The sequence below is a fragment of the Brotocaccenecus cirricatena genome (assembly GCF_020687045.1).
Lineage (GTDB): Bacteria > Bacillota > Clostridia > Oscillospirales > Oscillospiraceae > Vescimonas > Vescimonas cirricatena.
The window spans coordinates 1-57671 of the sequence record NZ_JAJEPW010000007.1; the positions used below are offsets into that span (position 1 = coordinate 1).

The window sequence follows — 57671 nt, forward strand, 5'->3', positions numbered from 1 at the left end:
CTCTTGACCGCTGGCGTACTCTCCAATCTGCGGAAAGTGACCAGCTATGCGGCAAAGCATGAAGCCCGGTTTATGAAGCTCTTGATTGAGCAGAACGAGGACGGGGGCAAGCGCAGGAACGCCGCCAAGAAAAAGGAACTGGAAGCCGCCGAGAAACGCATAGCCGAGTTATCCGCTATCTTCAAGCGACTGTATGAGGACAGCGTGACCGGGCGCATATCAGACGAGCGTTTCACGGAGCTTTCGGCAGACTATGAAGCCGAACAGCAGGAATTGAAAGAGCGTGTTGCCAGAATACAGGCGGAGCTTTCTAAAGCGCAGGAAGCCACCGTAAACGCAGAAAAGTTTATGAACATTGTCCGCAAGCACATGAACTTTGAAGAACTGACCCACACCCTCTTGCGTGAGTTTGTAGAGAAAATCGTTGTGCATGAGTGCAGCTATGACGAGAACAAGACCCGTAGGCAGGACATTGAGATTTATTATTCTTTTGTTGGCAAGGTGGACTTGCCCGAATAACCGCCCGACCTGTCCGACACAATGCGCAAGTGCCGGATAGGAACGGCAAAATTTTTACACTTCTACTACTTCTTTATCGAACATCAGTAAAATCACAGGGCATTAAGCAGCTTATGGCGGGCGGCGGTGTTGCCCTTATCGGCACTATCCTTGTACCGCTTCTTTCCGGTCTGTTCGGATAAGTTTACGGAGGGTAGCCTATGGAGAGCATACTGGAAGCGATTAACGAATGGATAAAGGAAATCCTTATCGGAGCCATTAACGGCAACCTTTCCACTATGTTCGGGGACGTAAACGAAAAAGTAGGCACCATTGCAGCGGAGGTAGGCAAGACCCCACAGGGGTGGAACGCGAACATTTTCAACATGATACAAAATCTGTCGGAAAATGTGATTGTACCCATTGCGGGGCTTGTCATTACCTATGTCCTCTGTTATGAGCTTATCAGCATGGTAACGGAAAAAAACAATATGCACGACGTTGACACGTTCATGTTCTTTAAGTGGTTTTTCAAAGCCTTTGTTGCCGTTTTCTTGGTAACGCACACCTTTGATATTACTATGGCGGTGTTTGATATGGCGCAGCATATTGTGTCCGGCGCGGCGGGGGTAATCGGCGGCGATACGAATATCGACGTAACCGAAGCCCTTGCCGCCATGCAGGAGGGACTAAAAGATATGGAAATCCCCGAACTACTGTTACTTGTCATGGAAACGAGCCTTGTAAGCCTTTGTATGAAAATCATGTCCGTACTGATAACCGTTATCCTCTACGGCAGAATGATTGAGATATACGCCTACTGTTCCGTTTCCCCTATCCCTTTTGCCACCATGACAAACCGGGAATGGGGACAGATTGGGAACAACTACCTAAAGGGGCTGTTTGCACTTGGTTTTCAAGGCTTCCTCATTATGATATGCGTCGGCATTTATGCGGTTTTGGTAGGCGAAATGGTCTTAGCGGACAACCTGCACAGCGCGATTTTTTCCCTTGCAGCCTATACCGTTATCCTCTGTTTCTCCCTGTTCAAATCCGGCGCACTGGCAAAATCTATATTCAACGCCCACTAAGGGCAGAAAGGAGGTTTTTTCTTGGCGTATGTACCTGTACCCAAAGACTTATCCAAAGTCAAAACAAAAGTCGCTTTCAATCTGACAAAGCGGCAAATCCTTTGTTTTTCAGTGGCACTTCTTATGGGACTGCCACTTTTCTTTTTGTTCAAAGACAGCGCAGGGACGAGCCTTGCGGCAATGGCAATGATTGTCGTCATGCTTCCCTGCTTCTTGGTTGCCATGTATGAAAAGCATGGGCAGCCCCTTGAAGTGGTTGTAAAGAACATCATTCAGACAAAATTGACCCGCCCCAAAGTGCGACCGTATCAGACGGAAAACCTGTATGCACTCTTGGAGAAACAGCGGGCATTAGAAAAGGAGGTATCAGCGATTGTCAAAAGGACAGACAAAAAAGACGCGGGAAGCCGCAGGAAACAGGCGTAAGCTGACCCGCGCCGAAAAGAAACAGATTGCCGAAGCTATCCGAAAGGCTAAAGGCGACGGCAAAGCCCGCACCGCACAGCAGACCATTCCCTACCTTGCCATGTACCCGGACGGTATCTGCAAGGTTACGGAAAAGAGATATTCAAAGTGCGTCGTGTTCGAGGACATCAATTATCAGCTTGCACAGGCTGACGATAAGACCGCCATTTTTGAAAACTGGTGCGATTTCCTCAACTACTTTGACGCGAGCGTGAGCGTGCAGCTTTCTTTCATCAATCAAGGAACGCAGCGGGAACAGGCAGAAAAAGCAATCTCTATCCCCGCACAGGAGGACGCTTTTAACTCTATCCGCACCGAGTATTCGGATATGCTGAAAAATCAGCTTAGTAAAGGCAACAACGGGCTTGTGAAGCACAAATACATTACCTTTACTGTTGAAGCCGATAACAAGGCGGCTGCAAAGTCAAGGCTTTCCCGTATCGAAACCGACGTGCTTAACAATTTCAAGGTGCTTGGCGTAACCGCCCGCCCCTTATCCGGCTATGAACGCTTAAAGGTGCTGCATGGGGTATTCCACCCGGAGGGCGAGCCGTTCTCCTTTTCCTTTGACTGGCTTACCCCGTCGGGGCTGTCTACAAAGGATTTTATCGCCCCGTCCTCTTTCCGTTTTGGCGAGGGCAGATATTTCCGCATGGGGAAGAAAATCGGCGCGGCGAGCTTCCTTGAAATCCTTGCGCCGGAGCTTAACGACCGTATGCTTGCCGACATACTGGACTTGGAAACAGGGGTAATCGTCAATTTACATATCCGCAGTATCGACCAGTCGGAAGCAATCAAGACCATTAAGCGCAAAATCACAGACCTTGACAAGATGAAGATTGAGGAACAGAAAAAAGCGGTTAGAAGCGGCTATGACATGGATATAATCCCGTCCGACCTTGCCACCTTTGGCAGCGAAGCAAAGAACTTGTTGCAGGACTTACAGAGCCGCAACGAGCGAATGTTTCTCCTTACGTTCCTTGTGGTAAACATGGCAGACACGAAGCGGAAACTGGAAAATGATATTTTCGCTGCGGCGGGTATCGCACAGAAATACAACTGCCGCCTGACACGCCTTGACTATCAGCAGGAAGCAGGGCTTTTATCCAGTGTGCCGATTGGGGAAAACCTTATCCCGATACAACGGGGGCTTACCACATCAAGCACCGCTATTTTCATTCCCTTTATCACGCAGGAGCTTTTTCAGACGGGGCAAGCCCTGTACTATGGCTTGAAACAACATGATACTCTGCGACAGAAAGCAGCTCAAAAATCCCAACGGGCTTATATTGGGAACGCCGGGAAGCGGAAAATCTTTTGCGGCAAAAAGGGAAATGACAAATGCTTTCCTCATTACCGACGACGACATTATCATCTGCGACCCGGAAGCCGAGTATTTTTCCCTTGTGCAGCGTCTTAATGGGCAAGTGATACGTCTTTCCCCTACGGGCAGGGGCATTGACGGCAAGCCCCAGTATGTAAACCCTATGGACATAAACCTTAATTACAGCGAGGACGACAACCCCCTTGCGCTGAAAAGTGATTTTATCCTTTCCCTTTGCGAGCTTGTTATCGGAGGCAAGGAGGGTTTGCAGCCTGTCGATAAGACCGTCATTGACAGGGCTGTAAGAAATGTGTACCGCCCGTTCCTTGCAGACCCCGACCCGGCAAAAATGCCTATCTTGGGCGACCTTTACGACGAGCTGTTAAGACAGCCGGAGCCGGAAGCTGCCCGTATCGCGGCGGCATTGGAGCTGTATGTTTCCGGCAGCCTTAACGTATTCAACCACAGAACCAACGTGGAACTTTCTAACCGCCTTGTCTGCTTTGATATAAAGCAGCTTGGAAAGCAGCTTAAAAAGTTAGGTATGCTCATTGTGCAAGACCAGACATGGAACAGGGTAACGATAAACCGGGCAGAGAAAAAGGCGACCCGCTACTATATGGACGAATTTCACTTGCTCTTAAAAGAGGAACAGACCGCCGCTTACAGCGTGGAGATTTGGAAGCGTTTCCGTAAATGGGGCGGTATCCCAACAGCCATTACGCAGAACGTCAAAGACCTTTTGGCAAGCCGCGAGGTGGAAAATATCTTTGAGAACAGCGATTTTGTCCTCATGCTCAATCAAGCGCAGGGCGACCGTACTATCCTTGCAAAGCAGCTTAATATTTCCCCGCAGCAGATGAAGTATGTTACCCACACCGAAGCGGGCGAGGGGCTTATCTTCTATGGAAATGTGGTGCTGCCTTTTGTAGACCGCTTCCCGAAAGATACCGAGCTTTACAGGGTAATGACAACGAAGCCGGAGGAAGTTTCCGAAAGCGGAAAGTGAGGTGCAGACCATGAAGCAATATAAATCCCGCGATAAAATCACGCAGAAAATGACCCGCGACGGGCTTATCGAGGTAAACGAAACACAGCAGACCGCCGAGCGTATCAGTAAACGGGAACAGGACGCGGATTTTCAAAAGTCCCCGGAGCAGCAAGCGGCGCAGGACGGGACGCAGCTTCAAGGTGTAGCGTCCCAAACTTCCCCGTTACCCCACGCACCGGGAGCTTCCCCCGCAAGGGACACCGCCACAGCAGAGCGCGTTATGGAGCATATCGAAGCAGCACAGACCCGCAGAGCCAGTAAAAAAGCGGTACATAAAGCACAGGAGGAAGTTACCGTACAAACAACATCTTCCCGCTTGCAGTTTACCGAGGAAGAACTTGCCGTCCCGGAACTGGAACGCTATATTGAAAAATCAAACAAAGCCGCTGACCGACTGGACGCAGCAAAGGCAGCTATCCCGAAGCAAAAGAAACTGGTTAAGGAGCGCACCTTTGACGAAGCCGCAGGAAAGGCAAAGACCCGACTTCACTTTGAAGAACAGGAAAAACCGATACCCGGCGGCAAAAAAGGAAACCCGCTGTCCCGCCCCGCACAGGAAGCAGGGATTTTCGTCCACAACAAGATACATTCCGTTGAAAAGGACAATTCCGGCGTTGAGGGGGCGCATAAATCGGAGGAACTTGCCGAGCGCGGCGCGAAATACGGGGCGCGGAAGTTAAAACAGGGCTACCGCAGCCATAAGCTGAAACCTTACCGGGAAGCGGCAAAGGCAGAAAAGGCAGCATTTAAGGCAAACGTCAACTTCCAGTATCACAAAACCCTGCACGACAACCCGCAGCTTACTTCTAACCCGCTTTCCCGTTTCATGCAGAAACAGCAGATAAAACGCCAGTATGCAAAGGCGGCAAAGAAAGGAGGGGCAAAAGCCGCAGCGGAAGCCACAAGAAAGACGGCGAAGAAAACCGCCGAGGAAACGAGGAAAGCCGCCGCATTTGCGGCAAGACACCCGGCGGGCATTTTGATTGCAGTTGCCGCGCTGCTTCTCTTTATTATGATTTCCGCAGGGCTGTCCTCTTGCGGGGCTATGTTTTCGGGCTTGACAAACGGGGTGCTTGGCACTTCCTACACATCCGAGGACAGCGACCTTGTGGCAGTTGAAAACAACTATGCCGCATTGGAAAACGGGCTGCAAAGTGAGATTGACAATATCGAAAGCACCCACCCCGGCTATGATGAATACCGCTACGACCTTGACAGTATCGGGCATAACCCCCACGAACTTGCGTCTTACTTGACCGCCCTCTTGCAGAGCTACACCCCGCAGAGCGCACAGGCAGAGCTTGAACGTATCTTTTCCATGCAGTACACCTTGACGCTGACCGAGGAAGTGGAAATACGCTACCGCACCGAAACAAGCACCGACCCGGAAACCGGGGAAACCACCACCGAGGAAGTCCCTTATGAGTATCACATCTTAAATGTGAAACTGACAAACAAGCCGATTTCAGAGCTTGCGGAGGAACTTCTTACGCCACAGCAGCTTGAAATGTACCGGGTGTATTTGGAAACAAGCGGCAACAAACCGCTGATTTTTGGCGGCGGTTCTCCCGACGGAAGCCCGTCCGAGGATTTAAGCGGTGTGGAGTTTGTAAACGGTACGCGCCCCGGAAATCAAGAGCTTATGGAGCTTGCAAAGCAGCAAGTCGGAAATGTGGGCGGCTACCCTTACTGGTCTTGGTACGGCTTTAACAGCCGCGTGGAATGGTGCGCCTGTTTTGTATCATGGTGCTACAATCAAGCCGGAAAAAGCGAACCGCGCTTTGCGGGCTGCGAATGGCAGGGTGTCCCTTGGTTTCAGTCAAGGGGACAATGGGGCGCACGCGGCTATGAGAATATCGCACCGGGCGACGCTATCTTTTTCGATTGGGATTTAGACGGCGTTGCCGACCATGTGGGGCTTGTGCTTGGCAGGGACGGCAGCCGCGTCTATACCGTTGAGGGCAATTCCGGCGACGCCTGCAAGATAAAGAGCTATGACCTTAACTATCAATGTATCAAAGGCTACGGGCTGATGAACTGGTAAAGCAACCCCAAAAAGAAAGGAGAAATGACCTATGGCAAACAATAAAATTGACCGTATCAATAAGGAAATCGCAAAGACCCGCGAGAAAATCACAGAGTATCAGAACAAGTTAAAAGGACTGGAAGTGCAGAAAACCGAAGCGGAAAACCTTGAAATCGTGCAGCTTGTACGAGCTATGCGTCTGACCCCGCAGGAACTGAACGCTATGCTGTCCGGCGGCGGTATTCCCGGCATGACTGCCGCACCCGCAGAAGAAAACGAACAGGAGGAAAATGCAGATGAAGAATAAACTGAAAAAGACCATGACTGCCCTTTGTGCCGCCCTTATCCTTATGGGCGGTTTTTCTGTCCCTGCCTATGCACAGGGCGCAGCCACAGAGCCGCCCGCCGGGGACGCGACCAACGACAGTAATGTAGTTGTGGAGGAAAAAGAGGAAACGCCGCCCCTTACCCCAAAGGGAAACGCTACACTGGTTGACGATTACGGCGGCAATAAGCAACTTATCACTGTTACCACCAAAGGCGGCAACTATTTCTATATCCTCATTGACCGCGCCGCCGAGGACGAACAGACCGTACATTTCCTAAATCAAGTGGACGAAGCCGACCTTATGGCACTGACCGAAAACGGCGAAGCTGCCAAAAAGCCGGAAATCTGTAACTGTACGGAAAAATGCGAAGTCGGAAAGGTAAACACGTCCTGCCCGGTATGTGTTACCAGTATGACAGGCTGCACAGGCAAAGAACCTACCCCAACACCAACGGAGCAGCCGGAAGAACTGAAAGAAAAAGGCGGCAATCCCGGTGTGGTGCTTGCCTTAGTCCTCTTTGCCCTGCTTGGTGGCGGCGCAGCGTTCTACTACTTTAAGTTTCTAAAGCCGAAGCAGAATGTAAAGGGCGATACCGACCTTGAAGATTTTGAATTTGAGGACTACGACGAGGACGAGCCGGAAGCAGATACCGGGGAAACTCCCGAAGATGAAGAAACGGAGGAAGAAACCCTATGACCCTGTTTACCAACAATCCCTTTGAAAAGATGATGATACAGAAACCGAACGGGCGGCGTGATAATGCGCCGCCTGTTCCTTATCCCCCTGCTTGTGCTTCCTGCCCTTACAAGGGACAGTCCCCTTGTGTGGGGTACTGTCTGAAACAGGTACAGGAGAAAAAGAAAACCGAGCCGGAACGCTGAAAGGAGGAACTTATATTTGATTTTAGTTATCGCAGAAAAGCCCAGTGTGGCACAGACAATCGCTGCCGTACTGGGGGCAAAGGAAAAGAAAGACGGATTTCTCACAGGAAGCGGCTATATCGTTTCTTGGTGCGTGGGACATTTGGTAGGGCTTGCGGAAGCTGCCACCTACGGGGAACAATATAAAAAGTGGAGCTATGACAGCTTACCGATTTTGCCGCAGGAATGGAAGTACACCGTTGCTTCTGACAAGGAAAAGCAATTCAAAACCCTAAAAGAGCTTATGCACCGGGCAGACGTTTCCGAAGTCGTCAATGCCTGCGACGCGGGGCGCGAGGGCGAACTCATTTTCCGCTTTGTCTATGAAATGGCGGGCTGCAAGAAACCTATGCGCCGCCTTTGGATTTCTTCTATGGAGGACAGCGCAATCAAAGAGGGCTTTTCCCGTCTGAAGAACGGCGAGGAATACGACGCGCTCTTTGCTTCCGCATTGTGCAGGGCAAAGGCTGACTGGTTAATCGGTATCAATGCCACCCGCCTTTTCTCTGTCCTTTACAATCATACCTTGAACGTGGGACGCGTACAGACCCCGACCTTAAAAATGCTTGTTGACCGGGACGCAGCGATTACCACATTTAAGAAAGAAAAATACTACCATGTGCGCCTTGTCTTATCCGGCGCGGAAGCTGCAAGCGAAAAACTATCTGACCGTTCCGAAGCTGACAAGCTGAAAGCTGCTTGCGAAGTGTCAAAAGCAGTCTGTGCTTCCCTTGTGAAAGAGAAAAAGACCGCAGCCCCGCCGAAGCTCTTTGACCTTACTTCTTTACAGAGGGAAGCAAACCGCCTGTTCGGTTATACCGCAAAGCAGACCCTTGACCTTGCACAATCTCTGTATGAAAAAAGACTTCTTACTTATCCGAGAACAGACAGCGCATTTCTGACCGACGACATGAGCGACACAGCGGCGGGCATTATCAAGCTGCTTTGTGGGAAATTTTCTTTTATGGCGGGAAAAGACTTCACGCCGGAGCTTGGAAAGGTGCTGAACAGTAAAAAGGTATCAGACCACCATGCCATTATCCCGACTATGGAGCTTGCAAAGACCGACCTTGCCACGCTGCCGGAAAGCGAAAGGAATATCCTTACCCTTGCCGGGGCGCGTCTGCTCATGGCGACCGCTGCACCGCATACCTTTGAAGCGGTTACAGCAGTTTTTGAATGTGCCGGACAGTCTTTTATCGCAAGGGGAAAAACGGTGCTGTCCGACGGGTGGAAAGAGATTGACCGAAGATACAGGGCAGCCTTAAAGAACAAGCCCGAAACGGACGACGCAGACAGTGACACAGAAAAGACCCTGCCGCCATTTACCGAGGGACAGACCTTTGAAAATCCGACGGCAAAGGTAACGGAGCATGACACAACACCGCCAAAACCTCACAACGAAGCGTCGCTGCTCTCTGCTATGGAGCGCGCCGGAAGTGAGGACACCGACCCGGACGCAGAACGCAAAGGGCTTGGAACTCCCGCCACCCGCGCCGCCGTCATTGAAAAACTGGTAAAGGGCGGCTTTGTGGAGCGAAAAGGCAAGCAGCTACTTCCCACAAAGGACGGTATCAATCTTGTGTGTGTCCTGCCGGACACCTTGACAAGCCCGCAGCTTACCGCAGAATGGGAAAACAATCTGACGCAGATTGCCAAAGGCAAGGCAGACCCCGCCGCATTTATGGAGGGTATCGAGGATATGGCGCGGGAACTGGTAAAGACCTATCCGTTTCTTTCTGATGATAAAGCGCAGATGTTCAAGCCGGAACGGGAAGCGTTGGGAAGCTGCCCCCGCTGCGGTTCTCCTGTCTATGAGGGAAAGAAAAACTACTATTGCAGCAATAAGGAATGTAGCTTTACCATGTGGAAAAATGACCGTTTCTTTGAAGAACGAAAAGTAACCTTTACCCCCAAAATTGCCGCTGCACTCTTACAATCCGGCAAAGTAAATGTGAAAAAGCTCTATTCCCCAAAGACGGGCAAAACCTACGACGGAACTATCGTATTGGCTGATACAGGCGGGAAATATGTCAACTACCGCATTGAACTGTCGAAGAAGAAATAACTGAATAGCAAGCATAGGAAAAGAGTACCCTTTTCCGTATAATCCCTGCTTTCTCTACCGAGAACGGCGGGGATTTTTGCTTGTTGGGAAGTTTCCCAAACCCTCTGTTTTATGGAGGGTTTTACCCTCTGAAACCGAAGAAAGGAGGTTACACATGGCAAGTTTACGGGACACCGTAAAGGACTATCAAGAAGAATTAAGGGACGGTATCGCTTGGGTGGCGTTTTGGAAAACGGGACGTTCTTGGAACGCCGAATATTTCCACCTTGAAATGAGCGACTACATTTACCCGGAGGACAGAAGCCGCATGGAAGAAATCAAACAGGCTGACCCTGCCGCCGTTGTGGTAAACGGCTATTATTCCGGCTATCTTGGCGATGATATGAACCTTGACGAGCTGACCGCCGGGGTGCGCCGCCACTACGAAAACGGATATAGCAATATCGGGGAATTTATCGAAGCCCACGACGACAGGCTGCCGCCGGAGCTTATCGAGGAAGCAAGAGCCGCCGCCCCCGCTGCGGGGCTTCCTTTCTCTGAAAAAGCCTACCGGGACGGCGAAGAACCCGACCCCTATATTTTTGACGGGAGCATGAGCATGGAGGACTACGAACTTATGCACCGTATGATTGAAAACGAAAGGAGCGAACGCATGGTAGAAACGATTTTAAGCGGGTATCTTTCTAATCTTGGAAAGTACACCGAGGGCAGACCTGCGGGCGAATGGGTATCATTCCCCACGACTGCCGAGCATTTGAAAGAAGTCTTTGACCGTATCGGGATAGACGGCAAAAACTACGGGGAGCTGCATATCACAGAATACCAGTCCTCTATTGCAGGACTGGCAGGAAAATTGACCGAGCTTGAAAGCCTTGACGAACTGAACTATTTGAGCGAACTTTTGAAAATGCAGTTTGACGACGACCGGGAAAAATTTGTTGCAGCTATGGAATACGGCGACCATACAAGGGACTTGCAGGATATTATCAACCTTGCACAAAACCTTGATTGTTACTGGCTTTACCCGTCCGTACAGAGTGAGGAAGATTACGGGCATTATCTGATTGAAGAACTGGACGAGTTGGAGCTGCCCGAAGAAGCAAAAAAATATTTCATGTATGAGGAATACGGGCGGGACGCTGCTATCAATGACGGGGGCAGCTTTACCGAGCAGGGCTATATCTACAATAACCGCAACACCTTTACACAGTGGTACGACGGGCGCGACGTGCCGGAGGAATACCGGGTAACGCCGCAGCCGCCAGTACAGGAAAAGGAACAGGCAGACCTTGACGCTTCCGCAGCCATACAAACCGCCGCCACAGAGCAGCCCCCGGTTCTCCCGATTATCCTATCTTCTGAAAAGCCCGCCGATAAAATGAAAGAGATTACCGACCGACTGGAACAGGGAGTTTTAGGACTGTATGAAAGCGACCGTTACGCCGATTATCTGCGTACCATGTCAAAATTCCATGATTACAGCCTTAACAATACAATCCTTATCGCCATGCAGGGCGGCAATCTTGTGAAAGGCTATAAACAATGGGAAAAGGAATTTGACCGCCATGTAAAGCCCGGAGAAAAAGCTATCAAGATACTTGCACCGTCCCCGTTTACCGTCAAGAAGCAGGTGGAAAAAATCGACCCGGACACCCAAAAGCCTGTTTTCGATAAGGACGGAAAACCTGTTACCGAAGAAAAAGAAATCAAGATACCCGCTTTTCGTGTAGTATCTGTCTTTGATATTTCACAGACCGAGGGAAAAGAACTTCCTGCCCTTACCTATGAGCTTACGGGCAACGTGGAACAATACAAGGATTTTTTCGCTGCCCTTGAAAAGACTTCCCCGTTTGCTATGGGATTTGAAGCACTAAGCGGCGGCGTAAAAGGACGCTGCAATTATGAGGAAAAGCGTATCTTCAACAACGAGGGCATGGACGAATTGCAGAATATCAAGACCGCAATCCATGAAATCGCCCACGCCACGCTGCATGATACCGCCCTTGCCATGCCGGAACGCCCCGACCGCCGCACCCGCGAGGTACAGGCGGAAAGCGTCGCCTATGCGGTCTGCCAACATTACGGGCTTGATACGTCGGACTATTCTTTTGGGTATATCGCCGGGTGGAGCAGCGGAAAAGAACTTGCAGAACTGAAAGGCTCTCTTGAAACAATCCGCAGCACCGCCGCAAATCTGATTGATACCATAGACGGACATTTTGCAGAAATCCAAAAGGCACAGGATAAGGAACAGACCACCGAACAGGCACAGCCCGCACAGGAAGCCGCCAAACAGCCCGAAACAAAAGCAGCCGCGCCGGAGCTTCCCGAAGAAACAGCCCCGGTACAGGAAAAAGAAGCACAGCCGGAACAGGCTGCACCCGCCGCCCCTTATTATACTATCAATGAAGCTGCCGCCAAACGTGCAAAGGATATGAACAGTTTTTCCGATTATAAGCAAGGCAGCGCGACGGCTGAATACAGGCACTATGTAGATGAAGCCGTACAACTTGCAGAAAGGCAGAAACAGCGGGTAGACCCGATGTACCATGAGAAAATCGACAGCCTGCTTGACACCTATGCCCGGAAACTGGCGGCGAACATGAATAAAGGCTATGAGATTGACGCGCGTGTTCCCTCTATCCTGATTGCGGGCGGCTCTAACTTCCCCACAAGGAAGAAAGAAAAGCAGAACGCAGCCCGCGACAGCAATTACCGGGAATGGCAGGACATACAAGGGCTTCTTGATAAAATCCGCAGTACCGGCATGGGCGGTATCAGCGCAGACGACCCGCAGGCAGTACAGAAGTTAGAAAAGAAACTGGAAAGCCTTGAAAAATCACAGGAAACCATGAAAGCCGTAAACGCCTACTACCGCAAGCATAAGACCCTTGACGGCTGCCCGCATTTACCGCCGGAGGAACTGGAAAAATTGAAAGCAGACATGGCGAGCAGTTGGCATTTGGAGGACAAGCCCTTTGCGACTTGGGCGTTATCCAACAACAGCGCAGAAATCCGGCGCGTGAAAGATCGTATCAAATCCCTTTCACAGCAAAAAGAAATCGGTTTTGTAGGTTGGGAATTTGACGGCGGCAAGGTGGAAGCAAACACCGAAGCGAACCGACTGCAAATCTTCTTTGAGGATAAGCCGGACGAAGCCACGCGGGAAGCCTTAAAAAGTAATGGCTTCCGTTGGTCGCCAAAAGCCGGGGCATGGCAGCGGCAGCTTACCAGTAACGCCTACTATGCGGCTGATTATGTGAAAGCGATTGCTCCCCTTACCGGGGAAAAGCCTACCGAGTTACAGCGGGCGCATATCCGGCAGCAAAAGGTAGCTGCACAGGAACAACCCGCACAGGAGCAGCCGGAGCAGGAAGCCCCACAGGACAAAGACACCTTTTCCATTTATCAGATAAAAGGCGGGGACGAAACAAGGGACTTGCGTTTTGAGCCTTACGACCGTCTGATTGCCGCCGGACACCGGGTAGACCCGAAAAACTATGCCCTTGTCTATTCCGCACCTCTTACGCCGGGGACTTCCCTTGAAGATATTTACACCCGCTTTAATATCGACCACCCGAAAGATTTTAAGGGACACAGCCTTTCTGTTTCCGACGTAGTGGTGCTTCATCAGAACGGGCAGGACACCGCCCACTATGTAGACAGCTTCGGTTATAAGAAAGTGCCGGAATTTTTGCAGCCGGAAAACTATCTGAAAGCTGCCGAGCAGACCACCGAGCAAAACTACAACATGATTGACGGGCAGATAAACAACACCCCGACCGTCGCAGAATTGGAAGCAAAGGTAAAGACAGGAGAAACCATTTCCCTTGTTGACCTTGCGGAAACTGTCAAGGCTGACAAGGAACGTGGCAAGGCAGCAAAAACGGAAAAGAAGCCCTCTATCCGGGCGCAGCTTAAAGCAGCGAAAGAACAGACACCGAAGAAACAGGCAAAACAGAAAACACAGGATTTGGAAAGGAGCTGACGCATGAATAAGTTTGAAAACGTGGATATTTTCGCTTCTCTTGACGCTATCATGCGGCAGAATACAGGATTTTTCCAAAGTGATTTTGACATTGACAAGGAGATTATCGCAAAAGCAGCGGCAAGCCCTAACAGAGAGGATAAGACGCTGCTATGGTTTTGCCGCCCGTCCGGGACGCATTGTTTTAAGGAGCGCGACGTGTTCCTAAAGGATACCGCCGCCCACAATACATGGTGTTTTTACAAAGAGCAGACCTGCGACCGCGTTCTTGCCTATGCCGTCGAGCTGACGGGCAGGGAGCGCGGGAAAATCAAAGGCAATCTTTATGAGCTTGACTATGCAAGGCAGTATGAGCGCGTTAAGGACAATGCGCTTGCCGCCGACACAGTCAAGTTGATTTATGAGCATGGGACAAGGGAGATACCCGCCGGACAGCATTTTAACGGAAATCCCGATACTTCTTTAGGGAAGTTTGAACACTTTGAAGCAGTACCCAACGACCCGGACGCGCTACAATTCCTTTTACGGGAAGAAAAGCAAAAACGGGATAAACTGACACCGGGCGACTTCAAGGAACATACCGCCGCCCTGCGTGCTGGGCTGATTGAAGCCGAAGCGCGGCGCATTGTGCAGGAAATGAAGCGCAGGGACACGCCCAATAGCCCTAATAGGACACATTTCATGGTGGAGCTGTCCCCGACATTTATGCAGCTTGCGTCCTCTAAGGACACCGACCGTCTGTTTTCCATGTTGCCCTATAAGACACTTTCCTTTTCCAAAATCGAGGGCAGACATGGAACATACGCCTTGATTGATAAAAATGAAAACCGGGGCACAGATATTCGCAGGGTGCGCCCCTCAATCCGGGCGCAGCTTGCCGCTGACAAAAGAAAAGCCGCCCCGAAAAAGGCGGCTGTAAAATCAAAAAATCACGAATTGGAGGTATGAGCATGATTAGACTGACAGTTGAAGAAACAAACCTGTTGAGCATTTACAATGAGGACGGCAAACGTGGGCTTACAGAAAACATCAACGCTGCGCTGCCGTTCATGGACGAGGATATGCGGGAACTGGCGAAACGCACCCTTGCGAAAATCGCACCTCTGACAGAAAATGAGTATGCGGAGCTTGCTATTTTCGCCGCTGATGAGGTATGACCGGGATAAAGCGGCTTACACCACCCCAAAGCCGGAAAGTCAACAGCCTTATAAAAAAGGAGTGCTGCAACTGCGATAACGGACACTGTATTTTACTGGACGACGGGGAGGAATGTGTCTGCCCGCAGCTTATTTCCTATTCGCTTCTTTGCAAATGGTTTCAGACCGCCGTATTGCCCCTTGATAAGCTGCTGTATGCAGAGCTTTTCAAGACCGAGGATAAAAAGCGTTGTACCGAGTGCGGAACTTCTTTTGCGTCCACCTCTAACAGCGTCAAATACTGCCCGGACTGCCGGAAGCGTATTACCCGCAGACAGGCAGCGGAGCGCATGAGAAAACGGCGCGCCCTTGTTACGTAGTAGGGGCAAAAAAAGCCTTGATTTACGGGGCTTTCAGTGCTTGAAAATGACGCGGCAAGGGTTTTATACCTTATCCCCTAAAAATGACGTTCTATTGCGTAACAGATACCAAAAACGCACCTACATAAAACAGGGCGCGGACAGTCTTTTGTTGGCTGTCTGCGCCCTGTTCTTTTACTTTATTCGTGCAGTTCTTCTATATCCTTTATTCGGTTTTCCAATAGGATATACAGCTCTCCATTCTCTCCCCTTATAACCAGAGTATCATTTTCATCGGAATAAGTTCCATATTCCACACATTCTATATATCCGATAAGTGTATTTCCGTCCTCAAAAGTAATTTGGATTTTACTGTCTGCGTTAATATAAGTTTCTACGCCATAACTGCCATTTTCTAATGTTATTCTGTAACATGGTGTAATACCAACCATTTTCATAATTATTCCCGTTCCTTTCCTTTCTTCCGTTCCGGCTCTTTGCCTTGCCGCAAAATATTGTCTATGTTCTGTTTGATAACGTCGTATTCCTTGACCTGTTTTTTCAGCTTGCCATAATCAGCGTAAAGGGCTTCTTTTTGCGCTTGTAGTTTCCCGTATTCTTCCTGCATGGCGGCAAGATTGGGGAGTTTAGTAACGCCCGCCGCTTTCAGTGTCTTTACTGCCGCTTCATGGAGTATCAGACTGCTTTCCTGCTTTGCCCGGTATGCGTCCTTATCCTTTGCCCTGCGGTATGCTTCATAGACAGGTTTTGTCTTTTGGTAGGTAGTAACGTGCTTCATCAGCACCGCCATATCTGCAAGACGCTTTTCCACGCTCTTTAATGCGTCTGCTGTCTTTTCATTTTCCGCATTTACTTCCTCAATCCGGCTGACTAAATCTGCGTACTGCTCAATCTTATGTTCTGTCAAGAAATTCATAGTCTTTGCAGCCAGTTTCAGATTATGGATTTTCGCCCACTGTTCATAGCCCCGGCTCTCTTGTGCCTTGATACTGTTTTCAATGTCAATAAGCAGCGATACGCCGCGCTGCTCTTTGGGAGCTTTCGCTGCCTTTGTGCGTTTGCCCTCTATCCGTTCTCTTATGGCTTCCTCTGTATAATCTGTACCGAGAGTTTTCAGACGGGTAAAGCGTTCCTGTCCGGGAGCGCGGCAGGAGATATATTTTCCCGGCTTTATCTCATAACCCGCTGCCTGTAACCGCTGCAACAATTCTTCAAAACTTGCTACTTGGGGGATAAGCGTATCAACGGCAATTTTCAGCTTGCCTTTCCAACTTGTACCGACCTTTTCCGCTTGATATTCTGCATAGCTTTTTCCCTTGCTGCCTTTGCCCGGAACGACAACAGACAGCCCGTTTTCCCGGCACAGCTTATCGCTCATGTTCCGTATGCCGTAGTAACTGCGCTTATTGGAATTGTACTTATGGTAGTCAACAAAATTGACCGCACAAAAAATGATATGGTTATGGATATGCCCTTTGTCTATGTGGGTAGTTAAGACGTATTCATGCTGTCCCTTTGTTACCGCGTCGGCAAGCTGCTTTCCGATTTCGTGGGCTTTCTCATAATCTACTTCTCCCGGCTCAAAGGACTGTATCAAATGGTGGGCGAGATTGTTTCCCTTATCTATGGCTTGTGCAAGCGTAAATCCAAACTCAATATCTGCCGTTTCATAGCTGCACCCAAAGGAGGACACAAGCATTTTCCCGTCTGTTTTATCCGGGTTTTGGATATAGTCAAGGGCTTTGCTCAACGTGCTTTTAATAGGCTTAATCTTTGTAACCGCCATATCTCCGCAAGCACCCCCTTTATTTCCTCTATGTCCTCTTGGTAAACGCTGCCTGTCGCATTGACACGCTTTGCAATCTGATTGATGTTGACCCCGATTTTCTGTATCTCTGCTGTCATGCCTTTTATATCGCTATGGTCTGTCTGAATGATATACCCGTCAATGGCAATCTTGCGAAGATACGCCGCCATGTTCCGGGTAGGGACAAGCTTCATTTTCTGTTCAATCAATGCCCTTTCTTCCTCTGTTACATAGAATTTGATTTGTATTTTTCTTTTGCGTCCGTTCATGCAATCGCTCCTTTCCATTCCGAGGGTTTGGGACACTTCCCAACAAGCAATTTTCAACCGACGCACCGCAGGACGGGAGGGCGAAAATACGGAAAAGGGTACTCTTTTCCTATGCTTGCTACGAAACTTTATCCCTTACTACCTACAACACCGGGAACGGCAAATTTGACGAACTTTCCCAAAAGAAAAACGCCGCAATCTGCGACGTTTCAATCACTCTATATAAACAAAAACGAGAGAACTTTATTCCCCCGTTTCGTCGTTGTTGGCTTCCTCTATTCCTTTTGCAGTAGCAGACAGGATTTTCAAATCTTTTTCGCTCATACCGTCAAGCATAGTATCGAGCTGACGGCGGCGCGTGGATTTCTCCTGTTCCCGTTCCGGGAAAAAGAACTGGTCTACTGATACATCAAGCAGGGTTACAAGCTCATATAAAATCTGTAAACTTGGGTGCTGCCCGCTGTTCTCAATGGACGCGATATATCGGGGCGCAATATTCAGCGTATCGGCTAACTGATTGCGTGATATTCCCTTTGCTTTTCTTGCTGCTTTAATGGCTTGCCCGAAAGCCTTAAAATCAAATTTTTCTTTGTTCTGCTTCATAGTCATTTCACCCAACTACATTGTATATTTCATCTTCCTTTCGAGATATGATTACACACAGCACATTATTGACTGAAATAGAGCATATCATATACTTGATATTATTCGGCTATCCGAGTATAATTATACTGGTAAAATTTGAGGAAAGGGCGTTTTGATTATGGAATATATGTCTTGTCCCGAAGCGGCAAAGAAATGGGGAATTTCTGAAAGACGAGTACAGATACTTTGTAGCGAAAATCGCATACCGGGCGTTTCAAAACTGGGGTATATGTGGCTGATACCAAAAAACGCGGAAAAACCTTTTGATATGAGAAAGAAACAACATAAAATGCAGATACAATAAACAAACAAATAAACCTTACAACAACTGTAAGTGGTGTGGTTGCTTCTTATGCAGTAAAATTATATTCGTAAGATAAGCGTAAGCAAAAAATGTGAGGTGTGAGATATGAATGATACAAAAAAACTATTAGAAGTACGCGACTTGCACAAAGCATATTCCAAAGAGGGGGTTCCAACAAAAGCACTAAACGGAATTACCTTTGATGTTCTGAATGGCGAATATTTGGGAATTATGGGAGCCAGCGGTTCTGGAAAAACAACATTGTTGAATTGTATTGCTACGGTCATTAAACCAACCTCTGGACAAATTTTACTTTCAGGTGCCAATATAAGCTCTTTTGATGGCACGAAGTTGGCTGAATATCGTGGCAACAAGATTGGTTATCTATTTCAAGATTTTGCTTTACTTGATAATCTAACTGGTAAAGAAAATATTATATTGCCTTTATCAATTCATAATATTGACATTGTTACAGCGGAAAAAAAGCTAAAAGATATAGCAGATTTTCTTGGAATTACAGACGTTCTTTCTAAATTTCCGTCACAAATGTCGGGCGGTCAAAAACAACGCGTAGCTGCTGCACGTAGTTTGATTTCTGACCCCGATATTATTTTGGCTGATGAACCTACAGGTGCATTAGATACAAAATCAGCACGTTTACTCATGGAGAAGTTACAGGAAATCAATCTTAGGCGTGGACGCACAATCCTAATGGTCACGCATGACCCTAACGCCGCGAGTTTCTGTTCTCGTATTTTGTTCATTCAAGACGGTGTTATTTTCCATGAGTTACGTCGTAAAATTCCAAATGAAACACAGGAAGATTTTTATGCACGTATTTTACAAGTGATGGCTCAAATGGGGGGAGGAAGTGCAAATGTTCTTTAATCTCACATGGCGAAACGCCAAACGGAGCCGTAGCGAAAACCTAATTTATTTTCTGACAATGATAACAGCCGTAGCAATGTTTTATATAGTGCTTTCTCTTGGACAACAGGACGTAATACGTTTTTTAAGTGAAATTGAGAGCGACGCAGTAGAACGGTTGCTTACTAATCTTTTACCGACGGTTTATCTTTGTGCTTTATTATTTGTGTTCTTTCTCGTAGTATTTGCAAACAAATATCAACTTGAATGTCGTAGTCGAGAACTGGGGCTTTATTTGATGTTTGGAATGACAAAGATTAAATTATTTATTCAAATAATGACAGAGGGGCTAATCACGTCGTTTTTAGCTCTTTTAGGAGGGCTTGTATGCGGTGGCTTTTTATCCGAAGCTATAAGTCTTACAACCGCGCGTTTAGTAGGGCATGGTATCATTACACACCAATTAAGTTTTTCTGTAAGTGCCGCTATTTTCACATCGTTAGGCTTCTTGATTATTCAGTTTGTAGCATTGTTTGTTCTATGCGGAAAGCTGTTCCGTAAAGAGCTACATCAACTTGTTTATGGAGAGATGGCGAAAAAGCAACGCACAGGGAATCCATATGTAAGTTTCGTATCGTTTGCTATAGGCACCGTAATTTTGCTTGTCGCGTACTGGATTGTTGTAGAGCATTTTATGGCTGCGAGTGGGGCAATGCTGCTTATTGCCGTTTTACTTGGAATTATCGGAACAATTCTATTTATTCGAGGACTTGCAAGAATTTTGAGTATATGGGCAGCTTCTATAAAACACAAAGCCACAAGAGGACTTTATGTATTTACTTTACGGCAGTTGCATGAAAATGTCGTTAATAAATATATTTCAATCAGCGTAGCGTCCATTCTGATGATGCTTACTATTATGTTAATTACCGACGGCTCAGTGCGCATAATGTCATATGGAAGTGAATTGACACGAGGTACTTCTGTTTATGACTTTACTGTAATGGGCAACGACCAAATTGTTGAGAAGTATCTTTCCAACGAACAAATTCGTCCTTATGTATCAAATCTGAACCGTATGGAAATAGGAAATATAAAATCCACTGCTTCGGATGGGATAAGTTCTCCTGTTGATTGGTCGAAATTTAGGAAACAAATCGTGCAGCATTTACCTCAAGATGTAGTAGACCCTGCCACACAAGAAGATGGTATGTATAGTTTTGGCTCCGACCAACCTGCTGCCTTAAACCTTTTAGGTCTTATTGATACTGGTAGTTCTTCTCCTTATTTGCTTCCTGTATCTTCCTATAATCGGTTATTGGATGCCGCGGGAGAAAAACAGATTAGCCTTGGGAACAATGAAGTTGTCTATTATCTCAACCCAGATTTTTTAGGTAATGCTCAAGATGAAACGGTTACACTGTTAAATCAAATTGCAGCAGACGCACAGGCGAATAATGAAGCGTTGCTTTCTATCAACGAAAGACCATTTTATCTTGTTCCCTCTGTACCGATGAAAGGGTTGACCGCAGATGAAAATATCAAGATTATAACTGCATTGATTGTTTCAGATGAGATATATTCAGAATTTGTAAATTCAGACACTTGTATGGTTTATTGGAACTTTTGTATTCCTAATGAACTTGTTGAAACAAAAGGTTTAATGTTACCGATTATGGAAGCTCGTGATTTGTTAAAACCATCTGGTCTATATTACGAAAGCTATCTTAATAATTTTGGGCGACAATTATTTTATGTTATTTCCGGAAGTTATACAACACTATACATGGGATTTATGTTTTTGATTATTGCGTGTGCATTACTTGCCCTGCAATTCTTGACGCAAATGCAAACTACAAAATCAAGGTATCTAACACTCTCTATTTTAGGAGCACGACGTGAACAAATTAAGCGTTCTATCAACCAACAAGTATTATGGTATTTCCTGCTTCCTCTTATATTAGCGTGTATCAGCGGAGCAGTAGGGATATATGCCATGCAGCTATATTTATATTCAGGAGCGGCACACCTTGAACAGTCCTATCCTCTTTTAATTGCTATGGCTGTTATTGTTGTTCTTGTTATGGTAATTTACGGTGTGGCTGTTGCTCGAACAGCTAATCGTGAAATAGGAAAGCTCAATTACAAGCCCAATTCTTAACAGGCTTATAAATATTATGGGAAAGGAGGCGGACATATTGGCAAAGATAGTTGTGGTTGAAGATGATGTTTATATGCGAGAAGAACTGTTGAACTTATTAGAAAAATCGGGATATGATACGATTGGATTATCGGATTTTGAAAACGCAGTATCAGAAATAGCAGCATATTTTCCCGACTTAATTTTGCTTGACATCAATCTTCCCTTTCGTTCGGGTTTTGAAATATGTAAAGAGTTGAAAGCTAAACAGATTGGTACGGTACTCGTATTGACTGCAAGAGATAAATTGCAGGACGAACTGCACGCATTAGACTTGGGGGCTGATGACTATTTAACAAAACCTTGTAATATGTCACGTTTACTTGCCCGAATTAAAAATCTTCTTCGACGTAAAGAAGAACAGGTACAGCAAGGGTTACTTGATGGAGGTGGTTTTTTACTTGACCCGAATACCTTTACAATTTATGTAGGGAATAGCTCTTACCTTATGCCACCGAACGAAGGAAAAATATTACTTGCTCTCTTGAAAAATAGCCCTAAGATTGTTTCTAAAAAAGAATTATGCATTAGACTATGGGGAACAGAAGAATTTATAGACGAAAATGCATTACAAGTAAATTTTACTCGGCTGCGAAAAACGCTTCGTGAATTTGGTCTTGAAGAACGTATAGAAACAGTGCGCGGTCAAGGCTACCGCTTGAAAGAGCAGGTGCGCTTATGAATAAGTTGAAAATACTTTTAATCTATATTTCCTCTAACCGGGTATGGATTATTACACTTGCCTGTTTGGACTTGTTCTTTATATTTCTTGCTTGGTTGGCTAACCCTGATTATTTTATAAATTATGCTGCATTGATAATTTTTGTGTCATTTGCCGCACTTGCTATTCCTCTTGCTATATCAATCAGAAAACGTAACAAGGCAGACGCTATTTTTCGGCGTTTTCTATTAGAGCCGGACGATACCAACGAATACTTACTGTGTGAAGCTGTTCCCGCTGTAATACGCCCTCTTATCTGTGAATTGGGAAAACATTTGAGGACGCAGCAAGAATATATCAACGAACAGAAAATTACAGTTACAGACTATGAACACTATGTTGAAAATTGGGTGCATGAAATCAAAAAACCACTATCCCTTATGACCTTGCTACTGGATAATCGAAAAGATGAAATGTCCCCTTTGGTTCATACTCGTATGCTTTATGTACGCGACCATACCCGACAGGATATAGAACAAATTCTATACTTTTCAAGGCTTGGGGCTACACATAAGGATTACTCTTTTGAGTCGCTTTCAATTCTTGGAACTTGCCGTGAAGCAGTTGAAGATAATTTAACGCTTCTTGAAGAAGCCGGATTTTCTATTGAATATACCGAAAACGATTATCAAGTGATTTCTGACAAAAAAGGTCTGATGTTCATTTTAGGACAGATAATCAGTAATAGTGTGAAATATGTGGGAAACAACCTTGCCCCACGGCTCATATTTTCCATAGCTGATAGTATGAATAGTGAACAGATTTCTTTATCTATCAAAGACAACGGCACAAGCATACCATTGTCTGACTTACCCTTTGTTTTCGACAAGGGGTTTACCGGAGATACGGGCAGTTACCTTAGTCGTTCTACAGGTATGGGCTTATACCTTGTTCAGAAAATGGCAACTGACTTATTTATCACGGTGGAGCTTAAAAACAATTCATACGGTGGAACAACCGTAACCTTGACGTTTCCAAAAGTGTAACGTCTATTTGGGAGGTAGTGAAATGCAGTTACAGAATGAAATAGTAAAAAAGCACACGCCAATAAAAAGCTTGCTCATTGATTGGTTAATTATATTTGGAACGTATCTTTTTATCCGCATATTCTTTGCCCTCTTTGGGCTTCATCAGAATATTGTCCTCTTGGGCTGTTGCCTTGCGATATTGCCCTATCTTTTTGGGGCGTTATATTTACAGAAATCCCACAAGCAATGTCAATTATGGCTTGCTGCATTGGCTATTTTAATACCGTCGGTCGTTGAAAAAGCAGCAATATATTTATTTGGTGCGTACTTATACAATTTAAGACCGATAAATGTTGTAGGAGTTATGGAAGCGATTAAGAGTAACGCACCATATACAAACTTCATTAAAAATCAATCAGCACAGAATTTAATAAATCTATCATATTTTAATTGGACATATATTCTATGCAGTATAGCTATTTCTGTTTTGGTTATCCTGCTTTTACATAAGACAAAACAAAAAAGTAATAAAGGATAATGAGAAATTTTTGAAATTGACATAGTATAGAACATCTGCCGGACGACGGCAAAGAAAAAAAGCCGTCGCAACGCAGACAGGTTTTCACGCGCCTATTCTATTTCGGCGGCTTTGATTTTCAGAGCCGCCGTTTCTTTTTATCTATCTAAATTCTAACGATAACTCTCCTACTAGATAAAGACATGGCGGTATCAAGGAGGTATCGTCATGTCCTTTTTCCTATGCCCTAATAGACTGTTATCAAAAAAAGCCATTACCCGCCAACGGGTTATTCTGGCTACATAGATGAACTCACAAATCATACATATACTTTTGATAATTCCTTTGCGCCTGTCTGCAATTTGCAGACGGGCGCATTTTGTATTTTATCAAAAAACTTTTTCAAAAAATTTCTAAAACCAACGTCCATTTTGAAGTGCGTTGGTTTGAGGGTTTACGAAAGGGGACATTTCAAACTCCACCGCTTTCGCGGCAGCGAAAGGAGGTGAGAACATGAACGAGCCTATTCGTACCCAATGGCAAATCCGTTGTGCTTTTAACGGCTTTTGCAAACTGGCGTTGAAGCGAGAAGCTATGAATGCCCACAGGGACACAAAGCAGCGACAATTACGCGAGGTTACTTTTTCTGACCTGTCGCCACTGGAAGAAAAACAGCTCTACGTCTGCGACGAGTATTTTGCAGATGATGAAGCAGAACAGTCTTTCGTTGTCGGCGGCAAAGAAATTACTGCGAAGCTGCTTGCCGAAGCCCTGCACAGTTTGCCGGAAGAAAAGCGGGAAACCGTACTGCTGTATTATTTCTTTGACATGAGCGAACGCGAGATTGCAAAGTTTTGTAATCTGTCAAGGACAACGGTACAGTCCCGCCGGACAAGCTCAATGAAGCTGTTAAAACGCTATTTGGAGGAAAAAGCCTATGACTGCACAGATTAGTAAATCAGAACAGGACGAACGCGGCTTGTTGCCTTACCCGGTAATCATAGCCGCTACTAAGGGCGACCCGGAAGCTATGAACATTGTCGTACAGCATTACGAAAGCTACATAGCGTCCCTGTCTATGCGAAAGCTGCGTGATGAGCGCGGAAATATCTATTGGGGCATAGATGAGGATATACGCGACCGCTTGCGTTCGCGTCTTATGCGGGCTGTCCTTTCATTCAAGGTTTGAGATAACCACAAGCAGCGTCCCCCTTTCCGCTGCCTGTTGACTTGACCTTACTTGCTCTTTGACAAAGAAAGCGACGCAAGATAACGGCGACGCAGTATAGGGCAAATCGGATACGTCCTTTTTGCGTTGAGCCATACGGCAGGTGCGCCATGACGCTTTTCTTCTATTGGAGAAAGTCGAGCGACCACCACCACGCCGGGGAACAAGTGTAGCGGCTTGTGGGCGACGACACGCACTAAGGGTAGACAAGCCTTTATAGCCATAGTCCGAGCGTTAAAAGCGTCGCAGGCATTGGGTAGAGCTGCCTTAACGGGCAGGGGTGGAACTCCCGCGAGGTTGTGCTAACAGCCGTCCGATTAAAGCCCCTTTTACTATTCACTTTTCCTAATATTGAAAGGGGGACGATACTATGAGTAACGCCGACGTGCCTATTTGGGAAAAATACACGCTTACGATAGATGAAGCAGCTAAATACTTCCGTATCGGAGAAAACAAGCTGCGTAAATTAGCCGAGGAAAATCCTGCCGCCGGGTGGGTTATTATGAACGGCAACCGTATTCAAATCAAGCGCAAACAGTTTGAAAAAATGATTGATACCATAGACACAATCTGATAGTGAAATTGAGCCTTGAATGTGCTATAATGGGATAAGCATATCAAGGCTCTTTCCGTCTTGGAAAGGAGCATTGAAAAATGTCAAAGAAAAGACGTGACAGCAAAAATCGAGTTTTGCGGTCGGGAGAGAGCCAGAGAAAAGACGGAAGATATGCTTACAAATATATAGATACCTTTGGTAATCCGCAGTTTGTGTATGCGTGGAAGTTAGTACCTACGGACAAGACCCCTGCCGGAAAGCGTGAGGATATATCCCTACGAGAAAAGGTAAAAGAGATACAGAAAGACCTTGACGACGGGATAGACACCATAGGCAAGAAAATGACGGTCTGCCAACTTTATGCAAAGCAGATACGCCACCGGGGAAATGTAAGGTACAATACGAAAAACGGACGCAAGCGGCTGATGAAGCTACTGGAAGAAGATAAACTTGGGGGCTGCCCGATTGACAGCGTGAAGCTGTCCGACGCGAAAGAATGGGCAATCCGCATGAAAGAAAAAGGAATTTCCTATAAGACTATCAGTAATGACAAGCGTTCCTTGAAAGCTGCCTTTTACACAGCGATACAGGACGATTGCATAAGGAAAAATCCTTTTGACTTCCAGTTAAACACTGTCATTGAAGATGATACAGAACCAAAGGTTCCGCTAACACCAGCGCAGGAAGAAAGTTTTTTGTCCTTTGCTCAAAATGACAAAGTTTATCAGAAGTATTATGACGAGCTTATTATTTTGCTTGGGACAGGGCTTCGTATCTCTGAACTTTGCGGGCTGACCGATACTGACATTAACTTTGAGAATAGGATAATCAATGTAGACCACCAACTTTTAAGAAGTGCGGAAACAGGATATTACATTGAAACACCAAAAACGAAAAGCGGTATTCGTCAAATTCCAATGAGCGAAAAAGTATATGAAGCATTTAACCGAGTGCTGAAACGGCGCAGGGGTGCAAAAGCTGTTACTATTGACGGTTACAGCAACTTCCTTTTCCTCAACCGGGACGGCTACCCGAAAACAGCTACCAATTATGACGGTATGTTTAGGGGGCTTGCAAAGAAGTACAACAAGTACCATGAGGAAGCTCTACCGAAAGTAATGACACCGCACACCTTACGTCATACGTTCTGTACCAACATGGCAAATGCCGGAATGAACCCGAAAGCATTACAGTACATTATGGGACATTCCAACATTACTATGACGCTGAACTATTACGCACACGCTACTTTCGACAGCGCAAAAGCTGAAATGCTGCGGATAGCAGCTTAGTAGTAAATCAAGGTTTTACTACTTCTTTACTACTTTTGAAAGCAAAAACCTAAGCGGATATAAAAATATATGTGAGTTTCTTCCGATACGAAAAATGCCGGAAAAGCCTGTAAATACGGGCTATACCGGCATATAAGAACTTCTAAAAAGATAATCAAAATTCATATCTAATTTTCTATGAAAACATCCGCTCCAAGATGGGAACGGAGATCACCGCAGAGGATCAGGCCAACGCCACCGAAATCTATTACCGTATCCTTTGCGGTGGGCCAGCCCCCACCTATGGTTCTGAGTTTGACATCTGGAGCGATGGCCTGCCTCTTTCCGACGCACCGTTCATCGGCGCGGATGGCTTCTGCTCTCCCATCGGAGAGAGCTGGAGGAGTGTGGTGACCTCAGAATTTGGCTGGCGCAAAGACCCATTTACCGGGAAGGGTGCCGGACACACCGGCATCGATCTGGGAATGCCCAAGGGGACACCTATCCGGGCCGCCCTCACTGGAACTGTCTACCTGGTGCGCTACTCCACCACCGGCTATGGGTACCATGTGATGATCGACCACGGCGGCGGTTTCGTCACACTCTACGCGCACTGCTCCAAACTGTTGGTAGCTGAGGGGCAGCAGGTACAGGCTGGGGATATCATCGCTGAGGTGGGTTCGACCGGGCGCTCTACCGGTAACCATCTGCATTTCGAGGTGCGGATTAACGGCGAAAAACAAAATCCGAGAAGCTATCTGCCATAATTCCATCAACCTGATATATCCAAAGTAAGGAGGGATCCCTATGGAAAGAAATCTGATATCCACCTGTCAGGTCTGCGACTGCACCCGCTGTGCCCGACAAAACAACTGCCCCAATGAGGAGGCTGCCTGTGGTGAGTGTACCCCCACCAACCCGGCATGGCATTGCGCTGATTACCTGCCAATGGTAGAAAGGAGCCAGAAATGTTGAAGCTCCATGCGTTTCTAAACCGCAAACCATCTTCGCTTTTGCCGCCGCCGTGTCAGGTAGAAGCTGTAGTAGAGCTGGATGCCGTTTCGTTTGAAAACCTTCTCCAGAGGCCAATGGATGACCAGCCGCAGATAACGGCACATAAATCTCTGATGCGCTGTGAGGAGGGCGTGGAGCATTGCGTGCTGTTTTTAGGGGAAGGAAGTCAAGATGGCGTCTTGGTCAATTCAGAGGGATATGACTGGGCAAGATACGCTGCTTTCATTCCAGGCGCCCGCATGATTGCCAATTCCCATTTGGAGCAAGGCATCAGCCTACGGGATTTGGTGACCCTGGGGTTGCCCGATCACGATGTGTATCTGGTTCACCAGACAGCGGATGTCGGCTTTATCCCTGCCGCAGATCTCGCCAGCTTGACAGACCAGGGCAAAGCACAGTTTGCCCCTCTTCTGGATGCGCGTGTAGCCTCCATCAAACAGGGAGCTTATGGTGTAGAGGTGGCGCTGACTGGAATCGAGCCTGAACTGTTGACCTGTTATGACCAGGCGGTTGCCGACTCTCAGAGGTCAACTCACGCTCTGGAATACTTTATGTAAGGGGGACAACCAATGAAAAGAATGACCATCACCGTCAGTTATGAACAGGAGAAGCTCAAGGCCCTCCAGTTCTATGCGGGAAAGAACGGCACTTCTTTGGAATCGGATCTGGATGCATTCATGGAAAAACTCTACAAGAAATATGTACCATCCCAGACCAGAGAGTACATTGAAAGCATGGCGGAACCGGAGGAACAGCCCCGTCCGCGCTCTGCCCGGTCCCCTCGAAGCGCCACATCAGACACCTTGGACACCGGGAAGGAGACTGAGTAATGGCAGGTTCTGTATCCGCCGAGGTATGGCTGAATCAGCGGCGCTGGGATGCGTTGGAGGAATCGCTGAAAGCTCAAGGCAGCAACATTGAACGGCATTTGCAGGACTATCTGATCAAACTATACAATGAGACGGTTCCATTTGATCAGTGGCTGCAGATTGAAAATGCCATTACAAAGGAGGAACTGGAGTCGGCGCAGGCAGCGGAAGACCAGAAAGTCTATGCGGCCTTTCATATTCGGGAGCATGGCCATGACAGCATCTTTTCAACGGGCAACGGCGAGGAATTTCTGGATGTGGCCATACGGCTGCGCCATTATGTACGAGGAGGCGCTTCGGCAGTGAGGGGGGATTTCTCCCACCACTTTTATAAGACTCAGTCCATTACGCGGGAGCGGTTTGATGAATTGGCCGCCCTGCGCCTTGAAAATACCGGCAAGGTAACAGGAGCGTTTGAGATCGATCTGGATGCTGGCTGGTGTTCCGCACTGAATCTCGCAGACGGTTGGCAGACCTTCAAAATCAAAGATGTATCTACAGCTGCCTACCACGCTGACCGACCTCGTAGCATCCAAAGAGGTGAGCAATGGCGCAAGTTGGTAGACTATCTATATGGGCGGGACATTGAACCGCAGACCTTTGGCCCGGTTGAAACCAGAGGGATCCGACCACTGATGGAAGGCGACCTCAGCTTTTCGGATGAGATTGTTCTGTCAGGCCATGAACTGAATTTCAAGTATGACTTCATCAACGATGAGGCCAGACGGGAGGTTCTTGGGACGATGGTGGACTGCCCAGAACCGGGGGATGGGCTGGATATCCTCTGTCATTACGATGCCGCACGGCAGGACACTGGCAGCGGTCTTTCCCTTACGCTATACCGCCATGATGGATTGGAACAGAGATCTTTCAGCTATCCCTTGGGGAAAGAAGAACGGGCGCTTTTGCGAAAACAGATGGAAGCGGACTGCCTCGGCAGGACCGGGCAAACGCTGAATGGTTACTATGCACAGCTGGATTTGGAGCGAGGAGAATCTCCCCCGGAGCTCAAGGGGGGGTACCAAAAGGCTGCCGGTAGATGCGGTGTCCTTCACCGATGAGATTACAGAGTGTGATGGGAAACTGAACTTTTATATCCCCACCTATTTTGACCCGGACGCTGTGTTTGGAACCCATGTATGCACTGATGCCAACGATGACTGGGTGGATGTGTACGCCGGTTTTGACTGGAAAACCGGGCGGATGGACAGCGCACTGACCGTGCGCCTCTGCTGTACTGATGGACATGAGTTTGAGTTTTCCTATCGTCTTTCTCCCACGGAACAGGTCCAGCTGTGGGAAAAGATGGACGCTTACTGCCGCCAGCAGAATGGTCAAAGCTTGGAGGAAGCAAGGGCCGCTTTGCTGCAAACGCAGGCAGAAGAAGGAATGGAGATCCGGATGTAGGCAGCACCATTCGGCAGCCTTTGCCGCTTCCCACAGTTTTTCGGCCTGTATTTTATTGGTAGTGGTGAATAGCTTTTCAAACCAGAGCGTGGCATTGTGTTGTCGGGCAAACCGCCAAAACATCAAATGAATAGGAGGCAACAAAATGGATCAAACAAGAGCCAGAGAGCTGCAGGAGAAGCTGGCGCTGGAGGCCGCTGCTATGCTGTCGCTGGCCGGAAGCGGAGCAGAAACTGCGCCCTATGAGCAGGCAGTCAGCCTAATCGGGAAAGCATGGCGACTGACTGCGGAGGAAACCTCAGAACAGCTTGCTCTCATTGAGCAGGAAAAGGCAGTCATGGGCCGCATCGAAAATGGGGAGTCAGCCGAGCATATCAGGCAGGAACTGCTCCTGAACTGGTCTGGGCTGGAGAGTATCGAGGTGCTGGAGGGTCTCTTCGAAACCTCTACCTTACTGGAAACCGCACCTGAACGCAGATCCCTGTTCGATATGGCCATGCTCCTGATTGAAACTCAAAACCTGCTGGATTGGATTGAGAAAACAGATGCAGAAAAAGAGAAGCTGATACAGAACTTCACCTAAGTCTCGACAGGAGAGGAAAGCCGTGCTTTCGCACGGCTTTCCTCTATGTGGGGAGATTCCCCGCTGTTGGCCGCTGTGCCGCCCTGTGTGCCCTTTTCCGGGGCTGGGTGGCATCCGTACACTACGGCCCTCTTCGGACGATTTGTGGAGGCTTTGTGCAGGCCGTTCCCGAAATAGGCGGTTATCGTCCTGCATTGACGGGTTCTCGCTTTCGCCTTTGGCACAGGTGAACCGAGGGGTCGAAAACAGTGCGGGATAAAGCGCGGGGGTCGCAGAGCGCCCCCCACACAGCTCACACCGCCCCGCAATGCGGGTCGGGGAACGGTTTTGCGGGGGTCACTTTCTGGGGCCTGGGGTCATGCCGGGGATTATGATGGGCGGAATTGCCCGTCATTTCAGCATTTATCTGGAATCAAAGCAGGGATAAGCCAGAAAAAAGAGGATTGCCTCAGTCATTGTACAGTATGGCTGTGGCTTATTTGATTGGAGGAAAGCATGGCAAGAGAAAAGATCAAGTTCGCTCTGCGCATTACGCCTGAAACCCAGCAGCTGGTCAAGGACCTTTGTGCAAGGGACAACTGCCAGAGCCAAAACGAGTTTATTGAAAAGGCCATTCGTTTTTACGCCGGATATGTTTCCAGCGGCGAGGCCATTGACTATCTGCCGCCCGCATTGGTGGCCGCCCTGCGGGGAACGGTGGAGGACAGCGAACACCGCATTGCGCGGCTGCTCTTCAAGCTGGCCGTGGAAACCAGCATGATGATGAATGTGCTGGCGGCAGGTATGGAGATCAGCGAGGAGGATCTCCGGCAGCTTCGCGCCAGATGTGTCCGGGAGGTCAAGCAGACCAACGGCAATATCTCCCTCAAGGACGCGGTGAAATACCAAAAGGGGCAGGAATAGGCGGTGACTGAAAATGCCCCGCATTATTTTCAAGTGCCCCTACCTGAAAGGCGGATCCCCCGCTGTGATGGCTCACCTAAAAAATCTTGTAGGATACATCGCTACCAGGGATGGCGCTGAGAAAATCGATCCCGGTAATACACGGCTGGCAGCAACCAACAAGCAGAAAGAGCTGGTGGCTCAGCTCGTCCAGAGTTTCCCGGAGAGTACGGAACTGTTTGAATATGAGGACTATCTCTCCGCACCCAACAGAGGGAACGCCTCTGCTTTTATCACTATGGTCATTGAACAGAATCTGAGCCAGCTCATCCACCGGGAGAAATATCTGGAATACATCGCCAAGCGACCTCGCGCCCAGCGGTTCGGTACCCACGGCCTGTTTACTGGGGACAGGGACTCGCTGGTACTCTCTCAGGTAGCGGAGGCAGTGGCGGAACATCCCGGCAATGTTTGGCTGCCTATCATTTCCCTGCGGCGGGAGGACGCATCACGCCTGGGCTATGACAGCGCTGAGAACTGGCGCTCCTTCCTCTCCTCCTATGCCATACAGATGGCCGAGGCCATGAAGATACCATGGGAGCAGTTTCGATGGTATGCAGCCTTCCACAATGAGTCACACCATCCGCATATCCACATGGTCTGTTACAGTGCAGACCCTTCCAAGGGTTTCCTCACGAAAACTGGAATCGCCCAAATTAAATCCGGTTTGGCGAAGCACATCTTCCGGCAGGAACTGACGGCGCTATACGCACAGCAGACCCGGAGCCGTGACGCACTTGTTCAGAATACTTGCGAGGTAATGGCCCAACTCATCACTCAGATGCAAACTGGGGTTTTAGAAAACAGCCGTATCGAGCATCTGGTGACAGTTCTCGCTCAGCGCCTGCGTTTCCTTTCTGGAAAGAAGCAGTACGGCTATCTCAAAGCACCGCTGAAGTCTCTGGTGGATGAGATCGTGGACGAGCTGGCCAGGGACATCCGGGTGGCCAAAGCCTACGCCCTGTGGTATGAGCAGCGGGAGGAAGTTCTCCGCACCTATCAGGAGGATCTCCCGGCTCGGCTGCCTCTTTCCCAGCAGAAAGAGTTCAAGAAGATTAAGAACATTGTCATTCAGGAGGCACTCCGGCTGGGGGAACTTAGTCAAGTATTTTTGCCCGATGAGGACACTGTTGCCCCGGAGGATCTCCCTGAGCTGCTCTGTGAACGCAATGGACAGGCCACCGAAGCTCCACCCGCCGCGGCATGGAGCAAGCGGTACAAAGAAGCCCGTCAGTTTCTCTATGGGAGCGATGGTCATCCGCAGGATCAGGGGAAGGCTCTCGCTCTCTTTCGGACGGAAGCCCTCGCCGGCAATGATCTGGCCATGTACGCACTGGCCAAGCTACTTCTGGTCAAAGGTGAAGTATCGCAGGATCTCAGTGAGGCTCTGCGGTGGCTGCGCCGGAGCGCAGAACTGAACAATCAGTTTGCCCAGTACCGGCTGGGTAAGCTCCTTTTTCAAGGAGAGCTGCTCCCCCAAAATGTGGAGGAGGCGCTCCAATGGCTGATGGCATCTGCCCAGCAGGGAAACCAATTCGCTCAGTACGCATTGGGCAAGCTCTATCTGCTTGGCAAGGAGGTGCCGCAGGATCGGGATGCCGCTGGCCGCTGGTTGTCTCTGGCAGCAGCTCAGGGCAATGAGTATGCCCAGTATTTTCTCGACCACATGGATGACCGGTCTGCCGCTCCTCTGCTCCTCTCCGCCACCCGACTTCTGCACCACTTGGGAAATATCTTCCGGGAGCAGGAACCGCCTCCGCGATCCGGCGGGATGCGGATTGCTGTTGACCGTAAACTGCTGCAAAAAATCAGAGAAAAGAAAACGGCTCGGGGTCACAAGTGGGATGACCATGAGCCGTCCATGAGTTTATAACCGGGAGGTCTTGTTGTGAAAAAGAAGGTACCTTTTGACAGGAACAATCACTCTACCCCTAAGAATACTCAGTCCCAGCAGCTGAAAGCGCACCGATCCGCCCAGAAACAGCCGGTGCTTTTTCACCGTAAGATTGGCGGCAAGAATCGGTAGGAGGAACGGCCATGCCCTATATCTACTTCACCGACGAACAGAAGCTGAGAGCCAACAGTGTAGATCTGGAGCGGTATCTGCTGCAGAATGGCGAGGAACTCATCCGTTCAGGACCGGAAAAACGGCTCAAATCCGATAAGAGTATCACAATACGGGGCAGCGAGTGGTTCGACCACGCCCAGGCGGTCAAAACAGGCGGTGGTCCGGTGGCCTTTGTCATGTACCACTATGGTCTGAGTTACCCAGAGGCCATGATCCGGCTTCTGGGCGGTGAGCAGGGTGTGGTTTATGAAGCATCACCCAGAAAGAAAGAACCGGAACCCAAGGAATTTGCCCTGCCGCCAGCTGGAGAGTCCATGAGGCGGGTGTATGCCTATCTCCTCAAACAGCGGTTCATCAGCCGTGAGGTGCTGAATACCTTTGTCAGCCAGAGGCTCATTTACGAAAGCTGCGAAAAATCCAAAGACAACACCAAGGAATACCATAACGCCGTGTTCGTCGGATTCGACGAACACGGCGTCCCTCGTCATGCCCATAAACGCGGGGTCTACACCCATGGGAAAAGTTATCGGGGCAATGTCAGCGGATGTGACCCTCGATACAGCTTCCACTGGACCGGTTCAAGTGACCGGCTCTATGTGTTCGAGGCTCCCATTGATCTGCTTTCCTTTCTCACCCTATATCCGCAGGACTGGCAAAAGCACAGCTATGTGGCGCTCTGCGGGACCTCTGAACACGCCATGCTCTGGATGCTGGAACAAAACCCTCAAATCAGGAAGGTGGCTCTCTGTCTGGACCACGACGAGGCGGGCATCGAGGCCAGCGGCCAGCATGAGGATACCCTCCGTGAGAGAGGGATAGCGGCCGCCCCGCTTCGTTCCCAGTACAAGGACTGGAACGCTGACTTGAAAGCTCTCCACGGGCTGCCTGCGGAACCAGCTGAGGAGCATCCGCAGTTGCTGGCGGCAGATCCCATCTGTCAACGAATCGGTGCTGCGGTTTCCTCCGGGGTGGCGAAACCGGAGCAGGCGGAACAAAAGCTCCCCATCTTACTGCAAGACTATAAAAATCATCTTCATCAGGGCCGCTTTGACCGGGCGATGGATGCTATGGAGTTGGCCGCGGCCATGGCCCTCTCTTCCGCCCTGCGGGAGTTCCGGCAGATGGGCAAGGTGGTATCCCCCCAGCAGGGGGCTGAGCGCCTGCGTCAGTCTATCCAGCCCCACCATAACAGGGGGAGCCTGAAGAACCGGGCGGATGAGATTGCCATGGAGCTCCAGCGTATCCTCGCCCAAAAAGCCTCTGCCGGGATATGCGGCCGGGAGAGTAAGGAATCGCTGGCCTACCGTTGGCTGGAGCTGGCAGCATCCTGCGCCAAAGTACCTATCCGCTATGAGGCGGATCAAATCAAGCAGCGACAAAAAGAAGAACAGGCCCAGCGAGGGGCTGGACCTGTGATGGAATAACCGGGATGACCTGCTTCTGATATCGAGACACGACTCAGATCAGAAGGAGGCTTTTATGCATACGCAAATCCTATTGCTCATCGGCGTAGCTGGCCTTATGTTTCTCATCATCGGTGGACTCGCTTTTATTTCCCATTACTACACACTGAATGGGATCAAGTCCAAAACAGTGGGCGACGGCCAGCATGGTACCGCTCGGTGGGCCACCAAGCAGGAGATCCGCCAGACCTACGCCCACATTCCCTTTGAACCAGAGCTGTGGCGGCAGGGCAAGAACCTGCCCGACCAGCAGGGGCTCATCCTCGGCTGCGAGGGGCCGAAGGGCCATGTGACCGCCGTGGTAGACACCGATGATATCCACGCCCTGGTCACCGCCGCCAGCGGCGCCGGCAAGACTGCGTTTTTCCTCTATCCTAATATCGAATATGCGCTGGCCACCGGGATGTCCTTCCTATGTACGGATACCAAGGGCGACCTCTTCCGCAACTACGCCGGCATCGCCAGAGAGTGCTATGGCTATCAAACGGCCATCCTCGATCTTCGCAACCCAACCCGCTCAGATGGAAACAATCTGCTCCACCTCATCAACAAATACATGGACATTTACAAAGCAGAGCCGGATAACCTCGCTGCAAAGGCCAAGGCGGAGAAATACGCCAAGATCCTTGCCAAGACCCTCATCAACACCAGCGGCGGCGACAGCGCCCAGTATGGGCAAAACGCTTTTTTCTACGACAGTGCCGAGGGACTTTTGACTGCCATGTTCCTGCTGGTGGCAGAGTACCTGCCCACCGAGGATGAGGAAGGTAATCCCGTCGAGAAGCGGCACATCGTATCGGTGTTCAAACTGGTGCAGGAACTTCTCGCACCCTCAAGGGTCAAGGGAAAAAACCAGTTCCAGCTCCTGCTGGACAAGCTCCCGCCCAACCACAAGGCCAAGTGGTTCGCCGGTTCCGCCCTCAACACGGCGGAGCAGGCTATGGCCTCGGTTCTCTCCACCGTCCTCTCCCGACTCAACGCTTTCCTGGACAGCGAGATGGAGCAGATCCTCTGCTTTGATACCGCCGTAGACGCTGAGAAGTTCTGCAATGAGAAGTCGGCCATCTTCGTGGTACTCCCGGAGGAGGACACGACCAAGTATTTCATGGTTTCCCTCATCATCCAGAACCTCTACCGGGAAATCCTCACTGTGGCGGATGAGAACGGTGGCCGTCTGAAGAATCGGGTGGTCTTTTTTGCTGATGAGCTGGGTTCCTGCCCGCCCATCCAGTCACTGGAGCTCATGTTCTCCGCCTCCCGCTCCCGTGGACTGATGCTGGTGCCAATCGTCCAGTCCATCACCGGCCAGCTTCAGAAGAACTATGGCAAGGAGGGCTCGGAGATCATCGTGGACAACTGTCAGGTGAATATCTTCGGCGGCTTCGCTCCTGCCTCCCAGACTGCCGAGGAGCTGTCCAAGGCCCTGGGCAGCCGCACAGTCATGAGCGGCTCCATCAGCCGGGGAAAGAATGATCCAAGCCAGTCGCTTCAGATGATGGAGCGGCCCCTCATGACACCGGACGAGCTGAAGTCCATGCCCAAGGGCAGCTTCATCGTAGCCAAGACTGGTGTTCACCCCATGCGGGTGAGGCTCCGACTGTTTCTCGACTGGGGCATCCGTTTCGGCGAACCCTACGAGGTGCCAGAGAAAGCCCAGAGGCCAGTAGCCTATGCCGATAAACAGGAGCTGGAGGAGGCCATCATCCGCCGTCACTATGCTTCCAGTATAGAAGACGAAGAAAATCAGGTCGATCAGGGAGCTGCGGCAGCCGGAGGGCTTTCTCAGGGGATGCGCCCAGAGGCAAACCGCCGCAAGCCCGCTCTAAGGCCATAGGAGGTATTGATTTGGCATATTTTAATGCAGTCTATCAATCCGATCTGAGTCACCGGGCTCGGGCCGTGTATATGTATTTAAAGGACCGTTCTGATGCCGAGGGCCAGTGCTGGCCAGCCATCAAGACCATTGGTGCAGAGCTTGGTCTCTCCCGTTCTACCGTTAAGCGGGCGCTGGATGATCTCTGCAAAGCCGGATTGCTGCAGAAGGATCCGCGATGGCGTGAAAATGGCAGCTACACATCCAACCTGTATCGTCTCCTATAAGGCGGCAAGCGAAAAAGCGGACCCTCCCGCCAAGGGGAGAGTCCGCCTATTTGCTGAACTGAGGAGAGGTTCATGGTGAACCAACCAGAAGGGCCCACTCTAAGGAATTGCTTAAAGCAGAAAAAGAACAACTATCCTGCTTATTTTTTAATCCATTCGATAAAGAGAGAAACCTTCTCCAAATCTTCGTCCGGCAGGGCGAGCAGTTTATTGCCTATAATCCCACGCAGGGAATCCGGATCGTCCGTAGGAGCAAAGAAAAGAGTTGGCGTCAAATCAAAGTATTCCATGATGTTGAACAGCTCTCGGAGAGAGGGCATAGAAATTCCATTGGTGATGCTTCTGATGTAGGAGCCGCTCTTTCCAAGCTCCAGGCTCATCCGATGCTCAGAAATACCCTTCTGTTCCCGCAGCTCTGTGATGCGGTTCCGCACAAACGCTTCATAGCGGCGGTTGTCGTCCATGATCCTCTCCCTCCAATCTCTGCTTATTATTTTAATATAAGGGAGCGTTGTGGGTTCGCACTTAAATCATCAACTTTCGCTTCACACAACGAATAATTAGTGATATAATTATTAAAATGGGCGCGAGCTTTATATTTCTATTATGAATCACAACCAATAAAATATGACTGCGACTGTGTATGAGGGCTGTCAGATGGGAAGCTGCTTTTTTATAGGGCACAGGGAGACGCCGGATCGGGTGTACCCAACTCTGCTTGAAACCATAGAGCGCCATATCACGGAATATGGCGTATCTGAATTTGTGGTGGGGCAGTATGGAAGCTTCGACCGTCTGGTGATCCGGGCACTGTCGCAGGCCAAGCGAACGCACCCGGATATTACGCTGATGCTGATGACCCCATATTACCCAGTCAACAGAAAGGTGGATCTGCCAGAGGAGTTCGACGCTCTGTTCTATCCGCCGGATCTGGAAACGGTCCCCAAACGGCTTGCCATCGTCCGCGCAAACCGATATATGGTGGAGCGCAGCGATTTTCTCATCGCCTATGTGCGGCATCCGGCCAGCAATGCCAGAGAACTGCTGGAGTATGCCGGGACAGGAAAGAGAAAGGGAAAAATCCACATCACAAATTTGGCTGATGAGCAAATCTCTCTTCCAAAGAAAACAGATGATGTGATATAATAGAATAGTAAAGTATGCCCATTTAGAAATTTGTAACCCGAGGTCTTGCTATGGAAGAAAAACTGGGACAGTCCACGGCTGTTCTGTTCAAATATGAAAAATTGATTTTGGCTGAAGAAGAAACCACATCCGCTGGTGGATGTGGAGTCTCCCTTGCGGCCTTTTCGCGCCCTGCGTCAGCCTGTCTTTATGACAGTGCGGCGTGGGGCTTTTTTCTATCGCTGGAAAGGAGTCAAAGAATATGAGTCTGAAATATACCTGCCCCGGCTGTGGGACACCCTTGGGCTATGAGGGATTGTGTTGGAAATGTAAGTGCGAGCAGGAACGGCAAGCTGCTCTGGCCTGGACGCCGGAACAAATTGTCGAAAAACAAAGAAATTTGATACAGAACATCCAGAGGCTGGCTGATATGGAGGACCCAGAGTTCGCCGACTTTTGGCAGCTGCTTGGCTACCATGATGCCATCACCCCGGAGATCCAGCGAGTGGCACTGGCCGCAGAGGTGTTCTGGCCCTGTGAGATCTATTATCATGCTCCCGCCGATGTGCGGGATGGTCTGATCCATGCGCTGTTGTCCGCGGAATATTCCAGCGCGGCCTCCAACCTGATGAGTTGCCTTGCTATGCAAGGAGATGACAAGGCAATGGAGACTCTGCTGGAGCTGGAGCGAAATCCCCGGCCCTGGCGCAAGGGCCTCTATGTAGACCCCTCCAGCTATGCGCAGATCGGAGGCTGGACCTTCGACAAGGAGGGCCAGAAAATCCAACTCAACTTCGACACCTGCTATCCTATGGTCAAGGAAACCACTGGAGAGAAATCTCCCATCCGCATTGGCCGGGCACGGGAGGATACCTGTCCCCACTGCGGCGGACACATGGTGGATATTTTGGTGCTGGATGGCCGGGATGAGCGGCTGAAATTCCTGGGGCTGGACGGCATCCTGACCGCCACCTGCTGCCCCAACTGTGTGGGATTTTTGAAAGGCCCCGCCTTCAACCGCTTTACTCTGGACGGCGGCGTAGAGGTCTTTCCCTCTGAACTCTTTGATGGTGCGGAGAAGACGAAGTGCTATGTTCGGCCTGAGGACTACAAGGCTCTCACTGAAAATCCCTTTGTACTGGGCAAGACGCCGGTACCCTTGTTTTACGGCGCGGCCTGCCAGGATGTGAACACCATTGGCGGCTTTGCCAACTGGGTGCAGGACGCGGAATATACGACCTGTCCTCACTGCGGCAAGCCCATGAAGTATCTCGCCCAAATCCAGTGGGATATGGTGTTTGACTGTGCGGAGGGCACGCTCTATGTGGAGTTCTGCCCGGACTGCCATATCGTGTCCATGCAGCACCAGCAGACCTGAAAAAGTCGCACAGTATGAAAAGAGAAATACCAGTAGGTATTTGCGTGAGGAGGAAGTAGAATGAACAGCGAACAGATCACAGCATTTTTGCAAGAGCATTGGTACATTGCCTCGGTGCTCATCGGGGCCGTGATTTTAATTGGAGCGATCCGCAAGTGGAACTGGCTCTGCGACCCCACTGGTACGCGGGATGCCCATCGACACAGCAGAGGATACCGGCGTGTAGTGTTCTTCCTGCTGGGTGTCCTCCTGATTGTGGTGAGTATCTGGGGATTTGTACTGAAATTGAAATAGAAGGAGCAATCCCATGACCCAAGAAGAACAGATTCGACTCTATCGGCTGATGGAAAAACTCAACTGGTTTTTCCACCAAGAGATGCACTACCTGAATAGAGATATTGCGGAAAAGACCGCACGGGAGTGTTACCCGGAGATTCGGGATTTTACATACGATATTTTGTGGAATGACCTGCCCAAAGAGGTGCAGGAGCAGCTCATGGACGAGGAGGAATCCCTATGAGTACGCTGATTTGCTCTTTTGATGGTCTGCACGACAACAGAGTCCTGTGCTACTGCGCTGACTTTGAAGCCCATACTCTGCACATGGATACCCAGACCGAGTCCGGAGAGAAAATATCCGTTCACTTCACCGGCCTGCTGGCCCACTGGTTTGAAAATGTGATCCAGGACAACATCCTCTTCGGCATGGACGAGATCACCGTGGACGGGTTTTTCCAGCAGTACAAAGACCTGCTGGACGGGACCATCTCTTACGGCTTTCCCGCCTGCTGCAGCATCGAGGAACTGCGGAAGCGCATGGAACGGGAGCACATCCGGGTATTTGTCATCGACTCTTCCCTTGGGCTGTGCGGATTTGTACTGGCTCAGGAGGTGGAACTGCAATGTCCATAACTGCCTATAAAGTGGAAGCCGTCGGTCATGACCGAACCGGCAAGGACTTCGGTTATGTGAATATCATGTACCGATACGGCAACAAGAAGTCCTGTCCCCGGCCAGATCAATGTGAAAAGATGGAGGTCATGTGGGCGGACGAGAGCGTTTACGGGCCGCCTGCTCCTGGCAGCAAGGTGGGCGACTTTATACAGACATGGCTGATGGGCTCCTGGGACTGTGGAGTATTTACCCATCGGGAGATTGCCCAGCGGCTCATGGATACCTTCACCGGTCTGAAGCTCAAGGAACTGGCGTGGTTTGAGAACCCCAGAGAAAAGACTCTGAAAAATGGTAAACCGCGTGCGCGCCGGGCCAAGTGGCTGCCGGACCGGGAGGTGGATCTGGTCTACCTCTATTCCGACCGCTATCTTGACGCCAGAAATCCCTCTCCCGCCGAAACCGACTTCTTCACCGTCACAGGGATGGATGCCTGGGGCGTGAGCACCTGGTTCATGTGTACCCCAGAAGCCGCCGAGAAGCTGATCGCCATGAATTACGACAATCTGGCCGTCAAAGAGACCACCATTGTGGGATAGGAGAAAATGAATGATGACTTTGGAACAACTGCCTCCCAAGGGCGTAAAGCGAGAACAGGCCATTTTGGAGCTGGGCAAGGTGGAAATAGCATGACACGGCAGGAGCAGAAGGCAGTCAAGGAATTAAGCGCGATGATTTCCAAAAACCTAAAAGTAGTTGCCGGAGAGCATGGCTTCAAAGTGGTTTCAGACTGCGCCTATAAGGTCCTGGGTGATTTCTTATATGAAGTGTTTCTATCTGCGCCCCCTGTCCGGCGTGGTACTGCCATAAGAGCAGTCGTTTCCACAAAGCCATGCGTCATTGACAATGTCTTTTGGGATGTATATGAAATGGGTGAGGTAGCCCGGAAGAAACCATTTAGTTTCCATATCACAGCGGCACATTCCCCTTCCGCTCATATCATCAAGGAAATGGAACTACCTGTCCCCACGGTGGACGCAGCAACCTTGGTCATGAACGAGGCGTTTTGTCGGTTTAACAAGTCCATTCAAGACCATCATAGCCAATGCAGCACAGTCTCCGACTTCAAAGCAGAGATTCTCCATGATACTGCGCCGACCGCACGACTGAATGTCGTACTGTGTGAAATCGCGGAAGGGAATTTCCGCCAGGCAATGCTCCTTGCAGAAAAGGAGCTGGAAAACGAACCTTATGGCCTGTTTAATACAGTAACTGATGGCGGGATAAAGAGCATATACGATTATGTGAAAGAGTTTTGCCAGGAAAAGCAGTAAGTATATGCGGCCGCTCCATCCGCTGAGCCGGAGGCCGCCGGGAAACTGATCGCCATGGATTACGACAATCTGGCCATCAAGGAAACCACCTTTGTGGGATAGGAGAAAATGAATGATGACTTTGGAACAACTGCCTCCCAAGGGCGTAAAGCGAGAACAGGCCATTTTGGAGCTGGGCAAGGATGAAGCAAACGGCGAACTGCTTCTCCAGCTTGTGAATACAGAAAAGGGCAAGTGCAAAACGGCTGCTCAGAAGGCCTTGGCGCATCTGGAGTATGCCCCTGCTGCCCCGCTGTGGGCCAAGCTGGTCAAGGGCAAATGGATGGGCAGCAATATCATGTCGGATGCCTGTTCCGACTGTGTATCGGAGCAGATCGCCCCGGTCATCTTAAAGACTCTCTCTCAGCTGCTGGACGAGGGGGACACAAAGCCACTGGAAATCGAACAACTGAACTTTTGTTTCCATTTGATGCTGGGGAAAGCCTCGCCCAAAATGCTGGAGGTCTACCGCTTTCTGGCGGAAAACATCCAGCGGATCGCCCAGCTGAAACGCGCACCTGCTTATTCTCGTGATGATTGTACCTCCTGGTGGATCACGGACGGGCTTCGCATTTGGGATGCCACACCCAAGGAAAAAGAGAAAATTCCCGCTGTGGTGCTGACCGCCTCCTTGATCCGCAACCCGGATGAGCGGCTGCAAGCATTGGCTGATGAGCTGAATGAACGCTACGGCGGCAGCTGGCTGATGCCGGTCTTTATGAAGGCGATCATCACCCAGCCCAAGGAGCAGGTGTACGAGACCTATTCGCCCCTTCTGGATACGCCGCAAAAAGGCTATTTGTTCCATGCGTTGGGAATGCTCCATTACCGCTGTTATCCGGAAGGCTGGATCTATGAACGCCTGGGCCCGGATGGAATGATCGCTCTGATTTTCTGGGGGGATTATAGCTATGGGACCTATGACACAAGGTTCATGTTTGAACGGTATGTGGAGCTGGATGAGCGGTGGCTCTTTGATCTGGCCAAGGACCCGGAGGGCCGCAAGCCTACGGTGACATGGCAGACCTACAACCGGGGCGGTGTGCTGTATGGAAGCTACGACGAAATGTTCATCAGCCTGCTGCCCCGCAAGGTGGAAAACCCGGAACTGAAGCGCATTCTGCGGGACTACTTCCGTATTCGCAGTGAAAAAGTGAAGGTGGAAGAAAGCATTACAGTTTACAAAGACGCCACTGAGCGGTTTGGGGATTAAGCGAGAATAGAGGGACTGGCCGAAGGAGTGATACAGCATGATTGGAACAGATGAAAACCGGGCGGTGCTCCATGTGGAGGTCATCTTCTGGGGCGGCAAGAGAAAGTCTCCCCCCAGCTTGGTCAGTGGAAAGTATAGTCCCCATTTTGTTGTCACAGGAACCACTGAATATCTGGGTGTGTGCTTCCTGGATGGAACGGAGCGTTGTGCATTTGATGAAACGGCTTTGGGGAATGCTCAGCCCCTCTATCCAGATACCATTGACTACGCCCCGCTGGAAAACAATGCGGAATTTTTGATCTATGAGGGAGCAAAAGTCGTTGGCAAAGGCCGGGTGCTGGGCCGGACCGTTCCCTATCAAGTGAAACAACAACGAAAGTAGGTGCCTTATGTACCAAATTGCATATATTGGCCGCTGGGAGACAATCCCGGAAACGGCTGCCGCCATCTGTGACCATGACACTCCCAAGCTGGAGGCGCTGCTTCAAGGCGGTCTGGATTTAGATGTTCCCATCCAGCTCAGCGAATACATCAAGCTGATGCCATTGGAGATTGCGGTTTTTCGGAATGATGTACCCATGATCCACTTTCTGCTGGAGCATGGGGCAAATCCCGACCTGGCAGAGGAACAGCCCCTGCTGCTCACTGCCGCCCGCTGCTGCGGGCCGGAGGTGGTGGCGCTCTTTGCTGGACAGGCCGCAAAACTCAGCCCGAAGCAAAAAGAGCGGGCCTTCCAGGAAGTGCGCTGGGGTCAGCGAGCGGAGAATATCCAGGTGCTGGAGCAAGCCGGGATTACAGTGGACAAGTTTGGCGGCGAGGCATTCCGGGCGGCGGTGTCCGATGGACAGGCCGAGCTTGCCAAACTGCTGCTGGAAAAAGGGGCGGATATCAATTACCACAAGCCGGACATGGTGTTCCCTTACGCCTCCACCCCTGTCACCGAGGCCGCCCGCTCCAACAATTTCTCCATGGTGCGCTGGCTGGTGGAACAGGGAGCGGATATCACCCTTGTTGACAAATACGGTGACCGTCCCTACAGTGTGGCAGTTCAAAACAAGAATCAAGAGATGGCCAACTACCTGAAGGCCCTGGAGCCAGAGGAATGGCACAACGAGCAGGAAAAGATCCGGCAGCTCATGCCCTACAAGCTGCCCGCCAAGCTGGTGGAATACTTGAAGACCGGCCCCCTGCGGCTGGAGTTCCCGGATCAGGAATGGGTGAAGTGGGCGGAGCTCTACTCCTTCATGGATGTGCAGGAGATGACCTGGAAACGGAAGAAGCTGCTCTCTCTGATGGTGCAGATGGATAACTACAGCGACTATCTGCTGCTGTGGAGCCCCAGGGACAAAAAGCTGTGGTATCTGGATATCGAGCATGAGGAATTCCACCCTCTGGCCAAATGGGATGACTTCATCGCAGATCCCGGCCGGTATCTGAACGGGATGATCGAGGGTGAGTTTGAGGAATGAGGAGAAGTCGATGGATGCATTACTTGAAAGTCTGACCAAATCTCTGACAGAACAGGGTTGGAAAGTCGAAATGCAGGAAAACACTCAAATTCCAACAGAGATTGCTCAGCGTTATGATTCACTTCCAACGGATTATATCTATTTCCTCCGAAACATGAAAGCCTGTGTCAACAGTGCAGAAACCGTGTGGATGCTTTGTCCGGATGACTTTGCCCCACAGGGAGAAGACGGATTTGCCTGGAACGAGTTTGAAAAAATGAGTTTGGATGCCGCCGAAGGAGACAACATCTGGACAGCGGAAATCAAATCTTTCTGGAACGAACATCTGCCTATCTGCTTGTCACTGAAAGATGGATATTCCTACTATGCACTCTGCCTGAAAGATGGAACCATTGTCACCGGAGAAGAACCGGAGTTTGAAGAAACAACAGAGGTTGCCCCTTCTTTTCGGGATTTTCTGCAAATGCTTTGCAATGGCGAGTTGGATTTGGAATAAGGAGCACAGCCATGACATCAATAGACTTTCTGAACAAGGTACATAAAAGTCTGGACTCGCAGGAATATAACCTCTCTTTTTCTCCCGCCAAGTCCAAAAACTTCATGCTGTACTGCAACGGCAACTTTATCGGCGGCCTGTTCGATGAGGAGCTGTGCTTCGTCTATGCCGACAGTGTGAGCGAGCTGCTGGGGCAGCCGGAACCCGTCTATCGCGGATACTCCAGCACCGCCCAGCACAGGATGCTGGTGATCCCGGAGGAACACTGGGCAAAGGCGCTGAAACTGCTCTATGCCGAAAAATTTGACTGGAGCCGTTTGGTGTACGACATCACCTACACCAGCATTGGAGCAGCAGTGGTGGAGGACTTCTACGACGAGAATGTGGTATTCTTGCGCTTCTGCTTTGAAAAGGAGCTGTTGAAAAAGAACCCTCTGGACCGGCAGGGCCGTATCCTACGGATGGTCTATCTCAATCAGGATCTGACAACAGCGGGCAAATATCTATTCCCCAGACTGATGCAAAAGTTCCTTGTTTTTACAGACCGAGGCGGGAAAAGCAGTCTGGAAACCATGCTCAAACGGTGGTACACCGCTCTGGAGAAGGAGTACCTCAGCCATACAGCGGGATAAGGAGGGCAGCAACATGACAGAGAAGAACAGAACCTACATCACCCATCTCAAGGTCACGGATGTCCCGTGGCACCGGCTTACCACCGCCTATGGCCGGGGAACGGATTTTCCCGCTCACCTGACTGTGCTGGAGCAGATCGCGCCATTCTTTCTCATTCCCCACCACCCCTATGCCATCTCCCTTCTGCTGAAGATCAGTGACGGGTTCCGGACAGAAGAATTCTGCCGGCTGGGACTGACCGGCAGCAGCGGAGACTGGGAACGGCTGGTTCGGGGCGTGATACGGGAGTTTGAGGAAAACAATAGTGGTGAGGATCTGTTTCACTTTGACTCCGACGAGGATGTGTTCTGCGTCTATTCCCAATACATCGACGATTTGATGATGCTGGCCAAAATGATCCGAGTAGCCTGTGCCGATGAAAAAACGATGGGGATGTATCTGAACATGAGCGAGGCAGCGAAAGCATGAAAGAGTTGACCACTCAAACAGGGATTATAGTAAAATGCAGTAAGACGGCCATTGAATTTTTCCAAAATGCTCAGTCAGTGGATTCCTTTTCTGTGCTGGAGATCCCAGGGGAATTCCAAGATATAGCGGTTGAGTTTTATGATTTGATTATGGAAAATGATCATCTTGCGGCCTTGCTGGGCTGTCGCGGCAATTATGATATTGCGGTACAGATAGATGAGGTAACCGGCACCATGACGGGGTGGCATTGGTTCAAATGAGGGAAACGGAATGATCGAGTACATCAAGCTCTTTTGGGAGGGTGCTCCGGAGGGTGAACCAGCGGTCATCCTCTATGAAGTGGATACCGAAAATGAGCGGCTGGCCCTCCGCTCCATCGACATCTTTGCAGATTGCCGCACCCGTAACATCCCTGACCTTTACGACGGTGTCATCGAAATCACGCCGATCCCCACGGTGGAGGAATTGAACGCTCATGTCTGGGGCGGGGAATTCCACGCCTGTGTAATAGAGAAAGCAGAATTTGAGGCCATCGGGGAGAGCCGTACCCATGATGGAAAAACAAGTGGCCGGTAATGGCAAACATACCAAAACAAACGAGTTCTTCAAAGACACTCAACTTCACGAGATGAATGGGGGCGCAACAGAGGATGGAATGGATCGAGCGAATCAAGCGAAAACGCCGCTGCAGGGTGCATTTTGACAGCGGCAGTTTCCGTGTTTACGGCTGTCTGGCTGCCCCAGTCCACATGATTCCTGATGTGATACCAATCAATCGGGAATTCGACTTTTACTTACAATCGAACTATGATGTGTACCTACTTCGGCTTGTCAACAGTACGGAGAAAACCGGGGATATCTGTCCAGCGGGAAAAGACGGGATTATCTATATCATCTGCCGTCTGCCCATTCAGAAGGACACACTTCTGAAGGACATTGAGATGGTCCTGCGCGCTCTGGAGCCCTTCGGTTTTCTAAACCTGCACAATCCAAAACATGGGATAGCATTTGAAATAAAGGGATGATAACCTATGAAACAGACAGATGTTTATACCGAGGCTCTGATCTGTCTGCGCTCAATCCTTCAGGCAGACCATCCGGAATTCAAGAACTGGATCGACTGGCTGGAGCGGGACATTCAGGACTGGAACCAGCGGCGGGAGGTTGCCCACCATCTTCGGGCATACGGAGGTATGGGCTCGTTCAACGACCTGCCCAGTATGCGTGGAAATCACGACTATATTTTCGACTTTCTCAAGTCCGTGTGCTATGCCTTCGGCCATCTTTATGGCAAACGGGAAGGCATTTCTCCGGAGGCATTGATGGAGGAGTGCCTGCACGATGTAGAGCAGGCAGCCTATCACCCCCATAAGGCACTGAACCAAGCCATTGCCCAGCACTTGATGCAGGGCGATTTACAGGAAAACCTGGATAGGCTGTAGGAGGACTTGTTATGAACAAAAGACTATTCCGCACCCAATTCAATCAAATGGAAAACATCGAGAAGCAGGTGCTGATGGAGAGCCTGGCTGCCCGTTATGATATGACCTTTCTCGGTCTACATACTTTTGACCGCTGGGGCCAGAGCTGCACCACCGGCATCTTCAAGAAAGATGGTCGGGAGTTCGTCTTTGTCCCCGGCGATACCGTCACCCTGGGCTGGGAGCAGTTTGCCGTGGGATTGAATCAGGAGAGCCGGGAGGAATTGGAGTATCTGTTCCGGGAATGGGAAATGGAACCGCAGAACCCGGAGGAGATGATTCGGGAAAGCATGGCTCCTGTTCGGCAGGCGGCCATTGGCCCCATGCTGGTGGGCCGGGAGCTGGAGGAACTCTGCTGGGAGCCAGTCAAGATGGACGATCCCAGGCTGACCGCCCACCCTGACTGGCTGAAGGAATTTCGTGATTTTGCCTGGAGTGACAGCAGCAGTCTTACCTTGCACCAGTCGGCCCGTATTGAGCGGACGGAAGATGGATTTCAGACCTGGATCTATAACCGCACAGACTACGATGAACTTCTTACCGGGCTGGAAAAGCAGGGGCTTTCGCTGCCCACGGCGGACGAGTGGGCCTACCTGTGCGGCGGCGGATGTCGGACCCTGTTCCCATGGGGAGATGGGTTAGACTACTCCATGCGTCTACGCTGGTTTGAGGACATGGATGAGGATGAGAACCGGCCCTATGATATGGAGGAACCCAACTTCTTCGGCCTGTCCATCGCCTACGACCCCTATATGCGGGAAGTGGTGCAGGCTGATAGACTTACCACCTGCGGCGGTGACGGCGGGTGCAATATCTGCGGCGGGCTGGGCCCATTTCTCGGTTTCCTACCCTGTTCGCCCCACTGTAAGCCGGAAGTGCAGGAGGACAAGGAACTAAACGGAGATTATGACTTCTACCGGCCCATTATCCGGGTGGAGAACCATGATTGACAATAGAAGCTTGATACGAAATAAAGAAAGAGAGGTGCCGACATGGGAGCATGGGGCATAAAAGCATTAGAGCGTGACGAAGGGTTGGATGTACTGGACATCCTCAAAAATGAATATGTACCGGAGCATCCGGTAATGGATCTGGGCGAGATGATCGAACTGATGAAAGAGGAAGTCATGCTGGGAGCTGACTTCTCACAAATCGACTTCCTCTTTGACAATACTGCGATGGCTCTGGCGGAGCTGTATTTCCAATGGAAGGATAACAGCAAACTGGACTACGATCATGAAGAAGCTATATGGGATAAAGTCACCGGTTTCACAGCATCCAAAGAAGCCCTTGCTTTCCTGCTGCGGCAGCTCACCGACATCAAAAACGAGGTGCCGGACGAGGACGGCATCCGTGAGATTGTGGATCTTTGGAAGAACGAGGACAGCGGTGAGATCGCTCCTGCGTGGTTGGAACACTTGAATCAGCTCATTGATCGACTGGATTCAGAACAGGAGGCACGACAAATGTATATCAAAAAATACTGGGGCAACTTTATTGGCGGTTCCGATGACAGTCTGAACCTTGTGGCATTTTTAGAGGACCAGAAGAAAGAGGAGATCCCCCTCAGCGAGATATTTGCCAAGATTGGGCTGGACAAGCAGAACTGGGACTTCCGCCAGACCGTGGAGTATCTGGAGTTTACACACTCCGATGGCGTGGAGATGGACTTCCACTTCGCCATTGATGTGGTCACTGATCTGGCCGCCATCCTGCTGGAGTGCAGCGTCAGTGGCAGTGTGAACCTCCAGGATCTGGACGAGTACAACACCCCCGCCCGCCGTATCCGCATCACTGCTACGCCGGAGGAGCACGAGGCCATGGACAAGGCCCTGGCGGACTTTGTCCATGCCCCGCTGGAATACGACATCAGCGAGATGATGGGCGAGGATGAAATCACGGATATGGCTTCTCAGGTGGAGATGCTGCGGAAGGAGCTGTACGAAGCCTCTGGCCGCAACCGGAACTACCATGTAAAGGCGGAAGATGTAAAAGATCTGCTCCCCGACTGGGAGGGTGCCGATGGCTGTATCGCCACCAACCGCATCACAGTGGAGGGCTGCAAGGTTGGCTACTGCTACAGGGAGAAGCCGGACGGCGGCTGGGACAGTGGCTGGCGCTTCACCGCTGGTGACGAGAGCGAGGCGTACATGGACGACCCCAACAACGCCGGGATTTACAAGCTGAACACAATTTGCAACGACGATCCCGACATTATCCCGCTGCTGAACACACCCGCCCCCTGCGCCTTTGAGCGGGATGAGAACGGTGTGTTCCAGCAGATCAAAGACTGGAAACCAGATGAGGACGAGGAGGACCCGGATATGGATATTTTGAAGCAGTGCCAGAAGTGGCATGAGGAGGACAAACACCAGAAAATCGTTGACGCACTGGAGGCAATCTCTGCCGAGGAGCGTACCCCGGAAATGGATATGGAGCTGGCGCGAGCCTACAACAATCTGGCGGACCCCAGCGAGCCGGAGGGAAAGAAGCTGCTTCACCGGGCGCTGGAACTGATGCAGTCCCACGAGGAGGAACTGGGAGATACTCATTCCTGGAATTTCCGCATGGGGTATGCCTATTATTATCTGGATCAGAAGGGCCGCGCCCTGCGATATTTTGAAAAAGCCCTGGAACTGCATCCCGGTGATGATCCAAAACTCAACACCCAACAAGACATTGAGGATTTGATCGACTGGTGCAAGAAAGGCATTTCTCTGCCGCAGTTCTCGGAGTGCTTCCGGGAAAGGACAGAGGACTGGTGGGAAACCTTTGCGGAAATGGAAGCAGAATTGCGCCAGATGATGGATGAGGACAAAGATCACACCCGCGGTGCCGAACTCGTGGCCCAAATGCAGGAAACCCTGAATCTGGTCTTTGATGAGATCTCTTTCGAGATGGGCTTCAACGGCAAAAAGCATGAGCTGATCCTCACCCCGGAGGGCGACAAGGTCAAGCTGTTTGAGCTGGTCTACTTCCAGAAGCACGCCCCCAAGGAGGTGCTGGAGCACTGGAACATCCTGGTGGGCCGTCAGCCCCTCCAGAACATCGGCCTGCGCACCGAGGACGGCTGGGATATCTCCGGGGAGGATGTGCAGATCTGGCTGGAGGAGCAGGGTGAAAACAGCTTCGCCATCTCCGCTTACTACGAAAAGCTGCTGCCTATGCTCCGGGAGGAAGAAGGCCGGGCCTGGTGGATGCTCACCACCCTCACCGATCAGGTGCTGGGTGAGATCCCCCACATGAGATACATAGACAGCTTTGATGTGCTGGAGGAACCCAAGGCAGAGCCGTCCTTCCTCCTGTCCCAGCTGCCCGACAAACTGCGGGAGCAGGGCCTGGAGCTCTCCACCGACCCGGAAGCCTATCTGGAGAGCTACCTTGGTTACAAAATGGAACCCAAACAGGACCCGGACGCCGATTGGCGGCTGGATGTAATGGCCGGTTCCACCTGCTGTGTGCCGCTCATCAACGGCTATCTGAATGCCGACAATGATTTTATGGACGATCTCCATGCCGACGGCGCGGTGGCGGGCTTCTTCTGCTATCCCCTGGATACCCTGCGGGAGGAGGAAGGCAGTCAGAAAATTTTCGACTTCCGGGACAAACTGGAGGAAGTGCTCACCGGCGGGGATGGTTCGGAAGTGCTCACTCTCACCGGCGGGGCTACCGGCCTCTACTGTGGCTATGTGGACTTCATCGCCTGGGACATCCAAGAGGCGCTGAACATGGCGAAAGAGTTCTTTGAAGGCACGGACATCCCATGGGCCATCTTCCACACCTTCCGCCGTGAAGCCGGTTCTGTATCCCTAAAGCAACAAGATGATGGGACAGAAACTGAGAATCAGGATGACGAGTTGGACGAAACGCTGACGGGCATGGACTATATTCCTTACACCCAACAGAACGCCGAAGCATTCTTCGCTCAGCTGGAGCAGTGGAACGACGAAGACGAGTACACCCGCTGTATCCAGGCACTGAATGCCATCCCGGAGAACTGGAGGAACTACCGCACCGCCTACGCCCTGGCCCGTGCACTGGAGAACTACGCCATCATCGGGGACCATGACGAAGGTACTTTGAAATCCAAGGGAGACAAAGTCCTTCTGAGGGCCATTGAGGTGCTGGAGTCCGTCCGGGAGGAAGGCCAGGACAAGGCGGAGTGGAATATGCGGATGGCCTATGGCTATCAGTATCTCTACGGCCAGGAGGAAAAGGCCATTCCCTACGCCCAGCGGTGGGCAGAGTTGGACCCGGAGGATGAAAATGCTCCGGCGGTAATTCGGGAGTGTAAGGCGGAGATCCGGAAACGCCAGCGCAGCCGGAAGAAGAAGGCCAAATTCGTGCCCGGTGATACCCCATTTGAGGGCTTCGACCTCACCAACTTCTGGGATGATAATTGGTATGCACTGAAAGAATATGTCAGTGATCCGCCTTCCGATGAGCTGATTGCCAGCGTGGAGGAGGAACTGGGCTACAAGCTGCCCGCCGCCTACATTTGGCTGATGAAGCAGCACAACGGCGGCATTCCGGTGAACACCTGCTATCCCTGCGATGAGCCTACCTGTTGGTCAGATGATCATGTGGCCATCACCGGCATTTTCGGAATCGGACGGGAAAAGAGCTGCTCCCTCTGTGGAGAGCTGGGCAGCCAGTTTATGATCGATGAGTGGGAGTATCCTGCCATCGGTGTGGCCATCTGCGACTGTCCAAGCGCCGGACACGATATGATTTTCCTGGACTACCGGGCTTGCGGTCCCCAGGGAGAGCCTGCGGTAGTCCATGTGGATCAGGAAAATGACTATAAAATTACCCATCTGGCAGATAGCTTTGAGGAATTTATCCGCGGACTGGAGCATGAATCCCTCTATGATCCGGATGAAGATGCAGAGGGTCTTGAGGATGACGCCGACGAGGAGGAAACCGACCGTAAGGGCTCCTTTGCCGGGTCTGTGCTCCTCTCCAAAGCGGAATGGGACAAGGAGCAGTTGATCCGGAATCTACGGGAAGAATGGGGCATCGTAGATGAGGAGCCGGATGAGGGCGACGAAGATGATGAGAACAGCGATGACGCTGTGGTAATGCGGGTCGGCGGCATGATGCTGATCGTGACACTCTTCCACGGTCACATCCCGGACAATGAAGCGGAGATCAACGCCGAAAACAACTATATGTGGCCAGAGGCCGTAGAGGTGGCCAAAGCGCACAAGGCCCATATCATGGTGGCTGTATTGGGCGAGGAGGAAAAACTGCTGGAACGGGGCAAGCTGTTCACCAAGGCGATGGCAGTGTGCTGCAAGCAGAAATACGCCACCGGTGTCTACACCAGCGGCGTGGTATTTGAGCCTCGTTTCTATGAGGGCCTTGCCGATATGCTCAAAGAGGACGAGCTGCCCATCTTCAACTGGGTTTGGTTCGGCCTGTACCGGAGCGAGGGGGGCCTAAACGGCTACACCTACGGCATGGATGTGTTTGGCAAGGAGGAAATGGAGGTGTTGAACACCGACGCTGAGCCGGAGGAACTGCGGGACTTTTTGGCCAGCCTTGCCTCCTATGTGCTGGCGTGTGATGTGACACTGCAAGACGGCGAGACCATCGGTTTTTCTGCGGACGATAAGCACACCATCACCCGCAGCCCCGGCGTCTCCCTGCCGGAGGAACAGATGACCCTGAAGATCGGTTACGAGCCTATAAAGGGAGATCCGGAGGATGACAGCTGCGACCACTCAGACAATGATGACACGCAGGATGAGGAAGAATTCAGTAATCCCGAAGTCTACACCGAGGAGGAGATGGAAGCCGTCGAGGGGCACATTGAGCAGTATTTCGGCAAGTTCGAGAATGTGTTCCATGAGCTGGTTTCTCCCGACATCCATGTGGACATCTGCGTGGTGCCGCCCTCTGAGGAGCGGGACTACTGCACCCTGGTCACCATGGGCATGGGCGCTCACCGGATGAATGTGCCGGAGGAACTGGCGGAATATAAGCTGGAGCGGGCGGAGCTGGCCATTGCCCTGCCTGCGGACTGGAAGCTGGATCAGGAGTCCATGAAAGACGAAAAGTGGTACTGGCCCATCCGCCTGCTGAAATCCTTGGCCCGCCTTCCCATTGCCAGCGATACCTGGCTGGGCTTCGGCCATACCATGGACAATGAGGAGGATTTTGCAAAGGACACAAAGCTGTGCGCCGCCATTCTGACTGGTCCCCAGGATACCGAAGATGGCAGCGAGGTCTGCATCCTGCCGAGTGGCGAGGAGGTCAACTTCTATCAGGTGATTCCTCTCTACCGGGATGAATTGGAATATAAGCTGGCCCATGACGCGGACGCCCTGCTGGGCAAAATGAACGGCATCAGCTTTGTGGTGGAGCCTGATCGTCAGGATGCTATCACCCGTGGCACCCTTTCCAATGATGATTTTGACGGTGAGATGGACGATGCCTCCTATCATATCGAGAGCATTGAGGAGAAGGAACTGCCAATTGACCCCATCAACGCTTATAACCACATGGCCATCTACCTGCGCTGGTGCATGGAGCACGACCTGATGGGTGAGGACTTCCTGAAAGAATACAGCGAAGTGGCCAAACAGGTCAAAGCTGATCCTGCCAGTGTGGATCTGCGGGAGTTTATCCGGGATGAGCTGGACGGCTGTCTGTTCTCTGTGCTATTCAATCAGCAAGGCCGTGCCTTTGCAGGCTATTACTACGGAGAGGGCGACAGCCCCTACTATCCTGCCGATGTTGACGACAACGCCCTCCGCTTCTTCGGCCCGGAGCGGTATCACTCTGATGAGTTCCAGGATGAAGCCTACCTGTTCATCCCCTTTGACGAGGACTACTATCAGGCTATGGCAGAGGTGATCGGGGAACGGTTTGAAAACTGGCAGGGACAGGACTTCGACGAGGACACGCTGGAGCCTTCCGAGGTTGCTCAGGCCATCATGGAGTATCTGGACTGCGAGTGTACCTATTTCCCATCCATGGCAGATGATGACCCCATCATGTCGGCATACAGCTACGCCCAGCGGCTGGGGGTACGGGAGGGCTTTGTTCCCGTGCTCATCAAGGCGGATGATGAAACGCTGTTGGAGTGTCTGGTGATGAACGCCGATCCGGAGCACAATGCGGACTTCTACGAATTTGACCTCAAAACAGTAGAGGAGTATCGAAAGAAGATGCTCTCCGCTCCCATCAAGGACGGAAAGGCGGTTCTGGAGGAATTGACCGGCCAGCGCAAGGAAGAAGCCGAGGACGATGACATGGACTGGGAGGCGGAAGTCCTGGGCGAGATGGAGGGCGGCTATGACAATGACCGCTTCTCCTGCTATTGGGATTCGGATAGCCACATGACCTATCCGCTCATTCTGGCCAAAATTCCGGTCAAGAACCCCTGGGAGATCTTCGCCTATCTGCCCTTTGGAAATTGGAATGAGTGCCCCGACACGCCGGACCTGATGGCAGTGGCGAAATACTGGTTCGAGCAGCATGGTGCCATCCCTGCCGCCATGAGCCACGATGAATTGGAGTTTGAACTTCCGACTCCGATCTCCAAGGAAAGAGCTATGGAAGTGGCTGTGGAGCAATATGGCTTCTGCCCAGATCTGGATCAGAATGAGGATGGAAGCATTGGCTCCTTGGCAGATGTCCTGTGGCAGTCCACCGTCTGGTATTTCTGGTGGGATTGATGGGAGGTGCGACCAATGACAGAATATCAGAAAACCTATATCGAACTAAAAAAACAGTTTGTTGCGACCAATGAAGGTCCGGACAGTGTCCGCGCTCTATATACCTTCAAGGAAGAACTTGAGCAGAGTGAGGATCAGCAGGCCAAGGAAGTGCTGGTGGATATGTATGATCTACTGGACTTCAAGAAGGATGCCTACGAACTGCTCTGCCAAATCGGAAATCGTTCCGACAAGAAGACCCTCAAGCGGCTGGGCATCTTGAAGGACTATGCGGAAAACTGGGGCAATCATTATGCCCTCCCCAGGCCCAAAACGCCGGAGGAGAAGCAGAAAGAGAAGGAGCGGCAGGCCCAGCTGGGCCTGCCCGCCTTCCGGTATCACCCCAATCCTCTGGAAACTGGGGCTTTTGAGGAATCCGCAGACGGCGTTGTCTGCGACTGCTGCGGCAAGACGACCCATATTTTCTATACAGCCCCCTTTTACGCCGTGGAGGATATTGCATATCTGTGCCCAGAGTGCATCGCCAACGGCGAAGCAGCCCGGAAATATGACGGTAGTTTTCAAGATGATTTCTCTGTGGATGATGGTGTAGACGATCCGGAGAAGCTGGACGAGCTGATCCACCGCACCCCCGGCTACTCCGGCTGGCAGCAGGAATACTGGCGCGCCCACTGCGGCGACTACTGCGCCTACCTGGGCCATGTGGGTGCCAGAGAACTGCGGGCCCTGGGTGTGCTGGAGGAGGTACTGGACGATCCGATGTGGGACGATGAGCAAAAAGAAATGATCCGGGAATCTGTCAATGGCGGGCATCTGCAATGCTATCTGTTCCAGTGCCTCCACTGCGGAAAACACCTGGTCTGGATGGATTTTGATTGAAAAGGAGGCAATACTATGGGACTTGACATCTACGCCGGAACATTGACCCGGTACTATTCTCACAACTGGAAAACTGTTGTTCAGCAGTGGGCGGAGGAAAACGGATACTCTTTCAACCGCATCACCCCGGACGGGGAACCTGCTGATAACGAGGAAGAAATGTCCCCGGCTGAGGTCCAGGCGGCGGTGGAGAACTGGCGGGATCAGATCTTGAGCGCCATTTCTCAGCCGGGCCAGCCCCCCTACGCTCCCTGGCTTGAAGATAATGAGAAACCTTATTACACCGACAAGCCGGATTGGGATGCCTTCGGCGCTATGCTGCTGGTGGCCGCCTGTCGTACATACGAGGAACCGGTGCCTTCCACCGTGGAGAAGGACTGGATCTTCGGGGAGCATCCTCTGGTCGCCCGCCTTGCATCAGATGAGGAGCGGGTGTGGTCCCTGTTTCGTGGGGCTACCTGGTGGCTCCCTCTTTCTGACAGCTTTCTGTTCCAAGGGTCCTTGCCTACCGATGACACCGCCGCTATCGCCACCTTGGGCGGACTGCGGAAGGAGCTGGAAAAGCTGAACCAGCTGGCGTGGCAGGCCGATGAGGACACTATCCTTGGCTGGGCAGACACGGAGGGATACCCGGTAGACGGAACCGTAGACTCAGATGGACAGTACAGCAAGGCAGACATCCCGGAACACACCCAGTATGACACTCAATCCCTTGCCAAGTTTGCCTTCTCCATGTTCTGGCGGGCCATGCGGTTTGCCGAGGAGCAGCAGGTGCCTATCCTGCTTGACTATTAAAGAGAATTCGTCAGGGGGTGGAGACCGTGGAACAAAAACGGCCGGCAGATATAATTCAGGAACTTCTGGACTACCTGTGGAACGGCCTGGGCCTGGAGGAAAAGGGCTGGAAGCGTCTGAAAAAGCGCGACTTCAAAAAGAAAATGAAAAACGGGCTGACCTATCAGATCTGGTTTGACCGGAGCCGCTACAACTACATAGACTACGAAATCGGCCATGGGAATGTGGAGGTGGGCTTCAGCTGTATCATAAAGCAGGGAGATGACTACCTCTACTCTTTCAGAATTGAACCCACAACAGGCGGTTCATTCTTTCGGATGCTGACAGAGGACCTGCGGCTGAACACCGGGCTGCTGGACACCTTTCTGCCCCTGGTCAAAGCCAACTACCTCGACTTCATCGACCGCTTCGAGGCAGACCCCGTGGAGGCATTACAGCCGGTCTGCGCCCCCTTCACCGAGGCGGAGGACTACAGCTGGTTCATCTATGTGCGGGAGCAGATGGTGGAACGGTACGGAACGGCGGAGCAGATGGAGGAGTACCGCCGTCAGGCGGAATTGCGCGGAACGCCTGGACACAAGGCAAAGAACTGGATGGGTTCGATGTTGTTCCACCTCTCCCACGCCAATGATGTGGATCAAGCCTGGGCCTCAAGCCGCACCAGAGAGGAACTGGACCAGGTGGTGGAACCCTTTGTGCAGGCCAAGCGG

The 57671-nt window shown here is 50.7% G+C and carries 61 protein-coding genes and 2 pseudogenes (1 of these 63 running past the window's edge); 58 read left to right on the top strand and 5 right to left on the bottom strand.

Annotated elements, in window-relative coordinates; all coding sequences use genetic code 11:
* The 13 genes and pseudogenes from LKD37_RS03670 to LKD37_RS03735 form a co-directional block, all read left to right on the top strand.
* A partial coding sequence (locus LKD37_RS03670) for a DUF4368 domain-containing protein (RefSeq protein ID WP_302927988.1) occupies positions 1-519 on the top strand: 519 nt, incomplete at its 5' end.
* A gap of 89 nt (positions 520-608) precedes the next feature.
* Positions 609-701 (top strand): annotated as a pseudogene (locus LKD37_RS03675) (Maff2 family mobile element protein); the annotation flags it as partial.
* 18 nt (positions 702-719) lie between these two features.
* Positions 720-1589 (top strand): VirB6/TrbL-like conjugal transfer protein, CD1112 family, encoded by an 870-nt coding sequence (locus tag LKD37_RS03680; RefSeq protein ID WP_032510986.1) that lies wholly within the window; start codon positions 720-722, stop codon positions 1587-1589.
* A 21-nt stretch (positions 1590-1610) separates the two neighbouring features.
* Complete coding sequence (locus LKD37_RS03685; protein WP_035394369.1) at positions 1611-2015, top strand: PrgI family protein; 405 nt, start codon at positions 1611-1613, stop codon at positions 2013-2015.
* Positions 1963-4387 (top strand): annotated as a pseudogene (locus LKD37_RS03690) (VirB4-like conjugal transfer ATPase, CD1110 family). The gene LKD37_RS03685 and the pseudogene LKD37_RS03690 overlap by 53 nt, the downstream one beginning before the upstream one ends.
* A gap of 49 nt (positions 4388-4436) precedes the next feature.
* Positions 4437-6473: a C40 family peptidase gene (locus LKD37_RS03695; RefSeq protein ID WP_302928018.1), complete on the top strand. Its 2037-nt coding sequence runs from the start codon at positions 4437-4439 to the stop codon at positions 6471-6473.
* 31 nt (positions 6474-6504) lie between these two features.
* Positions 6505-6762, top strand: coding sequence for a DUF4315 family protein (locus tag LKD37_RS03700; protein WP_055153476.1), 258 nt, complete (start codon positions 6505-6507; stop codon positions 6760-6762).
* Positions 6752-7480, top strand: a complete 729-nt coding sequence (locus tag LKD37_RS03705) for a DUF4366 domain-containing protein (protein ID WP_181972612.1) — start codon at positions 6752-6754, stop codon at positions 7478-7480. The genes LKD37_RS03700 and LKD37_RS03705 overlap by 11 nt, the downstream gene beginning before the upstream one ends.
* A 201-nt stretch (positions 7481-7681) precedes the next feature.
* Positions 7682-9772, top strand: coding sequence for a DNA topoisomerase 3 (locus LKD37_RS03715; RefSeq protein WP_002610336.1), 2091 nt, complete (start codon positions 7682-7684; stop codon positions 9770-9772).
* A gap of 154 nt (positions 9773-9926) precedes the next feature.
* Positions 9927-13760 carry an antirestriction protein ArdA gene (locus LKD37_RS03720; RefSeq protein WP_302927990.1) on the top strand — a complete coding sequence of 1278 codons (3834 nt, stop codon included), beginning with the start codon at positions 9927-9929 and terminating at the stop codon, positions 13758-13760.
* A 3-nt stretch (positions 13761-13763) separates the two neighbouring features.
* Entirely contained in the window at positions 13764-14708 is a 945-nt protein-coding gene (locus LKD37_RS03725; protein WP_055153478.1) for a hypothetical protein, read from the top strand.
* Between the two features lie 2 nt (positions 14709-14710).
* A complete protein-coding gene (locus LKD37_RS03730; protein WP_002610341.1) occupies positions 14711-14917 on the top strand; it encodes a transposon-transfer assisting family protein in 207 nt (68 codons plus the stop codon).
* Positions 14914-15276 carry a cysteine-rich VLP domain-containing protein gene (locus LKD37_RS03735; RefSeq protein WP_002610343.1) on the top strand — a complete coding sequence of 121 codons (363 nt, stop codon included), beginning with the start codon at positions 14914-14916 and terminating at the stop codon, positions 15274-15276. The genes LKD37_RS03730 and LKD37_RS03735 overlap by 4 nt, the downstream gene beginning before the upstream one ends.
* A 179-nt stretch (positions 15277-15455) precedes the next feature.
* On the opposite strand, the gene LKD37_RS03740 is transcribed toward LKD37_RS03735, so the two are convergent.
* The 4 genes from LKD37_RS03740 to LKD37_RS03755 form a co-directional block, all read right to left on the bottom strand.
* A complete protein-coding gene (locus tag LKD37_RS03740) occupies positions 15456-15713 on the bottom strand; it encodes a hypothetical protein (protein WP_002610344.1) in 258 nt (85 codons plus the stop codon).
* A 2-nt stretch (positions 15714-15715) separates the two neighbouring features.
* Positions 15716-17062: a relaxase/mobilization nuclease domain-containing protein gene (locus LKD37_RS03745; RefSeq protein ID WP_002610346.1), complete on the bottom strand. Its 1347-nt coding sequence runs from the start codon at positions 17060-17062 to the stop codon at positions 15716-15718.
* On the bottom strand, positions 17023-17352 hold the full coding sequence (locus LKD37_RS03750) for a plasmid mobilization protein (protein WP_002610348.1): 330 nt from the start codon (positions 17350-17352) through the stop codon (positions 17023-17025). Before LKD37_RS03750 ends, LKD37_RS03745 begins: the two co-directional genes overlap by 40 nt.
* Before the next feature lie 243 nt (positions 17353-17595).
* The gene (locus LKD37_RS03755) at positions 17596-17955 is read right to left on the bottom strand and encodes a helix-turn-helix transcriptional regulator (RefSeq protein WP_286439335.1); all 360 of its coding nucleotides are present in this window, start codon (positions 17953-17955) and stop codon (positions 17596-17598) included.
* 160 nt (positions 17956-18115) lie between these two features.
* On the opposite strand from LKD37_RS03755, the gene LKD37_RS03760 reads away from it, so the two are divergent.
* The 22 genes from LKD37_RS03760 (at position 18116) to LKD37_RS03865 (ending at position 37075) form a co-directional block, all read left to right on the top strand.
* Entirely contained in the window at positions 18116-18301 is a 186-nt protein-coding gene (locus LKD37_RS03760; RefSeq protein WP_003533355.1) for a helix-turn-helix domain-containing protein, read from the top strand.
* A gap of 105 nt (positions 18302-18406) precedes the next feature.
* Entirely contained in the window at positions 18407-19189 is a 783-nt protein-coding gene (locus tag LKD37_RS03765) for an ABC transporter ATP-binding protein (protein ID WP_002610352.1), read from the top strand.
* Positions 19179-21329 carry an ABC transporter permease gene (locus LKD37_RS03770; protein ID WP_002610354.1) on the top strand — a complete coding sequence of 717 codons (2151 nt, stop codon included), beginning with the start codon at positions 19179-19181 and terminating at the stop codon, positions 21327-21329. Before LKD37_RS03765 ends, LKD37_RS03770 begins: the two co-directional genes overlap by 11 nt.
* A gap of 37 nt (positions 21330-21366) precedes the next feature.
* Complete coding sequence (locus LKD37_RS03775) at positions 21367-22050, top strand: response regulator transcription factor (RefSeq protein ID WP_008727270.1); 684 nt, start codon at positions 21367-21369, stop codon at positions 22048-22050.
* The gene (locus tag LKD37_RS03780) at positions 22047-23075 is read left to right on the top strand and encodes a sensor histidine kinase (protein WP_002610358.1); all 1029 of its coding nucleotides are present in this window, start codon (positions 22047-22049) and stop codon (positions 23073-23075) included. Before LKD37_RS03775 ends, LKD37_RS03780 begins: the two co-directional genes overlap by 4 nt.
* A 22-nt stretch (positions 23076-23097) precedes the next feature.
* On the top strand, positions 23098-23595 hold the full coding sequence (locus LKD37_RS03785) for a hypothetical protein (RefSeq protein ID WP_002610362.1): 498 nt from the start codon (positions 23098-23100) through the stop codon (positions 23593-23595).
* Between the two features lie 492 nt (positions 23596-24087).
* Positions 24088-24528 (top strand): RNA polymerase sigma factor, encoded by a 441-nt coding sequence (locus LKD37_RS03790; protein WP_002610364.1) that lies wholly within the window; start codon positions 24088-24090, stop codon positions 24526-24528.
* On the top strand, positions 24512-24763 hold the full coding sequence (locus tag LKD37_RS03795; RefSeq protein WP_002610366.1) for a helix-turn-helix domain-containing protein: 252 nt from the start codon (positions 24512-24514) through the stop codon (positions 24761-24763). The genes LKD37_RS03790 and LKD37_RS03795 overlap by 17 nt, the downstream gene beginning before the upstream one ends.
* A gap of 409 nt (positions 24764-25172) precedes the next feature.
* The gene (locus LKD37_RS03800) at positions 25173-25376 is read left to right on the top strand and encodes an excisionase (RefSeq protein WP_002610370.1); all 204 of its coding nucleotides are present in this window, start codon (positions 25173-25175) and stop codon (positions 25374-25376) included.
* A gap of 80 nt (positions 25377-25456) precedes the next feature.
* Positions 25457-26650 (top strand): site-specific integrase, encoded by a 1194-nt coding sequence (locus tag LKD37_RS03805; RefSeq protein WP_002610375.1) that lies wholly within the window; start codon positions 25457-25459, stop codon positions 26648-26650.
* 197 nt (positions 26651-26847) lie between these two features.
* Entirely contained in the window at positions 26848-27396 is a 549-nt protein-coding gene (locus LKD37_RS03810; RefSeq protein WP_431833248.1) for a M23 family metallopeptidase, read from the top strand.
* Positions 27397-27436: 40 nt separating this feature from the next.
* A complete protein-coding gene (locus LKD37_RS03815; RefSeq protein WP_165860622.1) occupies positions 27437-27604 on the top strand; it encodes a hypothetical protein in 168 nt (55 codons plus the stop codon).
* On the top strand, positions 27598-28200 hold the full coding sequence (locus LKD37_RS03820; protein WP_069432232.1) for a DUF6329 domain-containing protein: 603 nt from the start codon (positions 27598-27600) through the stop codon (positions 28198-28200). The genes LKD37_RS03815 and LKD37_RS03820 overlap by 7 nt, the downstream gene beginning before the upstream one ends.
* 12 nt (positions 28201-28212) lie before the next feature.
* On the top strand, positions 28213-28473 hold the full coding sequence (locus tag LKD37_RS03825; RefSeq protein WP_069432233.1) for a DUF6103 family protein: 261 nt from the start codon (positions 28213-28215) through the stop codon (positions 28471-28473).
* Positions 28473-29573, top strand: a complete 1101-nt coding sequence (locus LKD37_RS03830) for a hypothetical protein (RefSeq protein ID WP_302927992.1) — start codon at positions 28473-28475, stop codon at positions 29571-29573. The genes LKD37_RS03825 and LKD37_RS03830 overlap by 1 nt, the downstream gene beginning before the upstream one ends.
* Positions 29557-29919, top strand: coding sequence for a hypothetical protein (locus LKD37_RS03835; protein WP_302927993.1), 363 nt, complete (start codon positions 29557-29559; stop codon positions 29917-29919). The genes LKD37_RS03830 and LKD37_RS03835 overlap by 17 nt, the downstream gene beginning before the upstream one ends.
* A gap of 145 nt (positions 29920-30064) precedes the next feature.
* Positions 30065-30502, top strand: coding sequence for a hypothetical protein (locus LKD37_RS03840; protein ID WP_069432235.1), 438 nt, complete (start codon positions 30065-30067; stop codon positions 30500-30502).
* 495 nt (positions 30503-30997) lie between these two features.
* A complete protein-coding gene (locus LKD37_RS03845) occupies positions 30998-31405 on the top strand; it encodes a hypothetical protein (RefSeq protein WP_069432236.1) in 408 nt (135 codons plus the stop codon).
* Positions 31406-31418: 13 nt separating this feature from the next.
* Positions 31419-33317: a MobP3 family relaxase gene (gene mobP3, locus LKD37_RS03850; RefSeq protein ID WP_302927994.1), complete on the top strand. Its 1899-nt coding sequence runs from the start codon at positions 31419-31421 to the stop codon at positions 33315-33317.
* A gap of 164 nt (positions 33318-33481) precedes the next feature.
* Positions 33482-34936, top strand: a complete 1455-nt coding sequence (locus tag LKD37_RS03855) for a DUF3991 and toprim domain-containing protein (protein ID WP_069432238.1) — start codon at positions 33482-33484, stop codon at positions 34934-34936.
* Between the two features lie 55 nt (positions 34937-34991).
* Positions 34992-36809, top strand: a complete 1818-nt coding sequence (locus tag LKD37_RS03860) for a type IV secretory system conjugative DNA transfer family protein (protein ID WP_069432239.1) — start codon at positions 34992-34994, stop codon at positions 36807-36809.
* A gap of 11 nt (positions 36810-36820) precedes the next feature.
* Positions 36821-37075 (top strand): helix-turn-helix domain-containing protein, encoded by a 255-nt coding sequence (locus LKD37_RS03865; RefSeq protein WP_069432240.1) that lies wholly within the window; start codon positions 36821-36823, stop codon positions 37073-37075.
* A gap of 140 nt (positions 37076-37215) precedes the next feature.
* Here LKD37_RS03865 and LKD37_RS03870 read toward each other — a convergent pair whose 3' ends face one another.
* Positions 37216-37539, bottom strand: a complete 324-nt coding sequence (locus tag LKD37_RS03870; protein ID WP_302927995.1) for a helix-turn-helix domain-containing protein — start codon at positions 37537-37539, stop codon at positions 37216-37218.
* Positions 37540-37732: 193 nt separating this feature from the next.
* Between LKD37_RS03870 and LKD37_RS03875 the strand changes: the two genes are divergently transcribed.
* The 23 genes from LKD37_RS03875 to LKD37_RS03985 all read left to right on the top strand — a co-directional run.
* A complete protein-coding gene (locus LKD37_RS03875) occupies positions 37733-38221 on the top strand; it encodes a hypothetical protein (protein ID WP_069432242.1) in 489 nt (162 codons plus the stop codon).
* A 50-nt stretch (positions 38222-38271) separates the two neighbouring features.
* A complete protein-coding gene (locus LKD37_RS03880; protein WP_021630269.1) occupies positions 38272-38466 on the top strand; it encodes a hypothetical protein in 195 nt (64 codons plus the stop codon).
* Positions 38463-39578 (top strand): hypothetical protein, encoded by a 1116-nt coding sequence (locus LKD37_RS03885; RefSeq protein WP_302927996.1) that lies wholly within the window; start codon positions 38463-38465, stop codon positions 39576-39578. The genes LKD37_RS03880 and LKD37_RS03885 overlap by 4 nt, the downstream gene beginning before the upstream one ends.
* A 60-nt stretch (positions 39579-39638) precedes the next feature.
* A complete protein-coding gene (locus tag LKD37_RS03890; RefSeq protein ID WP_302927997.1) occupies positions 39639-39872 on the top strand; it encodes a cytochrome D ubiquinol oxidase subunit II in 234 nt (77 codons plus the stop codon).
* Positions 39873-39885: 13 nt separating this feature from the next.
* The gene (locus LKD37_RS03895; RefSeq protein ID WP_069432244.1) at positions 39886-40098 is read left to right on the top strand and encodes a hypothetical protein; all 213 of its coding nucleotides are present in this window, start codon (positions 39886-39888) and stop codon (positions 40096-40098) included.
* The gene (locus LKD37_RS03900; protein ID WP_302927998.1) at positions 40095-40490 is read left to right on the top strand and encodes a hypothetical protein; all 396 of its coding nucleotides are present in this window, start codon (positions 40095-40097) and stop codon (positions 40488-40490) included. Before LKD37_RS03895 ends, LKD37_RS03900 begins: the two co-directional genes overlap by 4 nt.
* Positions 40481-41068 carry a hypothetical protein gene (locus tag LKD37_RS03905; protein WP_302927999.1) on the top strand — a complete coding sequence of 196 codons (588 nt, stop codon included), beginning with the start codon at positions 40481-40483 and terminating at the stop codon, positions 41066-41068. Before LKD37_RS03900 ends, LKD37_RS03905 begins: the two co-directional genes overlap by 10 nt.
* Before the next feature lie 6 nt (positions 41069-41074).
* Positions 41075-41803: a hypothetical protein gene (locus LKD37_RS03910; RefSeq protein WP_302928000.1), complete on the top strand. Its 729-nt coding sequence runs from the start codon at positions 41075-41077 to the stop codon at positions 41801-41803.
* A gap of 112 nt (positions 41804-41915) precedes the next feature.
* Positions 41916-43055 (top strand): hypothetical protein, encoded by a 1140-nt coding sequence (locus LKD37_RS03915; protein ID WP_302928001.1) that lies wholly within the window; start codon positions 41916-41918, stop codon positions 43053-43055.
* A gap of 37 nt (positions 43056-43092) precedes the next feature.
* Complete coding sequence (locus LKD37_RS03920; RefSeq protein ID WP_021630261.1) at positions 43093-43437, top strand: hypothetical protein; 345 nt, start codon at positions 43093-43095, stop codon at positions 43435-43437.
* 7 nt (positions 43438-43444) lie between these two features.
* Positions 43445-44524 carry an ankyrin repeat domain-containing protein gene (locus tag LKD37_RS03925; RefSeq protein WP_302928002.1) on the top strand — a complete coding sequence of 360 codons (1080 nt, stop codon included), beginning with the start codon at positions 43445-43447 and terminating at the stop codon, positions 44522-44524.
* A 10-nt stretch (positions 44525-44534) separates the two neighbouring features.
* On the top strand, positions 44535-45020 hold the full coding sequence (locus LKD37_RS03930) for an SMI1/KNR4 family protein (protein WP_302928003.1): 486 nt from the start codon (positions 44535-44537) through the stop codon (positions 45018-45020).
* An 11-nt stretch (positions 45021-45031) separates the two neighbouring features.
* Positions 45032-45652 (top strand): hypothetical protein, encoded by a 621-nt coding sequence (locus LKD37_RS03935; RefSeq protein WP_302928004.1) that lies wholly within the window; start codon positions 45032-45034, stop codon positions 45650-45652.
* 13 nt (positions 45653-45665) lie between these two features.
* A complete protein-coding gene (locus tag LKD37_RS03940) occupies positions 45666-46121 on the top strand; it encodes an immunity 51 family protein (protein WP_302928005.1) in 456 nt (151 codons plus the stop codon).
* Positions 46118-46381 (top strand): S6 modification enzyme RimK, encoded by a 264-nt coding sequence (locus LKD37_RS03945; RefSeq protein WP_154040602.1) that lies wholly within the window; start codon positions 46118-46120, stop codon positions 46379-46381. Before LKD37_RS03940 ends, LKD37_RS03945 begins: the two co-directional genes overlap by 4 nt.
* A gap of 10 nt (positions 46382-46391) precedes the next feature.
* Positions 46392-46697 carry a DUF6881 domain-containing protein gene (locus LKD37_RS03950; protein ID WP_302928006.1) on the top strand — a complete coding sequence of 102 codons (306 nt, stop codon included), beginning with the start codon at positions 46392-46394 and terminating at the stop codon, positions 46695-46697.
* Positions 46698-46771: 74 nt separating this feature from the next.
* Entirely contained in the window at positions 46772-47146 is a 375-nt protein-coding gene (locus LKD37_RS03955) for a hypothetical protein (protein ID WP_302928007.1), read from the top strand.
* A 6-nt stretch (positions 47147-47152) separates the two neighbouring features.
* The gene (locus LKD37_RS03960; RefSeq protein WP_302928008.1) at positions 47153-47563 is read left to right on the top strand and encodes a DUF6966 domain-containing protein; all 411 of its coding nucleotides are present in this window, start codon (positions 47153-47155) and stop codon (positions 47561-47563) included.
* Positions 47564-47574: 11 nt separating this feature from the next.
* Positions 47575-48552, top strand: coding sequence for a hypothetical protein (locus LKD37_RS03965; protein WP_302928009.1), 978 nt, complete (start codon positions 47575-47577; stop codon positions 48550-48552).
* Positions 48553-49068: 516 nt separating this feature from the next.
* Positions 49069-55287 carry an immunity protein Imm33 domain-containing protein gene (locus tag LKD37_RS03970; protein ID WP_431833240.1) on the top strand — a complete coding sequence of 2073 codons (6219 nt, stop codon included), beginning with the start codon at positions 49069-49071 and terminating at the stop codon, positions 55285-55287.
* Positions 55288-55302: 15 nt separating this feature from the next.
* Positions 55303-56166 (top strand): CbrC family protein, encoded by an 864-nt coding sequence (locus tag LKD37_RS03975; protein WP_302928011.1) that lies wholly within the window; start codon positions 55303-55305, stop codon positions 56164-56166.
* Between the two features lie 15 nt (positions 56167-56181).
* Positions 56182-56961, top strand: coding sequence for a hypothetical protein (locus tag LKD37_RS03980; RefSeq protein WP_002576912.1), 780 nt, complete (start codon positions 56182-56184; stop codon positions 56959-56961).
* A 17-nt stretch (positions 56962-56978) separates the two neighbouring features.
* Positions 56979-57671, top strand: partial view of a spondin gene (locus LKD37_RS03985; protein ID WP_441447955.1) — the 5' portion only. 192 nt of this gene lie beyond the right edge of the window; only the first 693 of its 885 coding nucleotides appear in the window; its start codon is at positions 56979-56981; its stop codon lies beyond the right edge, outside the window.

What these genes read in the sequence shown, in the direction of transcription:
- LKD37_RS03680 (WP_032510986.1), top strand. Translation starts at nt 720, where the DNA reads ATGGAGAGCATACTGGAAGCGATTAACGAATGGATAAAGGAAATCCTT.
- LKD37_RS03695 (WP_302928018.1), top strand. Translation starts at nt 4,437, where the DNA reads ATGACCCGCGACGGGCTTATCGAGGTAAACGAAACACAGCAGACCGCC.
- LKD37_RS03700 (WP_055153476.1), top strand. Translation starts at nt 6,505, where the DNA reads ATGGCAAACAATAAAATTGACCGTATCAATAAGGAAATCGCAAAGACC.
- LKD37_RS03705 (WP_181972612.1), top strand. Translation starts at nt 6,752, where the DNA reads ATGAAGAATAAACTGAAAAAGACCATGACTGCCCTTTGTGCCGCCCTT.
- LKD37_RS03720 (WP_302927990.1), top strand. Translation starts at nt 9,927, where the DNA reads ATGGCAAGTTTACGGGACACCGTAAAGGACTATCAAGAAGAATTAAGG.
- LKD37_RS03725 (WP_055153478.1), top strand. Translation starts at nt 13,764, where the DNA reads ATGAATAAGTTTGAAAACGTGGATATTTTCGCTTCTCTTGACGCTATC.
- LKD37_RS03730 (WP_002610341.1), top strand. Translation starts at nt 14,711, where the DNA reads ATGATTAGACTGACAGTTGAAGAAACAAACCTGTTGAGCATTTACAAT.
- LKD37_RS03735 (WP_002610343.1), top strand. Translation starts at nt 14,914, where the DNA reads ATGACCGGGATAAAGCGGCTTACACCACCCCAAAGCCGGAAAGTCAAC.
- LKD37_RS03740 (WP_002610344.1), bottom strand. Translation starts at nt 15,713, where the DNA reads ATGAAAATGGTTGGTATTACACCATGTTACAGAATAACATTAGAAAAT.
- LKD37_RS03745 (WP_002610346.1), bottom strand. Translation starts at nt 17,062, where the DNA reads ATGGCGGTTACAAAGATTAAGCCTATTAAAAGCACGTTGAGCAAAGCC.
- LKD37_RS03750 (WP_002610348.1), bottom strand. Translation starts at nt 17,352, where the DNA reads ATGAACGGACGCAAAAGAAAAATACAAATCAAATTCTATGTAACAGAG.
- LKD37_RS03755 (WP_286439335.1), bottom strand. Translation starts at nt 17,955, where the DNA reads ATGAAGCAGAACAAAGAAAAATTTGATTTTAAGGCTTTCGGGCAAGCC.
- LKD37_RS03760 (WP_003533355.1), top strand. Translation starts at nt 18,116, where the DNA reads ATGGAATATATGTCTTGTCCCGAAGCGGCAAAGAAATGGGGAATTTCT.
- LKD37_RS03765 (WP_002610352.1), top strand. Translation starts at nt 18,407, where the DNA reads ATGAATGATACAAAAAAACTATTAGAAGTACGCGACTTGCACAAAGCA.
- LKD37_RS03770 (WP_002610354.1), top strand. Translation starts at nt 19,179, where the DNA reads ATGTTCTTTAATCTCACATGGCGAAACGCCAAACGGAGCCGTAGCGAA.
- LKD37_RS03780 (WP_002610358.1), top strand. Translation starts at nt 22,047, where the DNA reads ATGAATAAGTTGAAAATACTTTTAATCTATATTTCCTCTAACCGGGTA.
- LKD37_RS03785 (WP_002610362.1), top strand. Translation starts at nt 23,098, where the DNA reads ATGCAGTTACAGAATGAAATAGTAAAAAAGCACACGCCAATAAAAAGC.
- LKD37_RS03790 (WP_002610364.1), top strand. Translation starts at nt 24,088, where the DNA reads ATGAACGAGCCTATTCGTACCCAATGGCAAATCCGTTGTGCTTTTAAC.
- LKD37_RS03795 (WP_002610366.1), top strand. Translation starts at nt 24,512, where the DNA reads ATGACTGCACAGATTAGTAAATCAGAACAGGACGAACGCGGCTTGTTG.
- LKD37_RS03800 (WP_002610370.1), top strand. Translation starts at nt 25,173, where the DNA reads ATGAGTAACGCCGACGTGCCTATTTGGGAAAAATACACGCTTACGATA.
- LKD37_RS03805 (WP_002610375.1), top strand. Translation starts at nt 25,457, where the DNA reads ATGTCAAAGAAAAGACGTGACAGCAAAAATCGAGTTTTGCGGTCGGGA.
- LKD37_RS03810 (WP_431833248.1), top strand. Translation starts at nt 26,848, where the DNA reads ATGGGAACGGAGATCACCGCAGAGGATCAGGCCAACGCCACCGAAATC.
- LKD37_RS03815 (WP_165860622.1), top strand. Translation starts at nt 27,437, where the DNA reads ATGGAAAGAAATCTGATATCCACCTGTCAGGTCTGCGACTGCACCCGC.
- LKD37_RS03820 (WP_069432232.1), top strand. Translation starts at nt 27,598, where the DNA reads ATGTTGAAGCTCCATGCGTTTCTAAACCGCAAACCATCTTCGCTTTTG.
- LKD37_RS03825 (WP_069432233.1), top strand. Translation starts at nt 28,213, where the DNA reads ATGAAAAGAATGACCATCACCGTCAGTTATGAACAGGAGAAGCTCAAG.
- LKD37_RS03830 (WP_302927992.1), top strand. Translation starts at nt 28,473, where the DNA reads ATGGCAGGTTCTGTATCCGCCGAGGTATGGCTGAATCAGCGGCGCTGG.
- LKD37_RS03840 (WP_069432235.1), top strand. Translation starts at nt 30,065, where the DNA reads ATGGATCAAACAAGAGCCAGAGAGCTGCAGGAGAAGCTGGCGCTGGAG.
- LKD37_RS03845 (WP_069432236.1), top strand. Translation starts at nt 30,998, where the DNA reads ATGGCAAGAGAAAAGATCAAGTTCGCTCTGCGCATTACGCCTGAAACC.
- mobP3 (WP_302927994.1), top strand. Translation starts at nt 31,419, where the DNA reads ATGCCCCGCATTATTTTCAAGTGCCCCTACCTGAAAGGCGGATCCCCC.
- LKD37_RS03855 (WP_069432238.1), top strand. Translation starts at nt 33,482, where the DNA reads ATGCCCTATATCTACTTCACCGACGAACAGAAGCTGAGAGCCAACAGT.
- LKD37_RS03860 (WP_069432239.1), top strand. Translation starts at nt 34,992, where the DNA reads ATGCATACGCAAATCCTATTGCTCATCGGCGTAGCTGGCCTTATGTTT.
- LKD37_RS03870 (WP_302927995.1), bottom strand. Translation starts at nt 37,539, where the DNA reads ATGGACGACAACCGCCGCTATGAAGCGTTTGTGCGGAACCGCATCACA.
- LKD37_RS03875 (WP_069432242.1), top strand. Translation starts at nt 37,733, where the DNA reads ATGGGAAGCTGCTTTTTTATAGGGCACAGGGAGACGCCGGATCGGGTG.
- LKD37_RS03880 (WP_021630269.1), top strand. Translation starts at nt 38,272, where the DNA reads ATGGAAGAAAAACTGGGACAGTCCACGGCTGTTCTGTTCAAATATGAA.
- LKD37_RS03885 (WP_302927996.1), top strand. Translation starts at nt 38,463, where the DNA reads ATGAGTCTGAAATATACCTGCCCCGGCTGTGGGACACCCTTGGGCTAT.
- LKD37_RS03890 (WP_302927997.1), top strand. Translation starts at nt 39,639, where the DNA reads ATGAACAGCGAACAGATCACAGCATTTTTGCAAGAGCATTGGTACATT.
- LKD37_RS03895 (WP_069432244.1), top strand. Translation starts at nt 39,886, where the DNA reads ATGACCCAAGAAGAACAGATTCGACTCTATCGGCTGATGGAAAAACTC.
- LKD37_RS03900 (WP_302927998.1), top strand. Translation starts at nt 40,095, where the DNA reads ATGAGTACGCTGATTTGCTCTTTTGATGGTCTGCACGACAACAGAGTC.
- LKD37_RS03905 (WP_302927999.1), top strand. Translation starts at nt 40,481, where the DNA reads ATGTCCATAACTGCCTATAAAGTGGAAGCCGTCGGTCATGACCGAACC.
- LKD37_RS03910 (WP_302928000.1), top strand. Translation starts at nt 41,075, where the DNA reads ATGAATGATGACTTTGGAACAACTGCCTCCCAAGGGCGTAAAGCGAGA.
- LKD37_RS03915 (WP_302928001.1), top strand. Translation starts at nt 41,916, where the DNA reads ATGATGACTTTGGAACAACTGCCTCCCAAGGGCGTAAAGCGAGAACAG.
- LKD37_RS03920 (WP_021630261.1), top strand. Translation starts at nt 43,093, where the DNA reads ATGATTGGAACAGATGAAAACCGGGCGGTGCTCCATGTGGAGGTCATC.
- LKD37_RS03925 (WP_302928002.1), top strand. Translation starts at nt 43,445, where the DNA reads ATGTACCAAATTGCATATATTGGCCGCTGGGAGACAATCCCGGAAACG.
- LKD37_RS03930 (WP_302928003.1), top strand. Translation starts at nt 44,535, where the DNA reads ATGGATGCATTACTTGAAAGTCTGACCAAATCTCTGACAGAACAGGGT.
- LKD37_RS03935 (WP_302928004.1), top strand. Translation starts at nt 45,032, where the DNA reads ATGACATCAATAGACTTTCTGAACAAGGTACATAAAAGTCTGGACTCG.
- LKD37_RS03940 (WP_302928005.1), top strand. Translation starts at nt 45,666, where the DNA reads ATGACAGAGAAGAACAGAACCTACATCACCCATCTCAAGGTCACGGAT.
- LKD37_RS03945 (WP_154040602.1), top strand. Translation starts at nt 46,118, where the DNA reads ATGAAAGAGTTGACCACTCAAACAGGGATTATAGTAAAATGCAGTAAG.
- LKD37_RS03950 (WP_302928006.1), top strand. Translation starts at nt 46,392, where the DNA reads ATGATCGAGTACATCAAGCTCTTTTGGGAGGGTGCTCCGGAGGGTGAA.
- LKD37_RS03955 (WP_302928007.1), top strand. Translation starts at nt 46,772, where the DNA reads ATGGAATGGATCGAGCGAATCAAGCGAAAACGCCGCTGCAGGGTGCAT.
- LKD37_RS03960 (WP_302928008.1), top strand. Translation starts at nt 47,153, where the DNA reads ATGAAACAGACAGATGTTTATACCGAGGCTCTGATCTGTCTGCGCTCA.
- LKD37_RS03965 (WP_302928009.1), top strand. Translation starts at nt 47,575, where the DNA reads ATGAACAAAAGACTATTCCGCACCCAATTCAATCAAATGGAAAACATC.
- LKD37_RS03970 (WP_431833240.1), top strand. Translation starts at nt 49,069, where the DNA reads ATGTATATCAAAAAATACTGGGGCAACTTTATTGGCGGTTCCGATGAC.
- LKD37_RS03975 (WP_302928011.1), top strand. Translation starts at nt 55,303, where the DNA reads ATGACAGAATATCAGAAAACCTATATCGAACTAAAAAAACAGTTTGTT.
- LKD37_RS03980 (WP_002576912.1), top strand. Translation starts at nt 56,182, where the DNA reads ATGGGACTTGACATCTACGCCGGAACATTGACCCGGTACTATTCTCAC.